52 protein-coding genes, 5 pseudogenes and 1 riboswitch (1 of these 58 running past the window's edge) are annotated in these 50,620 nt (G+C 55.7%); of the genes and pseudogenes, 24 read left to right on the top strand and 33 right to left on the bottom strand.

Features of this window, described 5'->3' with window-relative positions; all coding sequences use genetic code 11:
- Positions 1 to 14 precede the first annotated feature (14 nt).
- Complete coding sequence (locus B4967_RS09520) at positions 15 to 578, bottom strand: hypothetical protein (RefSeq protein WP_083024919.1); 564 nt, start codon at positions 576 to 578, stop codon at positions 15 to 17.
- Between the two features lie 321 nt (positions 579 to 899).
- Between B4967_RS09520 and B4967_RS09515 the strand changes: the two genes are divergently transcribed.
- Genes B4967_RS09515 through B4967_RS17850 form a run of 4 tightly spaced genes read left to right on the top strand, consistent with a single transcriptional unit; the run spans position 900 to position 2,376 of the window.
- Entirely contained in the window at positions 900 to 1,430 is a 531-nt protein-coding gene (locus tag B4967_RS09515) for a glycoside hydrolase family 24 protein (protein ID WP_083024917.1), read from the top strand.
- Positions 1,431 to 1,458: 28 nt separating this feature from the next.
- The gene (locus B4967_RS09510) at positions 1,459 to 1,821 is read left to right on the top strand and encodes a phage holin family protein (RefSeq protein ID WP_083024915.1); all 363 of its coding nucleotides are present in this window, start codon (positions 1,459 to 1,461) and stop codon (positions 1,819 to 1,821) included.
- Between the two features lie 23 nt (positions 1,822 to 1,844).
- The gene (locus tag B4967_RS09505; protein WP_243470458.1) at positions 1,845 to 2,219 is read left to right on the top strand and encodes a hypothetical protein; all 375 of its coding nucleotides are present in this window, start codon (positions 1,845 to 1,847) and stop codon (positions 2,217 to 2,219) included.
- Positions 2,191 to 2,376, top strand: coding sequence for a hypothetical protein (locus tag B4967_RS17850; RefSeq protein ID WP_139794459.1), 186 nt, complete (start codon positions 2,191 to 2,193; stop codon positions 2,374 to 2,376). The genes B4967_RS09505 and B4967_RS17850 overlap by 29 nt, the downstream gene beginning before the upstream one ends.
- On the opposite strand, the gene B4967_RS09500 is transcribed toward B4967_RS17850, so the two are convergent.
- Entirely contained in the window at positions 2,373 to 2,837 is a 465-nt protein-coding gene (locus B4967_RS09500; protein WP_083024911.1) for a hypothetical protein, read from the bottom strand. The two genes, B4967_RS17850 and B4967_RS09500, sit on opposite strands and share 4 nt — an antisense overlap.
- A gap of 44 nt (positions 2,838 to 2,881) precedes the next feature.
- Between B4967_RS09500 and B4967_RS09495 the strand changes: the two genes are divergently transcribed.
- The 5 genes from B4967_RS09495 (at position 2,882) to B4967_RS09470 (ending at position 7,803) form a co-directional block, all read left to right on the top strand.
- Positions 2,882 to 3,247, top strand: a complete 366-nt coding sequence (locus B4967_RS09495; RefSeq protein ID WP_083024910.1) for an HNH endonuclease — start codon at positions 2,882 to 2,884, stop codon at positions 3,245 to 3,247.
- 111 nt (positions 3,248 to 3,358) lie between these two features.
- Positions 3,359 to 3,829, top strand: coding sequence for a phage terminase small subunit P27 family (locus B4967_RS09490; protein ID WP_083024908.1), 471 nt, complete (start codon positions 3,359 to 3,361; stop codon positions 3,827 to 3,829).
- Positions 3,830 to 3,835: 6 nt separating this feature from the next.
- The gene (locus B4967_RS09485) at positions 3,836 to 5,551 is read left to right on the top strand and encodes a terminase large subunit (RefSeq protein ID WP_083024906.1); all 1,716 of its coding nucleotides are present in this window, start codon (positions 3,836 to 3,838) and stop codon (positions 5,549 to 5,551) included.
- Between the two features lie 51 nt (positions 5,552 to 5,602).
- Positions 5,603 to 7,015 carry a phage portal protein gene (locus B4967_RS09475; RefSeq protein ID WP_243470456.1) on the top strand — a complete coding sequence of 471 codons (1,413 nt, stop codon included), beginning with the start codon at positions 5,603 to 5,605 and terminating at the stop codon, positions 7,013 to 7,015.
- The gene (locus B4967_RS09470; protein WP_207953608.1) at positions 7,003 to 7,803 is read left to right on the top strand and encodes a S49 family peptidase; all 801 of its coding nucleotides are present in this window, start codon (positions 7,003 to 7,005) and stop codon (positions 7,801 to 7,803) included. Before B4967_RS09475 ends, B4967_RS09470 begins: the two co-directional genes overlap by 13 nt.
- Before the next feature lie 405 nt (positions 7,804 to 8,208).
- Here B4967_RS09470 and trpA read toward each other — a convergent pair whose 3' ends face one another.
- Together trpA and trpB are read right to left on the bottom strand one after the other, a co-directional pair.
- Positions 8,209 to 9,033, bottom strand: coding sequence for a tryptophan synthase subunit alpha (gene trpA, locus B4967_RS09465; protein WP_083024902.1), 825 nt, complete (start codon positions 9,031 to 9,033; stop codon positions 8,209 to 8,211).
- Positions 9,034 to 9,089: 56 nt separating this feature from the next.
- Positions 9,090 to 10,307, bottom strand: coding sequence for a tryptophan synthase subunit beta (trpB, locus tag B4967_RS09460; RefSeq protein WP_062372631.1), 1,218 nt, complete (start codon positions 10,305 to 10,307; stop codon positions 9,090 to 9,092).
- Positions 10,308 to 10,429: 122 nt separating this feature from the next.
- On the opposite strand from trpB, the pseudogene B4967_RS09455 reads away from it, so the two are divergent.
- Positions 10,430 to 11,319, top strand: a pseudogene (locus B4967_RS09455) (LysR family transcriptional regulator).
- On the opposite strand, the gene B4967_RS09450 reads toward B4967_RS09455, so the two are convergent.
- Positions 11,316 to 11,714 carry a VOC family protein gene (locus B4967_RS09450; RefSeq protein WP_083024900.1) on the bottom strand — a complete coding sequence of 133 codons (399 nt, stop codon included), beginning with the start codon at positions 11,712 to 11,714 and terminating at the stop codon, positions 11,316 to 11,318. The pseudogene B4967_RS09455 and the gene B4967_RS09450 overlap by 4 nt on opposite strands.
- Positions 11,715 to 11,750: 36 nt before the next feature.
- Entirely contained in the window at positions 11,751 to 12,440 is a 690-nt protein-coding gene (locus B4967_RS09445; RefSeq protein WP_083024899.1) for a VIT1/CCC1 transporter family protein, read from the bottom strand.
- Positions 12,441 to 12,647: 207 nt separating this feature from the next.
- Between B4967_RS09445 and B4967_RS09440 the strand changes: the two genes are divergently transcribed.
- Positions 12,648 to 13,577: a glycerophosphodiester phosphodiesterase family protein gene (locus tag B4967_RS09440; RefSeq protein WP_083024897.1), complete on the top strand. Its 930-nt coding sequence runs from the start codon at positions 12,648 to 12,650 to the stop codon at positions 13,575 to 13,577.
- A gap of 18 nt (positions 13,578 to 13,595) precedes the next feature.
- Here the strand turns inward: B4967_RS09440 and B4967_RS19215 are convergent, their stop codons facing one another.
- From B4967_RS19215 to B4967_RS20290, 5 genes are read right to left on the bottom strand one after another with little or no spacing between them, the layout of a single operon-like run.
- Complete coding sequence (locus B4967_RS19215; RefSeq protein ID WP_243470455.1) at positions 13,596 to 13,829, bottom strand: hypothetical protein; 234 nt, start codon at positions 13,827 to 13,829, stop codon at positions 13,596 to 13,598.
- A complete protein-coding gene (locus B4967_RS09435; protein ID WP_243470454.1) occupies positions 13,805 to 14,227 on the bottom strand; it encodes a hypothetical protein in 423 nt (140 codons plus the stop codon). Before B4967_RS09435 ends, B4967_RS19215 begins: the two co-directional genes overlap by 25 nt.
- An 11-nt stretch (positions 14,228 to 14,238) precedes the next feature.
- Positions 14,239 to 14,970 (bottom strand): oxygen-insensitive NADPH nitroreductase, encoded by a 732-nt coding sequence (nfsA, locus tag B4967_RS09430; RefSeq protein ID WP_083024895.1) that lies wholly within the window; start codon positions 14,968 to 14,970, stop codon positions 14,239 to 14,241.
- Positions 14,971 to 15,005: 35 nt separating this feature from the next.
- A complete protein-coding gene (locus B4967_RS20295; protein ID WP_279384684.1) occupies positions 15,006 to 15,422 on the bottom strand; it encodes a formate/nitrite transporter family protein in 417 nt (138 codons plus the stop codon).
- Positions 15,415 to 15,936 carry a formate/nitrite transporter family protein gene (locus B4967_RS20290; protein ID WP_279384683.1) on the bottom strand — a complete coding sequence of 174 codons (522 nt, stop codon included), beginning with the start codon at positions 15,934 to 15,936 and terminating at the stop codon, positions 15,415 to 15,417. The genes B4967_RS20295 and B4967_RS20290 overlap by 8 nt, the downstream gene beginning before the upstream one ends.
- Positions 15,937 to 16,129: 193 nt before the next feature.
- Between B4967_RS20290 and B4967_RS09420 the strand changes: the two genes are divergently transcribed.
- Complete coding sequence (locus B4967_RS09420; protein WP_083024893.1) at positions 16,130 to 16,897, top strand: class I SAM-dependent methyltransferase; 768 nt, start codon at positions 16,130 to 16,132, stop codon at positions 16,895 to 16,897.
- Positions 16,898 to 16,979: 82 nt separating this feature from the next.
- Here B4967_RS09420 and B4967_RS09415 read toward each other — a convergent pair.
- A pseudogene (locus B4967_RS09415) lies at positions 16,980 to 18,579 on the bottom strand (methyl-accepting chemotaxis protein).
- 228 nt (positions 18,580 to 18,807) lie between these two features.
- A complete protein-coding gene (locus B4967_RS09410) occupies positions 18,808 to 19,869 on the bottom strand; it encodes an NAD(P)-dependent alcohol dehydrogenase (RefSeq protein WP_083024891.1) in 1,062 nt (353 codons plus the stop codon).
- Positions 19,870 to 20,066: 197 nt separating this feature from the next.
- Between B4967_RS09410 and B4967_RS09405 the strand changes: the two genes are divergently transcribed.
- Complete coding sequence (locus B4967_RS09405) at positions 20,067 to 20,960, top strand: AraC family transcriptional regulator (RefSeq protein ID WP_083024889.1); 894 nt, start codon at positions 20,067 to 20,069, stop codon at positions 20,958 to 20,960.
- A gap of 20 nt (positions 20,961 to 20,980) precedes the next feature.
- Here the strand turns inward: B4967_RS09405 and B4967_RS09400 are convergent, their stop codons facing one another.
- Positions 20,981 to 21,406: a VOC family protein gene (locus B4967_RS09400; RefSeq protein ID WP_062360191.1), complete on the bottom strand. Its 426-nt coding sequence runs from the start codon at positions 21,404 to 21,406 to the stop codon at positions 20,981 to 20,983.
- A gap of 181 nt (positions 21,407 to 21,587) precedes the next feature.
- Between B4967_RS09400 and B4967_RS09395 the strand changes: the two genes are divergently transcribed.
- A complete protein-coding gene (locus tag B4967_RS09395) occupies positions 21,588 to 22,463 on the top strand; it encodes a LysR family transcriptional regulator (RefSeq protein ID WP_083024887.1) in 876 nt (291 codons plus the stop codon).
- A gap of 47 nt (positions 22,464 to 22,510) precedes the next feature.
- On the opposite strand, the gene B4967_RS09390 is transcribed toward B4967_RS09395, so the two are convergent.
- Entirely contained in the window at positions 22,511 to 22,735 is a 225-nt protein-coding gene (locus tag B4967_RS09390; RefSeq protein WP_083024885.1) for a helix-turn-helix domain-containing protein, read from the bottom strand.
- 189 nt (positions 22,736 to 22,924) lie between these two features.
- Here B4967_RS09390 and B4967_RS09385 point away from each other — a divergent pair, with 189 nt between their 5' ends.
- On the top strand, positions 22,925 to 23,137 hold the full coding sequence (locus B4967_RS09385) for a DUF3820 family protein (protein WP_054641478.1): 213 nt from the start codon (positions 22,925 to 22,927) through the stop codon (positions 23,135 to 23,137).
- A 21-nt stretch (positions 23,138 to 23,158) separates the two neighbouring features.
- On the opposite strand, the gene B4967_RS09380 is transcribed toward B4967_RS09385, so the two are convergent.
- Positions 23,159 to 23,428 carry a hypothetical protein gene (locus B4967_RS09380; protein ID WP_340638729.1) on the bottom strand — a complete coding sequence of 90 codons (270 nt, stop codon included), beginning with the start codon at positions 23,426 to 23,428 and terminating at the stop codon, positions 23,159 to 23,161.
- Positions 23,429 to 23,630: 202 nt separating this feature from the next.
- On the opposite strand from B4967_RS09380, the gene B4967_RS09375 reads away from it, so the two are divergent.
- On the top strand, positions 23,631 to 24,395 hold the full coding sequence (locus tag B4967_RS09375; RefSeq protein WP_083024882.1) for a DUF1499 domain-containing protein: 765 nt from the start codon (positions 23,631 to 23,633) through the stop codon (positions 24,393 to 24,395).
- A gap of 16 nt (positions 24,396 to 24,411) precedes the next feature.
- Here B4967_RS09375 and B4967_RS09370 read toward each other — a convergent pair whose 3' ends face one another.
- From B4967_RS09370 to B4967_RS09345, 7 genes are all read right to left on the bottom strand, one after another.
- The gene (locus B4967_RS09370; RefSeq protein WP_083024881.1) at positions 24,412 to 24,804 is read right to left on the bottom strand and encodes a ribbon-helix-helix domain-containing protein; all 393 of its coding nucleotides are present in this window, start codon (positions 24,802 to 24,804) and stop codon (positions 24,412 to 24,414) included.
- Positions 24,805 to 24,896: 92 nt separating this feature from the next.
- Positions 24,897 to 25,466 (bottom strand): DJ-1/PfpI family protein, encoded by a 570-nt coding sequence (locus B4967_RS09365; RefSeq protein ID WP_062372606.1) that lies wholly within the window; start codon positions 25,464 to 25,466, stop codon positions 24,897 to 24,899.
- Positions 25,467 to 25,650: 184 nt separating this feature from the next.
- Positions 25,651 to 26,277, bottom strand: coding sequence for an SDR family oxidoreductase (locus tag B4967_RS09360; RefSeq protein WP_083024879.1), 627 nt, complete (start codon positions 26,275 to 26,277; stop codon positions 25,651 to 25,653).
- A 131-nt stretch (positions 26,278 to 26,408) separates the two neighbouring features.
- Entirely contained in the window at positions 26,409 to 28,523 is a 2,115-nt protein-coding gene (locus B4967_RS09355; RefSeq protein ID WP_083024877.1) for a methyl-accepting chemotaxis protein, read from the bottom strand.
- 233 nt (positions 28,524 to 28,756) lie between these two features.
- Positions 28,757 to 28,903 (bottom strand): hypothetical protein, encoded by a 147-nt coding sequence (locus tag B4967_RS20845; protein ID WP_340638728.1) that lies wholly within the window; start codon positions 28,901 to 28,903, stop codon positions 28,757 to 28,759.
- 53 nt (positions 28,904 to 28,956) lie between these two features.
- Complete coding sequence (locus tag B4967_RS09350) at positions 28,957 to 29,724, bottom strand: ABC transporter substrate-binding protein (protein WP_279384682.1); 768 nt, start codon at positions 29,722 to 29,724, stop codon at positions 28,957 to 28,959.
- Positions 29,725 to 29,828: 104 nt separating this feature from the next.
- Entirely contained in the window at positions 29,829 to 30,440 is a 612-nt protein-coding gene (locus B4967_RS09345) for a flavin reductase family protein (RefSeq protein WP_083024876.1), read from the bottom strand.
- 103 nt (positions 30,441 to 30,543) lie between these two features.
- Between B4967_RS09345 and B4967_RS09340 the strand changes: the two genes are divergently transcribed.
- The 3 genes from B4967_RS09340 (at position 30,544) to B4967_RS09330 (ending at position 32,254) form a co-directional block, all read left to right on the top strand.
- Complete coding sequence (locus tag B4967_RS09340; protein ID WP_083024874.1) at positions 30,544 to 31,491, top strand: D-2-hydroxyacid dehydrogenase family protein; 948 nt, start codon at positions 30,544 to 30,546, stop codon at positions 31,489 to 31,491.
- A 72-nt stretch (positions 31,492 to 31,563) separates the two neighbouring features.
- Positions 31,564 to 31,980: an alternative ribosome rescue aminoacyl-tRNA hydrolase ArfB gene (gene arfB, locus B4967_RS09335; RefSeq protein WP_083024873.1), complete on the top strand. Its 417-nt coding sequence runs from the start codon at positions 31,564 to 31,566 to the stop codon at positions 31,978 to 31,980.
- A gap of 76 nt (positions 31,981 to 32,056) precedes the next feature.
- The gene (locus B4967_RS09330; protein ID WP_083024871.1) at positions 32,057 to 32,254 is read left to right on the top strand and encodes a DUF1289 domain-containing protein; all 198 of its coding nucleotides are present in this window, start codon (positions 32,057 to 32,059) and stop codon (positions 32,252 to 32,254) included.
- A gap of 33 nt (positions 32,255 to 32,287) precedes the next feature.
- Here B4967_RS09330 and B4967_RS09325 read toward each other — a convergent pair.
- From B4967_RS09325 to B4967_RS09315, 3 genes and pseudogenes are all read right to left on the bottom strand, one after another.
- A pseudogene (locus B4967_RS09325) lies at positions 32,288 to 33,331 on the bottom strand (proline racemase family protein).
- 11 nt (positions 33,332 to 33,342) lie between these two features.
- On the bottom strand, positions 33,343 to 34,524 hold the full coding sequence (locus B4967_RS09320; protein ID WP_083024869.1) for an alcohol dehydrogenase catalytic domain-containing protein: 1,182 nt from the start codon (positions 34,522 to 34,524) through the stop codon (positions 33,343 to 33,345).
- Positions 34,525 to 34,621: 97 nt separating this feature from the next.
- Positions 34,622 to 35,200, bottom strand: a complete 579-nt coding sequence (locus B4967_RS09315; RefSeq protein ID WP_083024868.1) for an NnrU family protein — start codon at positions 35,198 to 35,200, stop codon at positions 34,622 to 34,624.
- Positions 35,201 to 35,366: 166 nt separating this feature from the next.
- Between B4967_RS09315 and B4967_RS09310 the strand changes: the two genes are divergently transcribed.
- Positions 35,367 to 36,545 carry an MFS transporter gene (locus B4967_RS09310; RefSeq protein ID WP_083024866.1) on the top strand — a complete coding sequence of 393 codons (1,179 nt, stop codon included), beginning with the start codon at positions 35,367 to 35,369 and terminating at the stop codon, positions 36,543 to 36,545.
- On the opposite strand, the gene B4967_RS09305 is transcribed toward B4967_RS09310, so the two are convergent.
- From B4967_RS09305 to B4967_RS09290, 4 genes are all read right to left on the bottom strand, one after another.
- Positions 36,542 to 37,510, bottom strand: a complete 969-nt coding sequence (locus B4967_RS09305; RefSeq protein ID WP_083024864.1) for a magnesium transporter CorA family protein — start codon at positions 37,508 to 37,510, stop codon at positions 36,542 to 36,544. The genes B4967_RS09310 and B4967_RS09305 overlap by 4 nt on opposite strands.
- A gap of 17 nt (positions 37,511 to 37,527) precedes the next feature.
- On the bottom strand, positions 37,528 to 38,958 hold the full coding sequence (locus tag B4967_RS09300; RefSeq protein WP_083024862.1) for a diguanylate cyclase domain-containing protein: 1,431 nt from the start codon (positions 38,956 to 38,958) through the stop codon (positions 37,528 to 37,530).
- 75 nt (positions 38,959 to 39,033) lie between these two features.
- Positions 39,034 to 40,413 (bottom strand): sodium:solute symporter family transporter, encoded by a 1,380-nt coding sequence (locus tag B4967_RS09295; protein ID WP_083024860.1) that lies wholly within the window; start codon positions 40,411 to 40,413, stop codon positions 39,034 to 39,036.
- Positions 40,403 to 40,506: riboswitch (TPP riboswitch) on the bottom strand. It overlaps the preceding gene by 11 nt.
- A 44-nt stretch (positions 40,507 to 40,550) precedes the next feature.
- Positions 40,551 to 41,162, bottom strand: a complete 612-nt coding sequence (locus B4967_RS09290) for a peroxidase-related enzyme (RefSeq protein WP_083024858.1) — start codon at positions 41,160 to 41,162, stop codon at positions 40,551 to 40,553.
- A 174-nt stretch (positions 41,163 to 41,336) separates the two neighbouring features.
- On the opposite strand from B4967_RS09290, the gene B4967_RS09285 reads away from it, so the two are divergent.
- Positions 41,337 to 42,026, top strand: coding sequence for a hypothetical protein (locus tag B4967_RS09285; RefSeq protein WP_083024856.1), 690 nt, complete (start codon positions 41,337 to 41,339; stop codon positions 42,024 to 42,026).
- 64 nt (positions 42,027 to 42,090) lie between these two features.
- Here B4967_RS09285 and B4967_RS09280 read toward each other — a convergent pair.
- Positions 42,091 to 43,540: pseudogene (locus B4967_RS09280) on the bottom strand (CoA-acylating methylmalonate-semialdehyde dehydrogenase).
- A gap of 319 nt (positions 43,541 to 43,859) precedes the next feature.
- On the opposite strand from B4967_RS09280, the gene B4967_RS19210 reads away from it, so the two are divergent.
- A complete protein-coding gene (locus tag B4967_RS19210; RefSeq protein ID WP_243470453.1) occupies positions 43,860 to 44,135 on the top strand; it encodes a zinc-ribbon domain-containing protein in 276 nt (91 codons plus the stop codon).
- Positions 44,036 to 44,920, top strand: coding sequence for a putative zinc-binding metallopeptidase (locus B4967_RS09275; RefSeq protein ID WP_243470452.1), 885 nt, complete (start codon positions 44,036 to 44,038; stop codon positions 44,918 to 44,920). The genes B4967_RS19210 and B4967_RS09275 overlap by 100 nt, the downstream gene beginning before the upstream one ends.
- Here B4967_RS09275 and B4967_RS09270 read toward each other — a convergent pair whose 3' ends face one another.
- Both B4967_RS09270 and B4967_RS09265 read right to left on the bottom strand, forming a co-directional pair.
- Positions 44,921 to 45,919, bottom strand: coding sequence for an alpha-E domain-containing protein (locus tag B4967_RS09270; protein WP_083024854.1), 999 nt, complete (start codon positions 45,917 to 45,919; stop codon positions 44,921 to 44,923).
- 129 nt (positions 45,920 to 46,048) lie between these two features.
- Complete coding sequence (locus B4967_RS09265) at positions 46,049 to 47,407, bottom strand: circularly permuted type 2 ATP-grasp protein (protein WP_243470451.1); 1,359 nt, start codon at positions 47,405 to 47,407, stop codon at positions 46,049 to 46,051.
- Positions 47,408 to 47,841: 434 nt separating this feature from the next.
- Here B4967_RS09265 and B4967_RS09260 point away from each other — a divergent pair.
- Positions 47,842 to 50,620 (top strand): annotated as a pseudogene (locus B4967_RS09260) (transglutaminase family protein); it runs 575 nt beyond the window's last position.

The following is a 50,620-nucleotide window of genomic DNA, read 5'->3' as shown; positions in this document are numbered from 1 at the left end:
TCCGGGGGCCGGTCTCACGGATTCAGGTTATTCTCTAGTATTTCTTTTGCTTGTAGAGAGCGATCCTGTAATTCTTTTTCCAGTGATCGTATTCTGTTTATCTTTTCTCTTGTTTCTTCGAGTTCGTTTTCTAATGCCAGTTTGAGGTTGATGAATTCGCTTTCATACGTTTGGTGGCGACGGGCAATGCTTGTCTCTAGTTTTTTAAGTTTATCCATTTCCTCATTTTTATCAGACATTCCTGAGAGTATATATACGCTTCTGGTTAGCTCTTCTAGCTCAGGATTGGCTAACTGATAGTCAAAGCTTGTATTTCTCCTTATTACGTCAGTGACCTGAGTGATTATGTTTTCACTCATTATCAGGTCACGTATTTTATCTAGTTCGTTAGCAGGGTAGAAGTCAGGGTCGATAGACCGAATGACGATCCTGGTTTTAATTAATATCTTGTTTAATCTGGCTAGGTTTGAAGAAGATTTTTTGTTGCTGGTGTCTGAATTTTCATGCATATAATCTATTAAATTATTTAAGATCTCATGTACTTCATGCGATTGAAAATTATTTTTTTCAGCGCTCATGCTTAAAACTCCTTTCTAGTGATCTAACTATAATGTACATTATATTAGAGTCAGTCTTTGATAGGCTAGTTTTTTTACTGTGTTGCGCTTCGGGAACAGATGATGTAGCTTAGACGTATGATAGGCGTTTTTACATTCTTCAAGCCCTGTATCACTGATACAGGGCTTTTGCTTTTGTAGCAGCTTCGAGTCAAGTTATTGCTTCTTCAGTTACTAAAGCTGGATAAGAGGGAGCTATAAACGCTACTGCTACCATTTCATGCATTGCTGCTTGTGCTTCGACTTACCCCTTATTGCAGTAAGTTTCTTCCCGAGGTCATCATGTCTGCTCATTCTCCTACTCATTGGCTTGAGGAGGCGGAACTGCTGCGCGTGGAGCCAGCACCGCCCAAAGACACGCGAGCGGGCAACGTGGCCGCTTTCCTCGATATGCTGGCCTATGCCGAAGGCACCCCGCGTTACGGTTATGAGGATGGCTACAATGTGATAGTTGGCGGCGAGACGTTCGACAGTTACGACGATCACCCACGCCAGCTTATTTGGCTTCCTGCTTATGAAATCCACTCCAGCGCGGCAGGTCGTTACCAGTTTCTCTCTCGCACTTGGGACGATCTGGCGAAGCGCTTTAACCTGCCCGACTTCACACCCGCCAACCAAGATCTAGGCGCGGTGCATCTCATTCGCCAATGTAAGGCGCTTTCCCTCATTCACGATGGCCGCATTCGAGAGGCTATCCATGCTTGTCGGAAGATTTGGGCGAGCCTGCCAGGTGCTGGCTACGGCCAGCGTGAGCTAGCTACTGATGAACTGCTGCAGGTGTATGAAGCCAGCGGCGGGGTATCCATCGACTAACTGACGAGGCCCGCCCGAGAGGTGAGCCATGAATTCCAGACGAAAAGAGAAACGCACCATGCCAAACCGCGACCCCAACAACTGGCAGTGGCTGCTTGAGTACATGCCGATCGCGCTGGTCTCTATCGTGACGTTTGCTATGGCGTTTGTGCGTGGTGTGCATGAGGGCGGCAGCTTCAAGCGTTCTCTACTGGGGGCGGTGATGTGCACGCTCTTAGCAACGCCACTGTTCCCTGTATTCCTGTGGATCGCGGAATCGCAAGGCTGGCCACCCATCATTGCGTTCCCACCCTGCGTGTTTCTGGCGTTCCTGGGTACTGATTGGATGCGTGAAAAAGCAGACGGCCTCTATGAGGTCTTTCTGGGTTTTCTTCGGAAGCTGCTCAAATGATTGGCGCGCTTAAGAGTAGGGCGATGGGTTGGGCGCTGGGAGGCCTAGCGCTTGTGAGCGCCTATCTCTATTGGCAGCACGTCACTAGCCAGCGGGACGCCTACCAAGCTGAAGCCGAGCGCCAGCAAGCGCGGGCAGAGATCCTGCAGGAGCACCAGCAGTGGCAGCGCCTGCAGATCGAAACGCTCAACGCCGCCATGGCCGAGCGCGACCGAACGCTAAACATTATTGCTGACGACATGCGCGCCAGCTCAGTGGCGCTGGAACGACTGGGAGAAACCAATGCTGAAGCGGGTGAGTGGCTGGATAGCGATAGGCCTAGCGTTATCACTGATTGGGTGCGCGAACTCCAACGTTCAGCCGATGGAGATGCAGTGTCACCACCCGGTGGTTCCTGAGCACTTAACCAGTGAGCTACCCGCGCCGCCGCTGATTCTGCCGGGCAACAAAGGCCTGTTGCTCTTGCTGGCTGAATATGAGGCGCTTCGCCGCCGGTTTAATGCAGACCGGGCGGCGGTAGTGGAGGTACTAGTTAATGATCTTGGCGAGGATTAGTTGAAGTAGATGTCCACTTCTCGGTCACTTGCGATGACATGCGCCTCTGAGGGGCATTCCCCGTTACGGCAAAGAGTGGACCAAAACTCTTTATCAAAACGGTCATGCAAGAACAGATAGCGACAAATAATAATTACATCATGTCTCTGGAAGTCACCGGTTGAATAGGCAGAGCCATGGATCCCAAGTAAGTCTTCAAGCGCATAGAAAGTGATCTCTTTTTTGTCGTCCCAGTGGTCACACAAAATCGAGAAGATGCGATCTACTTGCTCTTTGGTTACGCGGAACTGTCCAGCATGTGGCTTGTGCCAATCAGCTCCATCATCAAGGATTGGGTAAACGCCATCATCCCAAGCCAATAGATAGGCAGGATGGAACGGGCTTTCTTCTGCGCCATCTTTGGCAGTCAGCAGGATGGTTAATCGCATTTGCTGGAACAGCGCATTCGCTACGTCAGACATAAAGAACCCCTCAAGAATTAATTTTGCCTAGACAGGTTAGCGCAATGCCATCCTCACCACCACGCCCATGCCGCGCTCCGATGTGCGCTGGCAAAACCACCCATAAGCACGGCTACTGCGATAAGCACACTGAGTTGGCTGTTAGCTGGAAGAAGTCACCCACCGCAAAGCAGGATCGCGGTGGCAGACCATGGCGTCGCATACGTGCCCGGATCCTGCAGCGTGATAAAGGTCTCTGCCAGCCCTGCCTAAAGCGGGGCTTTTTTACGCCTGCAGTTGAGGTTGATCACATCGTTAATATCGCCTCAGGCGGCACGGACAGCGACGACAACCTGCAGGCGATATGCAGGCCGTGCCACAAGCTGAAGACGCAGCAGGAAGCACGCCGGGGGCGTGGCGCGGACGCCTGAGGGGGAGGGGGGATCAAATCCCTACACCCTTTCGCCAGCGGACACCGCAGCCTCCATCAAATTTTTATACCCGCGAAATTGAAAAATCAGGTCGGCGCGAGGAACTAGCAAATGACAAGAGGTCGCAAACCGAAGCCCAGCCACCTGAAAGCGGTGCAAGGCAACGCTGGAAAGCGGGCGGTGAACCACGACGAACCCCAGGGCGAAGAGCTCACCGAAGTGCCGCTGCCGCCTGAGTGGCTAGACCCCATTGCCATTCAGATGTGGGAAAAGATCGGCCCCTGGCTGGTTAACTCCAAAATCCTGACCGGCTCTGACATCGCCAACCTGGAAGCCTACTGCGCTGCCTATGCGCGGTGGCGAAAGGCGGAGCAAGACATCGCCAAGAACGGCATCACGGTGATGGGCCTGAACTCTGAAGTGAAGAACCCCGCCTGCACCGTGGCGAATGAATCCCTAAAGCAGATGGTCACCTTTGGCAGCGCCCTAGGCCTGGACCCTTCCAGCCGTGCCCGCCTTGCGATACCGGGCGCGAAAGAAGCCGGCAACCCATTCAAAGATCTTCTAGGTAAAAAGCGATGAAGCACCATGGCCAGTTACCCGAACGTCAACGCCGCCAACAAGTACGCTCGGGACGTAGTGGCCAAAAAGATTCCCGCGTGCAAAGAGGTCCGGCAGGCCTGCCAACGCCACCTGGACGATCTCAAGGCGCAGAAGTCCCGATCCTATCCGCACCGGTTCGATAAAGACGAAGCTGAGCGCGTCTGTGGATTCGTTCAGCTACTGCCCCACACCAAAGGCAAGTGGGCGCGGGAGCGAAAGCTGATCACGCTGGAGCCGTGGCAGCTGTTCATCTTCTGCTGCATTTTTGGATGGCGGAAAAAGAAGTCAGGACTTCGCCGCTTCACGGAAGCGTATATCGAGGTCGGCCGTAAGAACGGCAAGTCAGTGATTGCCGCTGGCGTCGCCAATTACATGCTCTGCGCCGATGGCGAATACGGCGCAGAGGTCTACTGTGGCGCGACCACCGAAAAGCAAGCCTGGGAAGTGTTCCGGCCAGCCAGGCTAATGTTGGTCAAATCGCCTGCGCTGGTGAGTGCAGCGGGCATCGAGATCATGGCGAAGAACATCTCGATACCGGAAGACGGCAGCCGCCTAGAGCCGCTGATCGGCAACCCGGGCGACGGTAGTTCACCCACTAGCGCGATAGTGGATGAGTATCACGAACACCAAACGCCGGACCTCTACGAAACCATGCTCACCGGCATGGGTGCCCGCGACCAACCGTTGATGTTCATCATCACTACCGCGGGCTTCAACATCGCAGGGCCCTGTTACGACAAGCGCGGCCAAGCCCAGCAAATGCTGGATGACGCGCTGCCCAACGATGAACTGTTCGCCATCATCTACACCATTGACGATGGCGACGACTGGAAAGCCCCGGCGGCTCTGAAAAAGGCCAACCCGAACTTCGGCATATCCGTCAGTGAAGAGTTTCTGGTCAAAGCCCAGCGCGATGCTGTTCGCTACCCTAGCCGCCAGAACAGCTTCCTCACCAAGCACCTGAACGTGTGGGTGAGTGCGCGCACCGCGTGGCTAAACATGGCCAGTTGGCACGCCCTGGGGGATCCATCACTCAGCATTGACGACTTCATCGGCAAGGCCTGCTGGATGGGGGTGGATCTCGCCAGCAAAACCGACATCGCCAGCATTGCTCTGCTATTCCGCGATGAAGTGGCCGACAAGAAAGGCCGCATGAAAACGCGCTGGACGGTGTTTGTCCGCAACTACCTACCCGAAGGCGCCGTAGAGCGAGCCAGCAACAACAAGGCCGCCTACGAAACCTGGGTGAACAGCGGTGACCTGATCATCACCGATGGCGAAGAGCTCGACTTCGATGTGATCCGCGAAGACATCAAAGACCTGGCAGGGCAGTTTGAGATTACCGAAATCGCTTACGACCCCTGGCGAGCCACGCAGCTGGCGCACCAGCTCATGGCTGATGGTGCCAGCATCATCGAATACCGCAACACCGTACAAAACATGAGCCCCGCCATGCGGGAAATGGAAGCCGCCATCACCGGTGGGCGTTTCCGCCACAGCAAAGACCCGGTGCTTACCTGGATGGCCAGCAACGTGGTCGCCAAAGCAGACGCCAAAGACAACATCTACCCACGCATAGAAAAGCCCGACAACAAGATCGACGGCATCATCGCCACCCTGATGGCGCTAGGCCGCGCCGTGCTCACCGAAAACGACGAGCCAGAAGAATCCATCTACGACACCACGGACGTAACATGCTGATCAACTTCATCACCTTCACAGTAGGCCTGCTAGGTGTCGGGCTGGTGGCCTTTGGCGCGTGGCTCATTCTGCCGGCGGCAGGCTACATCACTGCTGGCGCTTTCTGTCTGCTGTGGTCCTGGCTGGCAGCCAACGCCGCCGCCCGGGCAACGCAACCCGCCAAGCCCACTAACAACGAAGAGGAATGCTAATGTTCTGGCCAAGCCTCTTCACGTCCGCCGCCAGTGGCAGCGGCCACAAAAGCCAAAACTGGACCGGCTGGGTAAGTTCAACCCGCAGCCGCCAAAGCGCCGCGGGCACCATGGTGAATACCGAGAACGCCCTAGGCGTATCGCCCTGCGTGCCTGCGTCACGCTGCTAGCGGAATCAGTCGCCCAACTGCCCTGCGAGATCTACCGCCGCGACGCCCAAGGTGGCCGAGACCGCGCCACGGATCATCCGCTGTACGACGTGATTCACAGCCAGCCCAACCAGAAAGACACTAGCTTCGAGTATTACGAACAAGGCATGGGCTGCCTCACGCTGGAAGGTAATGAGTTCTCGCTGATTCAGCGCGACGGTGCCGAGTACCCAACCGAGCTGATCCCCGTGCACCCCAAGAAAATGCGCGTGCTGAAGGGGCCTGATGGCCTGCCGTATTACCAGCTGCTGGACTACAAAGACCAGATCCTGCCGATGCGCTCGGTGCATCACGTTAAGGGTTTCTCGCTGGATGGCTATGCGGGCGTCTCACCCATCGCCACCAACGCCGACACCATCGGCCTAGCGATGGCCACCGAGCAGCACGCCTCGGCGGTGTTTCAGCGTGGTGCCACCATGGCCGGGGTGATTGAGCGGCCTCATGAAGCTGCCCCTATTAAGGATCAAGCGAAAGTAGACCGACTTTTAGAAAAGTTCACCGAGCGCCACGGCGGTGGCCTACGCAACGCCTTCTCAGTGGCGCTGCTGCAAGAGGGTATGCAGTACAAACAGCTGGCGATGGACAACGAAAAGGCCCAACTGCTGGAGTCGCGCAACTTTGGCGTGGTGGAAATCTGCCGCCTGTATCGCGTCGCGCCCAACATGATCCAGCACCTGGATAAAGCCACGTTTAACAACATCGAGCACCTGGGCCTGCAGTTCGTCATCTACACCTTGATGCCGTGGATCAAGCGCAAAGAGGCCGCGATGATGCGCGACCTCCTGCTGCCCGAAGAGCGCAAAAACCTTTACATCGAGTTCAACGTCTCTGGCCTGCTGCGTGGCGACCAGAAGAGCCGCTTCGAGGCCTACGCCATTGCCCGCCAGTGGGGCTGGCTCAGCGTTAACGACATTCGCCGGTTGGAAAACATGCCGCCGATTCCTGGCGGTGACCGCTACCTAACGCCGATGAACATGATTGATTCGAAACAGCTAGAAGGCTCGATCAACGCCACGCCCCAACAACTGCAAGAGATCGAGGGAATACTCGCATGCACGCAATGATCAACTACCCGCACATCGCGTCGATGGTGTTCAACACACCGCTCTACGCCACCCCCACGCTGGTGCAGGCAGTACGCAACGTACTGGAGCCTCGTTTGCTGGGGCGTACCAATGAAATGCCGCAAAGCCTGGGCATGGAATCCGGTACCGGCGAAGAACGCGAAATGCAGCGCTTGAACGTGGTAGGGCGCATTGCCGTGATCCCCGTACATGGCGTGCTAGTCGCACGGCGCGGGCATATCACCGCCGCCTGTGAAGAGCTGCTCTCTTACGAAAAGCTGCGCAGCCAAATCTCCGCCGCGCTCAAGCATGAGCATGTTGAAGAGATCTTCCTCGACTCCCACACCGGTGGTGGCCACGCGATGGGCTGCAAAGAGTTGGCCGCCTTCATCCGAGCCAGCACCGCCATGAAGCCCATCACCGCGCTGGTCAACTTCGCCGCCTATTCAGCAGGCTACTACCTGGCAGCGGCTTGCTCTCGCATCATCGTCAGCCCTACGGCAGGCGTGGGCTCTATCGGGGTGATTATCGAAACCTACGAAGTCAGCCGCATGGAAGACGAGATGGGCATCACCTTCAACACCTACTTCCGAGGCGACCACAAAAACAACGGCTCCCCCCATGAGCCGATCACCGACCAAGCCGTGCAGGAGATCAACGGCATGCTGGATGCCAGCTATGCCCAGTTCACCGAGTCGGTGGCCGAGTTCCGGGGCATCGAAGTGGGCTCGGTCATCGACACCCAAGCGCGACTCTACCGCCCACAACAAGCGCTGGTCGCCCACTGATTGACGAGATTGCTCCCGCGCAGGACGCCATTAACGCCGCTTCCGAACGCTACACCCGCAGCACCACGCCAAGCCCCACACGAAACAGCCGAAGCATTCGCGCCCAAGCGCGAGCGTTCGACACCCGTTGTCAGCTCTAGCCACGCGGCGGAGCGACACCACGGCGGCCAAAGGGCCGCCTCCGGGGGCCGGTCTCACGGATTCAGGTAAGAGCTATCAACAAGCCCTATCAGCAAGCTCTATCAATAGTACGCAGAGGTGATATTCAAAGGATCTATGAGGCTGTAGAAAAATTCTTGGTGGGAGTATTTCTTTTCCAAACGCTAATGACTAGTTTCTTACATAGAAATACGGAAGGCCGTTTTATTTTGCTCACACGGCATGCGAACATGCCGTGTATTCATGCTAGCCGTTTTCCCTACACCCTCTCACACTCTCCGCCAGTTCTTTCACCAGCCCATGCACCCGCGTCACGGCGTCATCGCCGCTGCTGGCGTATTCGATGCAGTCTACCAGCGCAGAGCCCACGACCACGGCGTCGCTGAAGCGGCCAATGGTGGCGGCCTGTTCGGCGGTGCGAATACCAAAGCCTACGGAGATGGGCAGCGGCGTGTGTTCGCGCAGCTGATTAACGGCGCTTTCTAAACGCTCCGGTGTGGGGGCGCTGCCGCCCGTCACCCCCGCCACGGAAACGTAGTAGATAAACCCGGAAGCGTTGGCCAGCACTTTGGGCAGGCGCTTGGCATCGGTGGTGGGCGTAGCGAGGCGGATAAAATCGATGCCGTGCTGAGCGGCGGGCTGGCACAGCTCTTCGTCGTGTTCGGGCGGTAGATCCACTACGATCAGCCCGTCTACCCCGGCCTTGGCGGCATCGGTGAGAAAACGCTCGACGCCGTAGCAATAAATCGGGTTGTAATAGCCCATCAGCACGATGGGGGTGGTGCTGTTCTGTTCACGGAACTGGCGCACCATCTCCAGCGTTTTGGCTTGGGTCTGGCCGTTTTCCAGCGCTCGCAGGGCGGCTTTTTGTATGGCGGGGCCATCGGCCATGGGGTCGCTGAACGGCATGCCGAGTTCGATGATATCAACGCCTGCTTCCGGCAACCCTTGCAGCAGGCGGCGGGAGGTCTCGGCATCTGGGTCGCCAGCGGTGAGGTAGCTGACCAGCGCCGGGCGGTTTTGCTGTTTGAGCGCGGTAAAGCACGCTTCAAGACGCGACGTCGTGTTCATGCTGCTCTCCTCCACTAGCCTGCTCTCCTCCACTACATTGCTCTCTTGTAGGGCGCTCATACGTTTTTCACTCCGAATTTATCGCCCAGGTGGTGGGCCACGCTCATCATGTCTTTATCACCACGGCCACTGAGGTTGACCACCATCAGGTGCTCGCGGGGAAGTGTCGGCGCGCGCTTAGCCACTTCAGCCAGGGCGTGGGCAGTTTCTAGCGCGGGGATGATGCCCTCTTGGCGGCAGCAGATTTGGAATGCTTCCAGCGCTTCGTCATCGGTGGCGGAAACATACTCGACCCGCCCTTGCTCGTGCAGCCAAGCGTGCTCGGGGCCGATGCCGGGGTAGTCCAGCCCTGCGGAAATTGAGTGAGCGTCGATAATCTGACCATCTTCGTTTTGCAGCAGGTAGGTGCGGTTGCCGTGCAGCACGCCGGGGGTGCCGCCGTTCAGGCTGGCGGCGTGCAGGCCGCTGTTGACGCCTTTGCCGCCTGCTTCCACGCCAATCATCTTCACATCGGCGTCATTCAGGAAGGGGTGAAACAGCCCCATCGCATTGGAACCGCCGCCAATGCAAGCCACCAGGGAGTCCGGCAAACGGCCCTGTTTTTCGAGCATCTGAGCGCGGGTTTCATGACCAATCACCGCTTGGAAATCGCGCACCATCGCCGGGTAAGGGTGCGGGCCTGCCACGGTGCCAATGATATAGAAGGTGTCGTCGACATTCGTTACCCAATCGCGCAGCGCTTCGTTCATGGCATCTTTCAGCGTGCCGGTGCCTGAAGTGACGGGGATTACTTCCGCCCCTAACAGTTTCATGCGGAATACGTTGGGCTGCTGGCGCTCGATGTCGGTGGCACCCATGTAAATCACGCAGGGCAAACCAAAACGCGCTGCAACCGTAGCGGTGGCAACGCCGTGCATGCCTGCGCCGGTTTCCGCGATGATGCGCTTTTTGCCCATCTGCTTGGCCAACAATACTTGACCAATGCAGTTGTTAATCTTGTGCGCACCGGTGTGGTTAAGCTCTTCACGCTTGAGGTAAATGCTCGCGCCACCAAAGTGCTCGGTGAGCCGCTCGGCAAAATAGAGCGGGCTGGGGCGGCCTACGTAGTCGCCCTGAAAATAGGCGAGCTGGCGCTGAAATTCTGGATCGTTTTTGGCGGTGGCGTACTCATCCTGCAGTTCAAGAATCAGCGGCATTAGGGTTTCAGCGACAAAGCGGCCACCGAAACTGCCAAACAGCCCGTTGGCATCGGGTAGGCTTAAAGGTTTATTCATCACGACCTCTGCGTTTTGGGGCGATTTAGGGTTGTGATGACGTTAGCGCAGGCAGGCGGGAAGAAAAATCGATAAGATGGCATCAACCTGTGAGTTTTACGCAACTATTGAAAGAGACATCCATGCAACACAGCCTGCCGCCCTTAAGCGCCCTGCGCGCCTTTGAAGCCACCGCCCGGCTAGGCAGCGTGACCGCCGCCGCCGATGAGCTAAGCGTGACCCACGGCGCGGTAAGCCGCCAGCTTAAGAGCTTGGATGAGCATTTTGGCGTGGCGCTATTCACCAAAGCTGGGCGGGGGCTAGTGCTCACTCACCACGGTGAACGGTTGCAAAGCGGCGTGGGGGAAGCCTTTGCGAAACTCAGGGATAGTTGCACCCGGCTCAAGCATGAGGTGGAAGAAGCGCCGTTTACCCTGGCCTGCCCCGGCAGCCTGCTGGCCCGCTGGCTGATTCCCCGTTTAGACCGCTTAAACCAGGCGCTGCCGGAGCTAAAACTTCAGGTGGTGGTGAGCGATTCCGAGCAGCCCGGCCAGCCGGAGACCAGCGCAACGCTGGCCTTTTTCGAGCCACCGTGGCCTGACGAGGGCGAGCTGATTGAGCTGATGCCTGAGGAAATTTGCGCCGTGACCAGCCCACGCTTGGTGGATGCGTGCCATGCATCTCATCCCGCATCGCTGTTTACCAACAAGCTCCTTTATACCGCCTCACGCCCCCAAGCGTGGCCCCAGTGGGCAGACGCCCAAGGGCTGGAAACCACCGCATTGAAAACAGCCCTCCAACAGGGCCAAGGCTTTGCGCATCTTTACTACCTCATAGAAGCTGCCTTGCGGGCCTAGGGGTCGCCATCGCCCCGAAGCTACTCGTAGAAGATGATCTGAAAAGCGGACGGCTTGTCGCCCCTTGGGGCAGCATCGAAACCCCGGCACAGCTCTGCCTATGGCTGCCAAAACACACTAACGCCCGCCGCAGCGAATCAATGGCTGATTGGTTACGCAAGGAATTGGAAGGTTAAAGCCCTACTCGGTGTGGGTACACCACAAACGCCAACTTGTTGCCATCCGGGTCGCGGACGTAGGCAGCATAAAAGCCTTCCCCGTACTGCGGCCGAAAGCCCGGTGCGCCTTCGTCGCTTCCGCCGCTTTCCAGGGCGAGGTGATGCAGCGTGTCGACCTCTTTGATGTCGGTGAACTGAAAGGCGGTCATGGTGCCGTTGCCCACGGTGGCGTCGTGGCCATCGAAGGGGTAGCCCACGAAGTATTGGGGCACGTTGACATCGTCCGGGTCACCAAACGAGACGCAGCTGTCATCCTGCCAGCAAATATCCAACCCCATGGCATTGAACAGCGGCGTGTAGAACTGCAGGGCACGCTCTAGATCTTTGGTTCCCACCATTGTATACGCCAGCATGTTATGTCTCCTTTTGGATGCTTATATCGATTGAAGCTACGCCACAACGCCAAACAAACGCCCGATGAGAGAGGTCAGTGCCATCGCCAATGCCCCCCAAAACAGCACGCGAAAGGCGGCTTTACGTACCGGGGCACCGCCTATTTTGGCTGCTAGCGCCCCTAACAAAGCCAACAAAGCGAGCGATGCCACGGCGACCAACGGAATCAGCAGTACCAGCGGTACCCACCAAGCTATCAAAAGGGGAATTAATGCGCCAGCGGCAAATGTAGCGGCTGAATAGAGCGCCGCTTGCAGAGGCCTCGGTTGAGTGGTATCGGTGATGCCAATTTCATCCCGAGCATGGGCTCCCAGCGCGTCTTTTTGCATCAGTTGCTCAGCCACTTGACTGGCGAGTTCAGGCGTTAATCCTCGCTCAACATAGATCTCTGTCAGCTCCTCTTGCTCGGCCTCAAAATGATCGGCAAGGGCGTTACGCTCCATTGTTAAATCGGCACGCTCGGTGTCTGATTGCGAGCTGACCGAAACGTACTCCCCCGCCGCCATCGACATGGCCCCTGCTACCAACCCCGCCACACCCGCCAATACAATATCGCTTTGCGTGGTAGAGGCTGCTGCTACCCCAAGAATCAGACTGCTGGTAGAGACAATGCCATCGTTAGCGCCCATCACCGCTGCCCGTAGCCAGCCAGCACGATGAGAGCGGTGGTGTTCTTTGTGGTTCATGGAGCAACCTCTTGAGGACCTGGGTTCAGCTTAGTTGATATTAGGTGAAGTCTTGCCCCCGGGCACTAGCTATAACGAAGCCCAGCTAATGATCCGAACAAGCGTCCTATGAGGCTCACGGTGCAATTCAGAGTGGTTCAGTAGAGCGTGCGTTTGTCATGTTAGGCAGGTAAGGTCTTACATGGCTTTATCTATCAAGGTGTAATTATGTTGCGCTATTCATTGATAACGACGCTAACGCTATTAGCGGCTTCGTCTACCACTGCCGTAGCGGCGAGCGATACACCGCTTACTCAGCAGCTTAACGACTTGAAAAATTTCCAAGTGATAGCCCATCGCGGAGCAAGCGGGCATGCGCCGGAAAGCACATTAGCGGCCTACGAGCTGGCCCATGAGTGGGGCGTGGATTATCTGGAGCTGGATGCTCAGCTAAGCGCTGATGGCGAGGTGGTGATCTTCCACGATGGCACCCTTGAACGCACCAGCGATGGCGAAGGCCATATCCATGATTACACCCTGGCTGAGTTAAAAGCGCTGGATACCGGCTCGTGGTTTCACGAAGCGAATCCCGAGTATGCAGATACGGATTTTTCCGGCACGCAGATCCTGACGCTTAACGAGCTGTTCGACCACTTTGGTCAAACGACGCGTTATTACATCGAAACAAAATCCCCTGACCTCAACCCTGGCTTGGAAGAGGCATTGGTGGAGCGTCTTGAAGCCTACGATATGATTAATGAAGGCCGAGTATTGGTGCAGTCGTTTGACCAGCAAAGCCTGCTCAAACTACAGGCGCTCAACCCTAACCTGCCGTTAATTCAGCTGCTGTGGTACTCACCTAGCGAGCAAAACAGCGAACAGCTGGTGGAGTGGCAAAACACTACTCCAGGGCCAAGTGAGATTAACGACGCTGACTTTCAGGCCATTGCCGAGTATGCAGCAGGGATTGGCACCAACGCGATCTATCAGGGCAACGAAGTGATTGATGCGGCCTTTATTCGCCAAGCCCAAGCTAATGGCCTGCCGGTACACGTTTACACCATCAATGAACCAGATGAGATGCAGCGTTTAATGGCGCTGGGGGCGAACGGCCTGTTTACCGACTACCCCGACCGCCTGCTTGAGTTAGTAGACTAATCACCCGCATTGACGCCTTTAGGAGGTCGCACCGGAGGAGGTGAACTCCTGCGGTGTCACGCTGGCGAATTTCTCTACAAAAAACACCAGGGTTTCAGGATGCCGAAAGCGCCTTTCAAAGGTTTCCTGCCCACTCTCTGAGCGGCGCGTTATCCGAGCGTGGTAGGCACTGCCTACCTTAGCCACATTAACGCTATTTTCATGGCCAAGCTCTCGGTGCACGGCGGTCACCGTCGCTTTAGTCTCGAGCATTGTTGCAAGCCTTTGCGCGGTAGAACGCTCTTCATCAGTCGCCCACAGCGGCTGGTCGCGGTTGCAATAATGGTAAAGCAGCACCGCCAGTAGCATGGCGAAGATACTGCTGGTAGCATCCAAGTCAGTAAAACACCAGAAACAGGCATGGTCAGCATAATGACTAGCTGTACCACGCTGCCCACCACAAACACCCCTGCCAGCGGCCGCCACATACGCTGACTCATGACACTGCGCTTTAAAACATACCCCCACAGCCCGACCACGCCCAACGCACCAAAAAAGAGGTATGCCATGGCAAGAGGCGTTCCGCCGCCGGAAAACACGGCCACGATACCTATCACAGGTAGCAGGCTATAAAGCCCGGCCAGTAGAACGTAGGCACGCTGAAGGGACATAGGATGACTCCTTATTTCATGGTAAAGCCGCGTTTCACCAAGAAATCACGCATATGGGGGCGCAGCTTGCTATCAAACAGAGGGGTTAGGTTGTGCGACCAATCACTATTTTTATTGCCGCTACTACGAGATTGATAGTACGCCTGCATGGTGTCGTCAAAGGCGGCTACATGGTCACTATCATCAGTGTAGTAGTCCTCTTTAAGAATCGCTTCAACGGGCAGTCGCGGCTTCACCTCTGGCTGGTGGACGGGGTACCCAAGGCACATACCAAACACTGGGTAAACATGAGCGGGCAGACGCAGTAGTTCGCTCACCGCATCTGGGTTGTTACGAATGCCGCCGATATAGCAAATACCCAGCCCTTCCGATTCGGCAGCTACGGCCACATTTTGTGCCATGAGCGCGGTATCCACCGTGGCGACAAGCAGCTGTTCCGTCATACCGCGCTCAACGTTGGCGCCCGTGCGGGCGGAAGCTTCTGTTGGGCGCTTCATATCGGCACAGAAGACTAGAAACGCCGCACTGCTAGCGACATAGCCCTGCCCGCCTGCCAGCTCGGCAATGGCTTCACGGTTATCCGGATCTTTCACATGAATCACCGTGTACGCCTGTACATGGCTAGACGTGGCAGCGGCCTGCCCTGCTTTAATCAGCTCTAACAGCAGGCCGTGGGGGATCTCTTGATCAGTGAATTTACGAATCGAACGGTGGGAATTCAGTAGCTTAATCACGTCATTCATAACATTTTCCTCTTCAGTGCTTTTCGATAAGCGGGTTAGCGTTTGCGACGATAAAACAGGCCTTGCTTACACTCTCGCTGGGCCTCAACGTCGCCACGAATCTGCGCATGACTGATCAGCGCAAAAATAAACGTACCGCCAATCACGTTACCGGCCAGCGTAGGCAGCGCAAAGCCCACCACCGCGTCGTACCAAGAAATATGACCATCGAACACCAGATACAGCGCTTCACTGGTGCCGACGATGATGTGGGTAAACTCACCAATCGCCATGACATAGGTGACGATAATAATGATCCATACCTTCGCCTGATCGGCGGCGGGAATCAGCCACACCAGCGTCGCAATCATCCAGCCAGCAAGAATCCCCTTAGAGAACATTTCCATTGGCGTGTTCGCCATCATGTGTTCACCTAAGGCAATAAAGGCTTGATGGGTAGCCTCATCAAACATCGGCATATGCAGAAAGGTAAATGAGGAGAGCGCAGCGCCCAAGCAGGTTACCTACCAGTACCACCCCCCACAGCCGACCCAGAGCGCCAACATTGGGCAGCGTTGGGTGGCTCATTACGGGTAAAACGGCGGTGACCGTATTTTCGGTAAATAGCTGCTGCCGGGCTAAAATGACAGCGATAAAACCGACGGTATAACCAATACACTCCACCAAAAAGCCAATATCCGTTTCCGGCAAGTGGGCATGCATAACACCCCGCGCCACCATTGAGAAGCTCATGGAAATACCGGCTGCAATGGCCGACCAGAGCAGCGCCATGGAATCGCGGGAGAGTTCTTTTTGCCCTTCTAAGCGTAGGTGCTGATGAACTACCGCCGCCCTGGAAGGCAGCTTAGCTTCACGCTCCTCTTTGGGGGAACTGGCGTCCTGTACCGAGGTATCACGCTGCGAACTCTCTTCGCCGTGCTCTTCCCCACCTTCAAAATTATCATCCGCTTGATGATGCTGGCTCATGGTTGCTCTCTCCCTGATAAGTCATCAGCGTAACCGTATTGTCTACACTTGGGTAGACGGTCAATGTGGTTAACACTGAGTTGTTAACGTACGGTGGTTAAAGAATTTTTACGTGATGTTGCACGCGTGAAAGTGAACGCTCGCTATACTGCTAATAACCCACTGAGCCCAATAACGATGCTAGGAAGCCGATATGTCAAACGCCTCTCACTCCCCGTCAGGTCAGGCATGGAATGCCGACCGGTACGCGGAACATGCCAGCTTTGTTCCTGATCTTGGCCATGACGTGGTCAAGCTGCTCTCGCCCCAGCCAGGGCAGCGCATTCTGGATCTTGGCTGCGGCGAAGGTGCATTAACTGAGCGCATTATGCAGCTAGGTGCCGATGTACTGGGTATCGATGCCTCTGCTGATATGGTGGCCGCCGCCCAAAAACGTGGCGTAACGGCACGAATCATTGACGGCCACCAGTTGCCCTTTGACCATGAGTTCGATGCGGTATTTAGCAATGCAGCACTGCACTGGATGCTGGACCCTCAAGCAGTGCTGGCCGGAGTAAAACGGGCACTGAAGCCCGGCGGGCGTTTCGTAGCGGAATTTGGCGGCCATGGCAACGTGGCCGCCATTTGCACTGCGCTCATTGCCTCGCTGCAGTTTCGCGGCATTAGCTCTAAAGGCCGCCACCCTTGGTATTTTCCAACCACCAAGGAGTATGGCAACCTGCTTCAAACGGTTGGCTTCCGTGTGGATAGCATTGAACTCATCCCCCGCCCAACGCCGCTGCCTGATGGCATGGCGAGCTGGCTAGAGACGTTTGCCAGCCCCTTCTTCCACGGGCTGGAAGATGATCTGAAAGACGCTATTTTCGATAACACGCTGAATCTGTTGGCCCACAGCCTAAGCGACGGCCAAGGTAACTGGACAGCGGATTATGTGCGCATCCGGGTGGTTGCCCACACTTAATCTGGCCCTTCTTAACCTCTCTCTTTAATCACATCTGGGGCAGCTAGTAAGCCGCCCCAGATGTTGTAGTGAGCGTGGCGGGTTAAAACTCGTCCCAGTCGTCGTTACTATTCACCGTTTGCGGGGCAGCAGGTTTGACAGCCGGGCGACGCTGTTGCGCCTCTAACGCAGGCGGGGCTGCGGGTTGCTCGCTGCCTTCCGCCAACCGGAAGGTGGCCATCAACGTCGCCAGCTGGCTCGCCTGCCCCTCCAACGCGTTAGCTGCTGAGCTGGTTTGCTGTACTAGCGCAGCGTTCTGCTGCGTCACCGAGTCCATTTCTGTCAGCGCGGCGTTGATCTGCTCGATGCCGCTATTCTGCTCGCGGGTGGCGGTGGAGATTTCACCCATCAGCGTGGTGACTTGGCGAATGGCGTCGACGGTTTGGTTAAGCGTTTCTCCACTCCGCTCCGCCTGGGTGGCACCCGCTGTTGATTTGCGTAGTAGTTTGCTCAATCAGGCCACGAATCTCTTTGGCCGATTCCGCACTGCGCGTTGCCAGTGAACGCACCTCACTGGCCACCACCGCAAACCCGCGACCCTGCTCACCTGCCCGCGCGGCTTCAACCGAGGCGTTCAACGCCAAGATATTGGTTTGGAAGGCAATCGAGTCAATCACTCCGATAATATCGTTGACCCTATCAGCGCTAGCGGCAATCTCACGCATCAGCTTCACGGTTCGCTCTACCTCTTCGCCGCTGGCCTCTGCGGACTGGGAAGCCGCCACCGAGAGTTGGTCGGCCTCCTGGGCTATCTCGGCATTTTTACCCACGGTAGTCGCCATTTCCTCCATGCTGGAGGCGGTCTGCTGCAGCGCCGAGGCCTGCTGCTCGGTACGCGAAGAGAGGTCTTGGCTTCCCGATGAGATATCACTCGCCCCACTGTAGACGTGCTCACTGCTACTGCGCAGCGACATCACCAAGGTTTTCAGTTTGTCCTGCATCGCCGAAAGCCCTAGAAAAAGCTGGCCAATCTCATTACGGCCTCGGTCTTCAATTTGCCCGGTTAAGTCACCATCAGCAATCTTTGCAAAGTGGCCTAAGGCATGTTGAATCGGAGTGACGACGCCACGCATCATTGCAACACGAATCCCCACCGCCGCGATTAAAGAGAACAGCAACAGGCCGATGGCAATAGCTCCGCCGATAGTCGCTAAGCGCCCTACCCGCTGCATCACCTGCTGACCACGAGCTTCGGTGTAGGCCACCAATTCGCTCATGGACATATCAAGATTAGCGCCCAACTCACCCAGCGCTTCCTGGCGACGCTGTATCTGGAACGGTGCTGCGTCTAGCAAGGGAACCATGCCTTCGGTAACAAAGGCGTGATAGGCAGCCACTACCTCAGCACGGTAATTAGCAAGAGTACTTTCAGGCACCACGGGGATCGCCGAAAACTCTTCAAACCGTTCTTGAGCAGCCACAACGGCCTCACCCGCCATCGCTAAGCTTTCCCGCCCTTTATCCGGATTCCCCTGCATACTCAGGCTTGCCGAGCGATCTAAAAAGGTTTGCGCCCTTAGCGCATTCACCTGGGTACGGTTTGCCAAATTCGCCAATCGCACGTTGGTGTTGTTGATCTCTTTAAGCGCTTGGTCGCTAGTGTAGCTGGCATAAAACCCCAGCCCACTAATAAGACCTATCATCACAACCAACAATGCTAAGGCAGCCGTCAAGCTCCATTTTATGGATAGTTGCTTCATTGGTGCGTTCCCTTTGTTTTATTAGATATTGCCCACATTTCAAAAGAGTAGAGCAAAATGAAGTGAAATACGGCGCGTATGCGACTTTTTTATACCAACAGTTTATCAATAACGGAAAAACAAAAAAGCCCACCGCCGTTAAGCGGTGGGCTCTATTCACAGCTGCAGAAATTAGGCAGCGGTGTCTTTCAGGGTCGCCATATCGATCACGAAGCGGTAGCGCACGTCGCCTTTTTCCATGCGCTCAAAACCTTCGTTAATCTTGTTGATATCGAGCATTTCAATATCGCAGGTGATGTTCTGTTCGGCGCACAGCTTGAGCAGCTCTTCAGTTTCAGCAATACCGCCGATCAAAGAACCCGCCACTACGCGACGCTTGAACACGAGATTGAACGCTTCGATGGCCGGTTCGATAGGCTCCAGCAGCCCGACCAGAATGTGCGTGCCATCGTACTTCAGCGATGTCAGGTAGGGGTTCAAGTCGTGCTGAACCGGAACGGTGTCGAGCATGAAATCGAAGGTTTCAGCGACGGCATCCATCTGCGCCTGATCGCTTGAGACCACTACATGGTCAGCACCGTTACGCTTGGCTTCTTCTACCTTGGCTTCAGAGCGGGTGAACACGGTCACTTCGGCACCCAGCGCTTTGGCCAGTTTGACGCCCATGTGACCCAGGCCGCCCATACCAATAATGCCCACTTTATGGCCTTTACCCACGCCGTGATGCTTCAGCGGCGAGTAGGTGGTGATACCGGCACACAGGATCGGCGCGGCGGATGCAAGATCAATGCCGTCAGGCATTTGCAGAACAAAGTGCTCGCTCACCACGATGGAATCAGAGTAGCCGCCCTGGGTCAGGATGCCGTCTTGGCGGTCCGGGCTGCCGTAAGTCATGGTGAAGCCTTCCAGGCAATACTGCTCTACGCCATCTTTACAGGCGGAACAGGTACGGCAGGAGTCAACCATGCAGCCAACACCGACTAAATCACCGGCTTTAAAACGGCTCACGTCGCTGCCCACGGCAGTGACGCGGCCAACAATTTCGTGGCCCGGCACCACGGGGTACTGGCTCATGCCCCAGTCGTTGCGAGCAAAGTGCAGGTCGCTGTGGCACACGCCACAGTAAAGGATTTCAATGGCAACATCGTCGGGGCGCGGCTCACGACGATCAAAGGTAAACGGCGCGAGCGGCTTTTCAGCGGAAAACGCGGCGTAAGATTTTGCTTGGCCCATGAAAACTCCTTTTTAATGCATCCCGCAGTTGCGGAAAGGTGTTTCTATTATTGGCTGCTTAGCGGGAGATAGCGATGAACGAAGCTACGTTTTTTTTGCTTATTTCTCTATTCATGTGCAATAAAATAACAAAAATAGTCAGAAAAACGTCATAATTCTCGTAACCGATAAGAATCATCTCGCGTAAGGAGAGCCCAGTGGCCAGTACCGCGCATGTCGGCAATGCCCTTGCCGACCTGATTATCCCGCTCGTGAAGGGCGATGGCCCAAGCGCTTCTCGCTTGGAACGTGTCAGCCTACTCTGCCTGGGCAGACACCAGGTGCGTACGCCGCTAATGTACGAGCCAAGCCTCATCATCATCGCCCAAGGGCGCAAAGTGGGTTACCTGGGCGACCGCGAGATTCACTACAACCCGGGGCACTATCTGGTGCAAACACTGCCGCTGCCCTTTGAGTGTGAAACCCACGGCTCGCCAGAGGCACCGCTTCTCGGGGTTTCCGTCAAGTTCGACCCTGCGCTGCTTAACGAGATGGTCACCGCCATGGGGGATATACACCAGCCGCAAACAGCGCCCATGCCGATGGCCTCGGTGGCGATGAATGACGGCATGCAAGCAGCCGTCCTGCGCTTGGCGCGCACGCTGCATGACGACGTAGAGTGCAGCACAATGGGGGATGCAAGGATACGCGATGTAGTGTTTGAAGCGCTGAAAGGCGAGCAAGGCCCTGCCCTGAGGGCGCTGGTGAAGGGGCACGGCAACTACTCACGCATTGTGCAGGTGCTCTCTCAACTGCACACCCACTTTGCGGAAGACTTCTCTGTGGAACAGTTGGCGCAGCAGGCCAATATGAGCGTCTCGACCTTTCACCAGCATTTTAAACAGATTACCCGTGCCTCTCCTGCCCAGTACCTAAAACGGCTGCGCTTAATTAAAGCGCAGCAGCTGCTGTTGCAGGATAGCCACAATGTGAACCAAGCGGCGCTGGCGGTTGGCTACCGCAGCGTGCCACAGTTCAGCCGGGACTATAAGCGCTACTTTGGCGAGTCGCCGCTGCAGCATCGTCGCCAGGAGCAGGCGCTGCGCGCCTGATGGCTCCTGGCGAGCCAAGCTTATTTAGCGAAGATCTGACTCTTATCTTGGAAGGCTTTGAACTCTAGCGCATTACCGCAAGGGTCGAGCAGGAACATGGTCGCCTGCTCGCCTACTTCGCCTTTAAAGCGGATGTAAGGCTCAATGATAAAATCGGTATCGCGCTCTTTTAGACGCGCGGCCAGGGCTTCCCACTCATCCCACTCAAGAATTACCCCGAAGTGCGGTACCGGCACGTTGTGACCATCCACCGGGTTGGTGTGGGCGCTCTCTTGGCCGGGCGTTTTGGGGTGCTCATGAATCACCAACTGATGGCCGAAGAAGTTGAAGTCTACCCAATGGTCGCTGGAGCGGCCCTCTTCCAGACCAAACACGTCATTGTAAAAAGTACGCGCCAAGGCAACGTCGTACACCGGAATCGCTAAGTGGAAAGGGGAAAGGCTCATGGAAATCTCCTGGTGTGTTGCTGTTGTTGGGGAATGTCGCTGGGAATGTCGTTGGAAATGTATTTGTGAATGGCTAGCGCGTTGCGCTACCACCGTGTCACTATCCTAAAAGGCGTGATGCAAAAATAAAATCAATTGTTTTTTGATCTATTCATAACTTTTATTGATGAAAGCATAGACTATGATTCGCGAACTCAAGACGCTCATCGCCGTGGCTCAGCATGGCACCTTTGCGGCAGCAGGCCAGCACATTGGCCTAACGCAAGCCGCCGTGAGCGCGCAGATGAAGCGCTTGGAAGCGGAGCTTGGCGTGGAGCTATTCGAGCGCAGCGGCCGTACGGCGGTACTTACCCAGCGCGGGCAAGAGACGCTGCAACAGGCGCAGGCGCTGCTAGCGTTGTACGGCACCTTGGGGGCGTCATCCGCTGGGCAGGAGGTCGCTACTCGCGTCACCTTAGGGGCGATTGCTTCCATTCAGCGCTCGCTTTTGCCAAACGTATTGGCGCGCTTTCACCGCCAGTTTTCCGAGTGCCGCACCCGGGTAGTGCCGGGGCTTTCGCTTGCGCTGATGAATCAGGTGGATGCGGGGGAGCTGGATATGGCAGTGATCATTCGTCCGCCCTTTTCACTGCACAGCGACCTGCGCTGGCAGCCTCTGGCCCACGAACCGTTTCGCTTACTGGTGCCCCGGCAAATGGCCAGTGATGATTGGCGAGAGCTACTCTCCAGCCAGCCGTTTGTGCGCTATGACCGCGCGTCGTTTGGCGGCCGTCAGGTTGATCGATTTTTAAGAGATAACCACTGCCAAGTGCGGGACGTGTGTGAGGTAGACGAACTAGAAGCGATCGTGCAGCTGGTGACCAACGGCGTGGGGGTGGCGCTGGTGCCGCAGCCAAGCGCCATCCGGCGCTGGCCTGCCGGAGTGCGCGCCATCGATTTGAAAGAGCACACCTTCCATCGCGATATCGGCATCGTTCACCGCGCCAGCGGCCAGCTAAGTGAACCGGCTCTGGCACTGGCCGCCCTGCTGACGCAAGTAGCTAGCGCTACACACTAAAACGCCAGCCCGGAGGCTGGCGTTGGAAAGCACATCACACGCATGGCTTACGCCTCGGTGGTGCTCTCTTCTTCCGTGGTGCCGGACGCTTCTTTAGGCTGTTCATTGGCCTCTGCTTCGTCTTGAACATCGCTCTGCTCAACGCTCTCGGCAGGCAGGTTCATAGGCTCGTCCAACTGCAGCGTTTGCGCCGTGTAGGCACGCACGTCGCTCAACAGCTCAGCCTGTTCGGAGGTGGGGTAGAACCGTTCTTTGTAGGCACGCTTTGTCATGCTGTATAAATATCAGGGTAGTGAGGCGAAGTCAATCTGGCACCGCTACGCGGTGCGCGCTTGTATCACCGCCCGACTGGGCGATGCTTTACGCGCTGTTTGGTAAAAAAATTAGACGAAAATCTAACAAAGAACCTCGACAACAGGAACATAAAATAAAACTTAAATGAGAATGAAAGGAATTAACGCATGAAGCCAGAAGATCTGGAGACGTTGGTGACGCGAAAGATGCCCTTTGGCAAATATGAAGGCTGGATCATTGCGGACTTGCCGGGCCCTTACCTGAACTGGTTTGCCCGGGAAGGGTTTCCCAACGGGGAGATTGGTCAACTGCTGCAACTGATGCATGAAATTGACCATAACGGCTTAAGCGATTTGTTAACGCCGCTGCGCCAGCGCTAACAAAAGTGAGTCACGCGCCCACTAGCGGGCAAGCAGCGCCTGCTCACGCTCTTCGGTATAGCGGGCGCTATGCTGGGCTGGGTCGTTTGGAAACCGGCCTAGCGCAACGGCTTTTTCGAAAAAGCCGCTGGCCGGTAAACCCTCCCCCCGACGGCTGATGACCAGCGTGGCGATCATTGGCCGCCCGGCGGCTACATCCTCTTCCATCAACTGTTCAAGCGCTTGGGCCACCCGTGCAATGGTACGCGGTGGCGTCAGCCCTAGGGTGTTGGCTACCTGCTGATAGGTCATGGGCAGCGCGCTGGCCGGGGCCGTGGGTTAACAGTGCGCGTATGGGAGCCGCTAAGGGCGAAGTGGCATGGGAATGGCTCATCAGGGTTACTCTTACGTTCGGGTATCAGGCCAGAAAATAGCCACGCTACCATATCGCTGGCTATGCTGTGGCCAATGTCTGTTATTTCAAACGGTGCTCACAAAAACGCAAGGGGGAAACATGGCCGATAAACTCCACCAGCAACGCCATAAAAGCCGCTGGCCCAAGGTGCTGACGTGGTTCAGTGTGCTGGCGCTAGTGGCAGCGGCACTATTAATGGTGGGTGCTGGCCCGGCCTATCGCTGGGAATGGGTCGGGTTGAGCGAGGCTTTCAACCTTCTGCGTAACGGCGTTTATGCCGCCATAGCAGCGGTGGCGCTTAGCGTGTTAGTGCTGCTCATCAGCGCGATCACTCGGCGTGGAGGAACAGCGTTCGTCGCCATAGCAGTATTAATCGCCACTGCCGCCCTGCTCTACATGCCTTGGCAACAGTGGCAGCGCGCCCAGCAGGCCCCGGTGATTCATGACATCACCACGGACACCCAAAACCCGCCAGCATTTATTGCGCTGCGCGAAGAGCGCGAAGCAGCACCCAACGGGTTAGATTACCCAGGCGATGCCACCGCCGAGCAACAACGGGAAGCCTACCCTAACGTCCAACCCCTGGTGGTGAATGCCCCCGCTAATACCGTGCTCGCTGCCGTTCAAGCAGAAGTCGAAGCAGCAGGCTGGGAGATTGCCGAGATAACTCACGATCGTTTGGAAGCCACCGCCGTGACCCGCTGGTTTGGCTTTGAGGATGATGTGGTGATCCGCTTAACCGAACAGGGCCAGAGCACCCAGGTAGATGTGCGCTCTGCGTCACGGCTCGGCGCCAGCGATGTGGGCACCAACGCGCTGCGTATCGAGACCTTTTTAAATGCGCTGCGCGAGCGGTTGGAGTAACCGCAACATACCGACACTAGTGAACGTGGTTTTTATGCAGCGCGCGCTCACTCAAAGTGATATCACGCAACGTGCTTTCACGGGAAAGAATTTTCTGCGCATCCAGCTCGCCGATGGGCACTGTCACGCTTGGCGGTATATCGCCGCTGAGCTGTAGGGCTTGGTAGCGCAATGCGCATACGCGCAAAAACGACGTGAAATTTCCCAAGTCGTGCCCGGCATCAATCGACTCATGGTAAAGCCGGGTGATCATTTGCGCGGTGTTCATACCATCGCGCTGGGCTATTTCTTCTAGCAGCCGCCAGAAGTAGTTCTCCATTCGTACGCTGGTCACCATCCCGTCGATGCGCAGCGAGTGCGTAGCGCTTCGCCATAGCTCTGGGTCAGCATCAATAAACAGTTTGCACATAACGCCCCCTTGCACTTACTTGCGCCCATTGTATGAGTTCAGCATAGCGGTTGATGTAATGCGCGCCCAACAAGCGGGCGCGCTCCTTCGCTTTACTTGTTCAATAGCGCCATAAACTGCGCCAGCCAAGCTGGATGGGCGGGCCATGCCGGGGCAGTCACAAGATTGCCATCGGTAACGGCATCGGTGACTTCCAAGTTGGCGAACTGCCCGCCAGCGAGCTCGACTTCCGGCTGGCATGCGGGATAAGCCGAGCACTGTTTGCCCTCCAGCACCTTGGCAGCGGCCAGCAGCTGGGCGCCATGGCAGATGGCAGCGACCGGTTTTTGGGTATCAAAGAAGTGCCTCACCATGGCGAGCACTTCTTGATTGAGCCGCAGATACTCAGGTGCCCTGCCACCGGGCACGACCAGGGCGTCGTAATCGGCCGGGTTGATGCTGGCGAAATCTGCATTTAGCGCAAACCGGTGCCCGGGTTTCTCGCTGTAGGTCTGGTCGCCTTCAAAGTCGTGGATCGCAGTGGCAACCGTATCCCCCGAGGCTTTACCGGGGCATACCGCATCGACTTGGTGCCCCACCGCCATCAGCGCCTGAAAGGGCACCATGGTTTCGTAATCTTCTGTGAAATCACCGGTAATCATTAAAATACGTTTGCTGCTCATCTCCGTTCTCCTTGTGATTGTGTCGAGGTGGAGCACACGCAATAGACGTGTTTATTGAGACTAGCAAGCGCCGCGCTCAGGCGGGTAGTACACCCTTACTACACCGTCAGGTCATTTCACTCAGTACAAAAAAGCCCGCTGAGAACCAGCGGGCTTTTGGCACTTAGTACTTAAATAACGAGCACTAGAGCAGCGCGTCGATAGGCCGCTGGCCATCAAGCAGCGTGACTTCTTGATTGATGAGGCCAGGGGTTTGCACCACACGTAGCAATGCATAGGCCACGTTGGCCCGAGAGATTTGGTTATCCCCCGCTTCTTCGACGGTACTGGCAAACTTATGGGTCGGCGCATCATCGGTGAGGCGGCCTGGTTTTAGAATTACATAGGAGACACCGCTATGACGAATATGAGCATCCGCCGCAAATTTGGCCGCCATATAGGGGCGCATTTTCTCTGGGGCTTCCAGCGGTTTTTCCGCCCGAATGGCGCTGACCATGATATAGCGCGACAGCCCGTGCTGGCTGGCAATGTCCGCCGCACGAATCGCCCCAAATAGATCGATCATCAACGTTTTATCTGGCCCGGTATGGGGACCAGAACCGGCGGTAAAGACGACTTGATCACAGCCCTCAAAGGCGTGCTCAAAGTCACCTTCAAGATCGCCCACCACGGTTTGAATACCCCGCTCCTGGAACCAAGCGGCCTGCTCCTCACTGCGAATCATGGCTTTAATAGGAGTGCCAGACTGCTTAGCTAGCTCGCAAAACTGTTTACCGATTTGACCATTGGCACCAATCACTAGGGTTGTCATATTGCCTCTTTGTCAGTCGCATTTCTCTTATCAGTGTAGGCAATACGTCTAAAGTTCAACCGCTTACTAAAAAAACAGCGAACTCCTTCCGGTGTTCGCTGCTAGCTATCGGTAAAGGTTCAAGCTTTCGATCAGGTCAGGCGGGCGGTATCCTGCTTCGCAGGTAGCGCAGCCTGATGCTGTCCAGGGCTGTGACTCACGTGGAAGCGGCTGACCAGCGTGTGCATATCGCCTGCGCGATCGTCCAAGGTCTGGCTAGCGGTAGAGGCTTCTTGTACCAAGCGGGCATTTTGGTGCGTGACCTGATCCAACTGCGAGATCGCTTGGTTAATCTGGTCGATACCCGCCGACTGCTCTTTGGTCGCTCCGGCAATTTCCGTTACGTAGCGAGTCACTTCGGATAGGCTGTCGATGATCTCCTGCAAGTGGTGGCTGGAGGCATTTACCAGCTGTTCGCCTTCACTCACTTTTTTCACGCTGTCGTCTACTAGGTGGCGAATTTGCGCCGCCTCTTCCGCACTGCGCCCTGCTAGTTTACGTACTTCCTGGGCAACCACCGCGAAACCACGCCCCTGCTCTCCTGCCCGGGCGGCTTCTACCGAAGCGTTCAATGCCAGAAGGTTCGTTTGGAAGGCGATATCATCAATGGCTTTGATAATAGAGGTAATCTTTTCGCTCGCCTGCCGGATATCGCTCATGGCAGCAGTGGTGCGCTTGGCAACATCGCCCGCTGAACGCGCTCGCTCATCCACACTACCGCTGGCACCTTTAGCTTGGTCGGCGTAGTCAGCGGTCTGTTTTACCGTGGCGGTTATCTGTTCCAGGCTAGAGGCCGTTTCAGCCAGCGATGCCGCCTGCTGATCGGTCCGCTGGGAAAGGTTTTCATTACCGGCGGCAATCTGACGGCTGCTCGCGGCAATGGCTTCGGCGCTTTCACGAATTCTCGCCACCATGCCTTCAAAGGTATCCATCATGCGGTTAAATGCCTGGGCCGCTTGCCCGACCTCATCATTACGCTCTAGGGCTAAGCGCATGGATAAGTCGGCATTTTCACCGGCAGCGCCGCTGATGTTCTCCATCTGACGCCGCATGGCCACTAGTGGGCCCAGCACACGCACGAGGGTGCGCCAGCCGAAGATGGCCAATACTACGATGACGCCTAACGTTACCAAAATCAGCAGCGTACGACCTGCGTTAGCCAGGGTTTGGGCTTCATCGCTGGCACTTGCTGCCTTCTCTACCGTGTAAGCTTCAATATCACTGAGCGCATTACGCATTTGCGTGGTGGCCTGGGCAACATTCACCAGAGCCGCTTGCACTTGGGCACCTAACGTCAGCTGCTGCTGGCGTAGGGCGTAAACTGAGTCGGCATCTTCAACCATCAGGCCGTTCAGCTCGACGATGACCGCATCAAGCCGCTTAATCATTTCGCGCTGTACAAACGTGGTGTCCGGCGCAGTGGCGATGGCAGCAAGTGATTGGCGCGCTAGCGAGACTTGCTGAGAAATTTGGTTACTGCGCAGGTTAACCAGCGCATCAACGCTATCAACCTGCATCATTTGGCGCCCTAGGTCTGAAAGAGTGGCAACCGCCATACGCGCGTTGCTACTTAGCCGCCCGACATCCACCTGCGCGCTAAAGATGTCATCTAATAACCGCGTCGGCAGTGTAGTTGTTCCCTCCTGCCGCCAAGCTTCTACTAGCTCACGTTGGATGCGCGCTTCACGCACTTGAGCCAGCGCTGTGCGGCCAGCAATATCTTCGGCGCTGTGCATCACATTGGTAATAGCAGCTTCCATTTGAGCAATCTGTTCGGCCATTTGCACCTGCAGATTCAGCGCATCGCGGCGCACACCTTCCAGCGCCTCATCGCCCGTCAACAGCGCCTGGAAGTGGTTATCCAAAGCAGACAGCTGCCCAGCGGCACCGGTTTCCTCAATATCCGCAAGCCCCTCTCGAGCCTGAGCATAGCGCTCTTCTAATGCGCTGCGGGGAGTGATGTCCGCCAACGCTTGCGTATCATCAGTCGCCAGTAAATCAGCATGCCGCTGTCCAAAAGCGCCCATGGTAAGCACCATGCTGCGGCTAGCGTCCTGCAGCGGCAGCACCTCGTCGGTAATGAAGTGCTGAACGTTAATTAAACGCTGGTTGGTCATCCAGCCCGTTCCTGCTAGCACAATGGCACCCAGTACAGCGGCGACAAAGAGGCTAATCAGCATAGCGCGGATACTTATGGTCTTTTTCATTAGAGTAGTTCGCCGTGTCAGAGAGAATGCAAACAGGAGAGTTACTGAGCTACGCTGGCCCAATCCAACGGCTCGAACTGGCCGTTTCGGATAACCGTAGGCCAAGCAGCATCGCTTGCCTGATGGTCATTCGGGCCAAGAGTGAGCGGCTCCCCAACGCCTATATCAATACTGCCAAGGCTTAATAAGCCATCTACAAGCCGCTTCACGATCAGGGATACTACCCGCGGCTTTTACACCGGGTACAAACAGCTTGGCCGCAAGGTAGCCTTCCAGAGAGATAAAGTCGGGGGCAGCGTTTGGCGCATACTCTGCCAGCGCTTGCGATACTCTTCTACCGCAGGAAGGTCAGCATCTAGCGGTGGCACCACCTGCGTCACAATAACGCCCTCTGCTCGTCGTGAACCCAACTCCTCTAACAGCGCCTGGCTACCTACAAACGAGACGTTAAGAAAAAGCGTGTCAGGTAGGTCTTGACGAGCTTCACGGATAAAATCTGCTGCCGGCCCGAAAGTGCCAACAATGATGACCGCGCGTGGTGTGACTGGCGCTTGGGAATAGTCGCCAAGCCCTGATGGATATTCCGGGTCCCACGGGTAAAGCGGCCATGAACCAAGTTAGCCGTATTGGAGAAGCCCCGCGCTTGCATAGCACTTATCGCGCCGTTATAGCCCGCATCCCCAAAACTATCGTTTTGGGTAAAAAAGGCAATTTCCTCCGGTTGAATACCTGCGCTAAGCAGTCCATCCACCATGGTGGCGGTCTCTTGTACGTAGCTTGCCCGATAGTTGATCACATAGCGGTCCGGTGGCGAACGGCGCAGAATACCTGCCCCTGTGAATGCACCAAACAGCAGTGTTTTCCCTTGGTTATAAATAGGAATGGTGACCGCTGCGGTGGGCGTACCCACATTGCCAACGGCGGCCAGTAGGTTCTCATCACTTACCAGATCACGGGTATGCTTGGCAGCCTGCAGCGGCGCATATTGATCATCATAGGCTTTTAAAGCCAACTGATTGCCGTTGACGCCACCTTCAGCGTTTATCTTGGCAAAGTAGGTATCAATTCCCTGCTGCATACCGATGCCTAACGGGGCAGCCCCCCCGCTTGAAGGGGCAACGATGCCCACCGTTAGTTCTGCCTGCGCCAGTGGCGCTGCTAACAGCCCAACTACCAATAGCCATGTTTTTGTACGCCGCATTAATTCTCCCCCTACGTAGTGCTGCTTTCTACTGTTATCGGCGGAAGAATATACGACTTAAGCCTAGCTAGCCTTAAACAGAATGTAATAAAACGTGTCGTCGGCTAGGCTGGTCGCCCAATGGAAAACCGGTCAGTGATGCGCACGTAGTCGCTGCCCGCTAAGCGGCCTATTGGTTGAAGTATTTCCATATTGACGTGACGACCATCCCATACAGAATCATCTGCATGGATCGCGACTACCTGCACCAGTACTAGGCTGCCTGCCAGTGGCCGGTCACCAAACCGAATGACATCCACCAGTTTGCAACCAAACGCCACCGGTGCCGCAGCTATCCGCGGTACGCTCACGCCCGGCATGGCGGCTTTTTCCAGCCCTGCGAGTACAAACTCATCCTCGCCTCTGGGCAGGCTCGCGCTGGTGGTGTTTAACGCCTCAATAAGTCCTTCCGTGCCCACATGCACCACGCACTCTTCCACTTCATTTAAATTACGCAACGTGTCTTTTGGCTGGGCGCTGCCGTCCAGTAACGGTGAGAATGCCAAAACAGGCTGATCAATGCTGGCAACGTTGAAAAATGAGAACGGTGCAAGGTTGGCGTTACCACGTTTATCTTGGGTAGCCACCCAGGCAATAGGCCGAGGGCACACGCTGCCAGATAGCAGACGGTAAAGCACACCTGCACTCAATGGCGCTTTCTCTAACAGGACATCCATGGGCGCTCCTTTTGAACGGTATTTGAAGGTACTATTTTTTTGTGACGCTCTACTTCGCTTTACGTTTTGCCATTAACTAGGCTGCCCAGCAAGGAAACGGACTATGAATATTGTCATTCCAGATGACTATCAGGATTGTGTGCGAGGCCTTGACGCATTTGCGCTGCTTAACGGTCATAAGGTGACCATTTATAACGATACGGTTGGCGAACTGGATGCGCTGGTCGAACGCTTTAAAGAAGCGGATGCGTTAGTGCTAATCCGCGAGCGAACGCCTATTACAGCTGAGCTATTGGCGAGGTTACCCAAGTTAAAAGGGATCAGCCAGACGGGGGGTGGCGCTGCCCATGTGGATCTTGGTGCCTGTCGGCAACATGGCGTGACGGTGATGACCGGAAAAGGCTCCCCCTATGCTGCTGCCGAGTTAACCTGGGGGCTGGTGTTGGCGGCAATGCGGCATATTCCCGAGGAGGTTGACAACCTAAAAGCGGGCCGCTGGCAGCGTACTTTAGGGGCTGGGCTTAGGGGCCGCACGCTGGGCATATTTGGTTACGGCAAAATTGGCAGCCTAGTCGCTCGCTATGGGCAAGCCTTTGAGATGAAGGTATTGGTCTGGGGCCGTGAAGGCACCCGTCAGCGTGCTACAGAGGCTGGCCTGGCGGTGGCAGAGAGCCAAGAAGCCCTGTTTGCACAGTCGGATGTACTCAGCCTGCATCTGCGTTTAAATGAGGCTACCCGGGGCATTATCACCGCCGCACATCTCGCACTAATGAAACCAACCTCCCTGCTAGTGAACACCAGCCGAGCACCATTAATCGCTCCAGGCGCGCTTGATGCTGCTTTAAAAGCAGGCCAACCCGGCCGTGCCGCAGTGGATGTATTTGACGAAGAACCCGTGATTAACCACCCGCTGTTAGCACTGCCTAATCTCATTGCTACCCCTCACCTAGGCTATGTAGAAAAAGATAGCTATGAACTCTATTTCCGCGATGCGTTTAACAATGTGCTGGCGTTTGACAGCAACCAGCCGATAACTAACTTGGCAGGGTAGCCATACAGCGGGCCGTCGCCTCTGTGTTAAATGTGCTAGCCTAAGATGCTACATGCGACACAGAGGAACTGAATGCTCACTATTTCCAATAGCGTCAGCGTGGCGGACTGGGAAATTGATATTAGCCAAATTCGCGCCCAGGGCGCTGGCGGCCAAAATGTCAACAAAGTTGCCTCAGCGGTGCATTTGCGTTTCGATATTCAGCGCTCAACGCTGCCGCCGGTTTATAAAGAGCGCCTGATGGCACTCTCCGACCAGCGCATCAGCAAACAAGGCGTGGTGATTATTAAAGCCCAAAGCTACCGCACCTTGGAGCTGAATAAAGAGGACGCTTTGAACCGTCTACAGGTATTGATTCGAAGCGTGGCGAAACAGCCAAAAGCGCGCCGCCCAACCAAGCCCACCAAAGGCTCTCAGCGGCGTCGGGTGGACCATAAAACCCGCAAAGGCAAAATTAAGTCGCTGCGTGGTAAAGTGCCGGTGGGTTAGCAGGGAGCTACCCTTACTCTTTTATACGTGCCCCTCTTTTATACGTGCCCTCTCGATACCTGACACAGTGACCGTCATGCCAATCCCATCTCGTCCATTATCGCCTTGTATTCACGTTTGCCAAATTAAGCCGAGCACCGAGGTCTGCCAGGGCTGCGGACGCACGCTGGATGAAATTGCCTATTGGGGTAGAATGACCGAGGCCGAAAAGGCCGCGGTATGGGAGCGCATTGAACAGGAAGGTTATGTTGTAGGCGGTGTGTCTACCGATTGAGCACTCCACACTCCACCACCTACTCGCTCAACATTACTCGCTGTGACGGTCGCTCAGGATATGGTGAAGCTCGCCACAAGCCACCATCGGGTCGTCGCAGTTAATTACAATCTTGGAATCCGCCAGTACCTAGCTGCGCCCGGTAATGGAGTTTTCCACCACTTGGTAAGCGCCCTCCTGATGAGTACCAGTAAAGGTGCCGATAAAACCAGTTTCCCGCAGCGATACCGTTTCCAGCTTATCACCCAGCTTTAAACGCCCTTCATAGTTCATCAGCGCTAGCCGTGCAGAGGAGCCAGTGCCCGTGGTGCTGCGGCAGATAACTCCGGGATGCACATAGGTGGTCGAACGCGAGCGGATATAGCCTTCAGCTACCTGCTCTTCCGGCCCCATAAAGTGCAAAAACGGCAGCGGGCCCACATCTCCCAAGGTGTAGTGGGAGAAGCCACGCTGCGCCTGAATCGCCTCAACGATTTTATGGGCGCAGGCGGCAAGTGCCTGCTCTTCATCTCGCACCAGCTTGAATCCCAGCGCCTCGGCATCTACCAGGGCGTAAAAGCCGCCGCTATAAGCGACCGAGTAGGTCACGTCACCGATCCCTGGTACTTGGATGGTATCCCGATAGGTATCGATATAGCTGGGCAGACCTTCACACGTGACCGATTCCACCACGCCCTTATGCACGCGGGCTTCAATTTGCACCAACCCCGCAGGCGCTTCCAACTTAAAGCGCTGGATGCCCTCCTGCTTCGGCACAATGCCGGTTTCCAAAACGGCAGTGGCCGTGCAGAGCGTGTTGGAGCCGGAGTAAATCGGGTAGCCCATCACTTCCATAATGATATATCCCGCCACGGCTTCCGGGTCTGTGGCAGGAACCAGCAGGTCTACCGACATCTCTGGAATGCCATAGGGCTCTTCCAACAGCAAACGCCTGAGGCCATCGGCATCGTCGCGCAGATACTCCATCTGCTGACGAACCGTAGCGCCGCGTAGCGCATCAATACCACCGGTGACAATACGGCTGACATCGCCGCCCGCATGAGTGTCCAACAATTGAATCGTATGGAGGTTCTTCACAAACCCGCCTCCTAGGCAGTGGTAAGAGCAAAAGGTGCGCCGTGATTGTCCCACTGGGCATCGGGAACAATCACGATTTTACCCAGGTAGTTACTGCCACGGTTTACAAAATAGCGTTCGGCATCATGTAGCTCGGAGAGCTTAAAGGCGCCATGCAAAACGGGTTTAAGTTCGCCGCTGCGAATCCAGTCAATCAGCTGCTCTGCCTCTTCCCGGGTGCCGTGGGACACACCGAAAATCTGCACCTGATACAGATAAATGCGAGTCCACATGATTTCGCTGATATTGCCGCCGCTGGCACCAGCAATGGAAAGCCGTGGATAGGTGGTGCGGCGCTGCATATCGCCAATCATGGTGTCGATGAAAAGGTCGGTCATTTCGCCGCCTACCAGATCCATCACCGCATCAATCGCTTGGCCACCGGTTTCCGCCAGCACACGCTCGACAAACGTTGGCGGTTCGCCACGGTCAATCACCGCTCCCGCCCCAAGCAAAATAAGCGCATCGGCTTTATCAAGCTGACTTACCGCATAAGGGATCGCCCCAACAATGCGACACAGCTGAATGAGCGCCGTGCCCACCCCGCCGCTGGCGCCGCTAACCAACACCCGCTCGCCTGCGCGCACGTTGGCGGCAGTCATCATGTGGTAGGCGGTTTGATAGGAGCACATGCCCATAGCGGCCAGCTCAGCATCATGCAGTTCAGGGTTAGCGACGTGGTGGAACTGGTCGGCAGGCACCGCAATATAGTCAGCATAGCCGCCATCAGCACCGTGGCCGTAGTAGTCCGGCGTGAGGTTAATATCACGACGCTCATCGGCGTAGATGTTGAAATCCAGTAGGCCACGCTCGCCGATACGATGCTCATCCACACCCTCACCTACGGCGACAATGCGCCCGGCAACATCGGCCCCTTGAATACGCGGGAACGTTAAGGTTGGCGAACCGCCCATGGCAAACGAGGTAACCTCCTCCTTGCCCTTCGTCGGGTAGAGCCCTTCGCGCGCTTTGCGGTCGGTGTTGTTTTTCGCGGTGGCCGTTACCTGGACGAGCACTTGGCCAGGCCCTGGCTTTGGTGTCGGCACATCCTGTCGATACTGCAAAGCATCCACATCACCGTGGCCGGTTAATAACATCGCAGACATCTTTGTTGGGATGGGCGTCGCGTGGGCAGTGTGTTGCGTGTCGGCCATGGGCTGGCTCCTTATTAGTGCATACGCCGCGACAATAACAAACGCCCGGCGAGGTTCAAGAGATTAAGAGAACAAAACTGCGAGATGCATCAAAGGGCTAGCCAAAAACAGGTACGCCGATCAGTACGCCGTGTAAGTAGAAAGCAAACAGTCCGTAGGCCACCACGCCAATGGCAATCGTTGCCAGTGTCGCGGGCAGCGAGGTGGCCTGAGGCGCTGAAGGATGTTGGCGGCTACGCTGCTTGGCAGCTTTAAACGCCAAAATGGCCCATACAAGGAAAGCAGCAAAAAAGAGGATATCGCCCAGTCGACCATTCACCAGCAGGTGGGCGAACGCCCAAATTTTAACTGACAGCATCATGGGGTGGCCTAGTTTGGCCTTGATAGCGTTACGCGGTACGTAAGCAGCTGCCAGCATAATAAACGCAGGTAGCATCAATAACGCCACTGCATTGCGTAAGCCCATCGGAGGAAACCAGATATGGATAGGGTCCAAGCGCGTTAAGCCATAGCCATAAATCGCGAGGGCCAGCCCTATCACGGCCACGGCTGAGTAAGCCAGTTTCCAGGTGCCTTCGCCGCGTGCGGCTATTTGCTGCTGTCGCCAGGATTCAGCAAAAATGCGTACCGAGTGCCCGCCAAGAAATATTAGCAGGCCTAAGATCATAATCGTCATGGTGTTCACTCTCTGGTGAGTTGCAGGTCGTTGGTCGACTGCGAGCATGCCACACTCCCGCGTAAACCACATGGCACGGCGTCAACTTTTCGCCAATAGTGATGGGATGAAAAACACGTCAAGCTAGCCAACCAGCCGCATCCCTCAGACCCTGCCAAGGAACGGTATGCTTCACTTTATCTCTGCGTATCATCGTCGCCTTACCTGGACCTATTTTGGCCTGTTTATCGCCATCGGCATGACCGGCGGGCTGCTAGGCCCTGCCCTGCCTCATTTAGCCGCAGCGAGCGGTTCTTCCATGAGCCAGATTGCAGTACTGTTCACCGCCCGAGCGGTGGGCAATATGAGCGGCGCTATTGTAACGGGACTGCTGATGGACCGCTTTAACGGCCATCGCGTGTTGTTAATGATGGGGGTACTGGCGGTGGCAGGACTCGCCTTGGCGCCGCTTAGCCCGCTCCTGGTGCTGTTAACGCTGCTGTTTATGCTGTTGGGCTTTGCGGGAGGATCGCTAAAAGCGGGGGGAAATACGCTACTGCTATGGCTACACCGCGATGCTGCAGGCCCAAACGTGAGCGCGCTACACTTCTGCTTTAGCTTCGGCAACATGCTTACGCCGCTGATTATGATTGCCGCACTCTCACTTACGGGGCAATTTCATCTCACGTTTTGGATTGTTGCATTAAGCGTGGCTGCCATGCTGTGGCCACTGTCGCGCTTTGCCAGCCCGACTATGCCAACGGTAGACCCTGACCCAGCCACTTTGGCAGCGCTCAAACATCGTGACCCACTGCTGCTGGGGCTATTTATTCTGCTGTTTTCCATTTATGTGGTCATTGAAATTACGTTTGCTGGCTGGGTGACGGCGTATGGCGCGCTGTCAGGGCTGACTACCGAGCAGGCGGCACTGCTGGCCACCCTATTCTGGCTAGCGCTATCTGCTGGCCGTTTGCTGGCCATTCCTCTGCTGCGTGTTTGTTCACCCTGGCAGGTGTTAGCCAGTTGTTTGGCGCTGGGCTTGGGTGCCTCGGCCGGCCTGCATTTTAACTGGCTGCCTCTAAGCCTCGGAGCACTGCTGTTTGGGCTTTCGGCCTCTGCTTTTTTCCCGACACTCTTTGCGCTATGCAACCAGGCCATTGTGATGCGGGGCCGCACCACCGGCGCTATTTTTACCGCAGCGGGTAGCGGTGCGCTGATTATTCCGTCTTTAACAGGCCCGCTGCTGGATATCGCCGGGGCCCGGGCTTTTCCTATGTTACTGGCCGCTCTGTGGCTCTTGATTGCGCTGGGGCTTTGCATGCTGGCATTTCGTTTACACCAACTCACCGCCCGGCAAGGGCTTTAGAACCAGTCTTTGCGTTTAAACAGCCAAATAAAAATACCGCCAATACCCAACATGGCCCCCCATACAAAGAAGTAGCCGTATTGATAGCTAAGCTCAGGCATATATTCGAAGTTCATTCCGTAAATACCGGCAATGAACGTCAGCGGAACAAAAATAGCGGTAATCACCGTCAAAACACGCATGGTGATATTTAGCTGGTGAGAAGAAATAGAGATATAGCCATCCACCAAGTCACCGCAAATATCGTAGTACATTTGTGTCAGCGTATAGAGGCGCTCAAAGCGCTCCTCTACATCGGTAATCGCGTGCAGGGTTTCACTCTCACCTCTAGGTAAGTGGGCGTAGTCATACGCTGTTAGCTCTTGAGTAATACCTTTGTGATAGCTAAAGATGCGCCGCATTTTCACCAGCCGCGAGCGGTAAGTCGTAATTTTACGCATCAGAACATCGTTGCCGTTTTCGAGCAGCTCATCCTCAAGATCGCTAAGTTCCATCTCAAACTCCAGCAGGCTATCAATATAAAATCCTGCTGAGGTATACATCACTTTTAATGCCACATGCTCTGGGGAAAGTGCCAGCAACGCCTTACCCTGCTCATTTAACAGCCGCTCAATACTCAAGTCTTCTCCGGGGTGAAGCGTTATCAAAAAACGTTCGCCGATAAAGAAACAGACCTGCTGGGGCACAAAATTAAGCTGGGCATCGAATGATGAAATGCCGCGATAAATAATCAGCGTATGGTTCTCAAACTCTTCAATTTTCGGCGGGTGTCGCTCTTTATGGGCATCTTGAATGGCCAAGGGATGGCAGTCAAAACGCTCTAGCACATCACGCTCCTGCGCTTCGCTTTCGCCTTTCATATCAACCCACAAATGGGCAGTGGGCATTGTTTTCCAGTCGTCGATTAGGCGTACATCCCCCTCACGCACATCGCCTTCTGGGGGGGGTAATATGCAACGAATCATTTTCTTCCCTGGGTTCGTTAAGTCTTGGGCGTTATATCTGCGCGGCGCGCTAGCTCTATACGCGCTTTACCCGCCCGCTTAGCCATATACATTGCCACGTCAGCTCGCTTTAACAACTCCTGAGCCGTTTCAGACGCCCCTGGCAAAAATAGCGCTACACCGATGCTGGTACTAACCCGTAAGGTAGCGCTGCCAACATGAAGCGGCTCTTCAATGAGGTGAATCAGTTTCTGGGCCAATGGCTCTAGCGCCTCGGCGGTGACTCCTTCTAGCAGCACGACAAACTCGTCTCCTGCCCAACGGGCAACAAAGTCCGTCTCGCGAACGGCATACTGCAAGCGCTTGGCAACGTCGCGCAGCAGTTCATCACCCATGGCGTGGCCATGCTGGTCGTTACCACGCTTGAACCCGTCTAAATCAAGAAACAGCACCGCAAGCGGGTTTAGGGTACGGCGTACCCGCGCCATCGCTTCGGATAGGCGCTCGTCAAGCGCACGGCGATTAGGCAACCGAGTCAGTACATCTTCACGGGCCTGTTGATCCCGAAGCCGCTCTAGCTGCTGGCGCTCAGTGATATCGTGAATAAACAGGCTAAGTCGCATCCGACCATTAATCTCATAGCTTTTCAGGCGTACTTCGACCGGCAAGCGGACGCCATCACGGCGCGTCGCCTCACAAGAAATAGGCGCAGATTCATCTTGATTGGGTAGCCCTTGGGGAAACATAAGCGCCGTTAGTGGGCGCGTTAAAGCTTCTTTGCGACTCCAGCCAAATATGCTCTCTGCAGCACGGTTCCAGTCCAGCACCCGCTCTTGGGCGTCAATGCTCAGATAGGTATCGTAGGCAGACTCAAACACCAAATTGAGCTCGCGAGTACGCCGCTCGATTTGCTGTTCAAGGCTTTGATGAAGCTCAGTGAGCGCTTTTTGGGTGGCAATACTATTTTTTTGCTCTTTAATGAGCCGTTCGCGCAGGTGAATCTCACCGGTCACAATGTCGGCTAAATCTTGCAACGCGGCCTGCTCCTGAGCGCTCAACTGCCGCGGTTTGCTATCCATCGCACACAGCGAACCCAGCACCAGTCCCTGTGAGTTTTTAAGCGGAATGCCTGCGTAAAAACGTATTCCATCAGGTCGAGTCACTAAAGGGTCGGTGGCAAAACGCTCATCTTGCAGCGCATCTTTCACCACCAACGGAGAAGCTTCCAGCACGGTGTAGGCACAAAACGCCACATCCCGCGGCGTTTCGGAGATATTGATGCCAACTTGCGACTTAAACCACTGCCGATCAGAATCAATCAGAGTGATAGTTGACTGTGGCACACCGAGTAGCACCGTTACCAAGCGCGTAATGCGATCAAAAACAGGCTCGTTCGGCGTATCCAACAGTGCTAGCTCGTTAAGCGCAGCCAAACGGGCATTTTCGTTAGGAGGTAACAGGTGGCTCATGGCGATCGCACCTACAGTAGTAGTCAGACCCCTGCCAGCCTAACGCGAAACGAAATTTCCTGCTTAACGCCTTGATTAACGGGCAAGGACGCGGCGCTTGTTGGCTCCAGCAATGATCATACTCACTGCAGTTGAGAGCAGCAGCGCCCCAACAAACGGGCCAAGGGTTGGTACGCTGCCGGGGAAGGTGGCTGCTATCACGCCCGCACTAACACTGCCTTGGCTCAACCAACCCGGCAGCACAGCGCCCACTAGCCCAGCAAGCCCGCCGCCTATCGCAGCCATAGGCGTCATGCGTTGCCATAAGCCAAGCAGTACCGGTACCACGATGGCGGCACACAGCAGATCGGCAATCAGGAACAGGCGAAGCACCGAGAGCCCCTGCAGAGCAATCACAATCACCGGCACCATGATCGCGACAGTGAGCCAGCGGGCCTTGGTTAAAGCATCTGGGCGGTCGCCGCTGGCCCATAGCGAGGCAATCCCGTTTTGTAACGTGTCGACGCTAGACGTGACCAGGGTAACGGCAAGTACCAGTGACGGCAGAGTGATCCATATCGGCGCATCGCTTAACAGCGCAAAAAACGGCATGGGCGGCTCACCTAAGCTGACACCGCTCATGGCGGCCATCATGCCCACGCCACCAATTACCATCACCACGAGAAGCGTCATACTACCGCCTAGCCAGGCGCCACGCCCAAGGCTTTGGTCATCTTGTGCCGCCCACACCCGCTGCCAATAGCCCTGGTGGAATAAATTGGCAGCCGTCACAGCAATCACCAGCGTCAATGCCACGCTGAGCGAGCTACCGATTGGCAATGAGGGTAAAGCGGCGTCGCTGGGCATGCTCGGTAGCCGCCAAAGCGTTACGCTCGCCACCGCCAGTAGTAGGGCCAACAGCAGCCATGCCTGCCAACGGTCGGTCGCAAGGCTGGCGCGAAGGCCGCCCATCACGGTGTACACCAGCGTCGTTAGAGCAACGCCAATGATCACCACGGCAGGCGGCACATCAGAGAGCAGCGCGGTAATGGCCCCAATGGCAGTTAACTCAGCGGCTAAAAAGCAGCCCATATAAGCAACAGATACCATCGCCACAAAGCGACGAACGTTTTTGCCATAGCACGCCTCAGCAAACTCCGCGATGCTGCGCCCTTCTGGCAGCGCTTGGCGTATTTTTGGCCCATAAAGGCCCAATACAATAAACGGAAGCGCCGAGCCAAAGGCATAGCCCAGCAGCACCACGGGGCCAACAAAGGCACCAATTTCAGGTGGAGCAAACAGAATCCAGGCACCCATTCCAGAGGCTAAAAAAGACAGCCCCAGAGTGGACGCAGTTTGCGAGTTGCGGGCGGTGACATAATCATCCAGCGAGCCGCCGCCAAAGCGTGCCCGAAGACCCAGAAATGCAAAGCAGCACAGGGCTGCGCCTAACACAGCATACGTTAGGTATGGCATGTCGCGCTTCCTCCGCCGGTACGAACCGGATCAGGTTCCAGGGTCTGCGTTACGCGCATTCTCAGCCCGTTTTGGGCTCCCCTGGCGACAGTGAATGAAGGCGCTATCCTCAATCAAAGCAGCGCCGTAGTAAAGTCTTACGGCGTTTCGCGAACCGATTCGTCAGGCTTTTTCGGCACGCGCCCCATGAGATAGAACTCGGAATTAGGCGGCGTGCCCGCTAGGGTCACCAAGCGATTCGACATACCAAAAAACGCCGCAATGGCGCCAATATCCCAGCAGTCATCTAAGGTAAACCCCACTTTTTCTAAACGGGTTTGCCAGTGCGGAGAAAATTCCCCTAGTTCGATAGCGCTATGCAGCGCAAAATCGAGCATTAGACGATGACGCTCGCTTAGCCCCGCGACGGTATGGTTAATGGCGATATTATCGGCCAATAACGGGTCTTTACTGTAAATGCGTACCAGCGCGCCATGGGCAACCACACAGTACAAGCAGCGATTGCGGGCACTGGTAGCCACCACAATCATCTCCTTTTCAGCTTTGGTCAGCGTATCGGAGTCGCGCTCCATCAGGGCATCGTGATAGGCAAAAAAAGCGCGAAACTCCTCAGGGCGATGCGCCAGCATCAGAAACACATTAGGCACGAACCCCGCTTTTTCCTGCACAGCTAACATCGCATCACGAATATCGCTTGGCACATCATCCAGCGTTTCGGGAAGTTTAAAACGGCTAATAGCAGCAGACATATTGACACCTTCTTGTTATGTTCATGATATAAATAGCGCGATTAAATTAACTGGTAACAAATTGCTAACTAAAGCACCTTTCATTTCGCGTTCGCGCTCACCATACTCTTATTAAGTCCATGTCATAAAAGCCGTACGTTATCAGCAAAGCGGCGTACTAACAGGGAAACCACCATGACATACTCTGAAGCTAAAGAGCACACGCCAGGGCGTTTGCATGAGCTTTTTGCCGACCCTTACCGTGCGTTCGAAAACGATACGGATGAGCGTCAGCTACATATCCGCGTTATGCTTCATACGCTGCTAGCGCGCCCGATGCAGCGCGGGCAAGTCACTCTACGTGTCATTCATGGCTGGGAGAACGGAGGCTTTGATCCATCTGACCTGCAGCACGCCGATTATGCGCTACATAGCTTAGATGACTACCACACTGCCGTGGAGCGCTTTCCCACCGCCGCCCGGCAAAATGCGCCTCTACCTGCCGATAACACGGCCATTTTAGCTGCCCCTCTTGCCGATGCCATCGCAGATGCCGAGGCAGAAGGCCAAACGCTGACAGACGATATTGTCGAGACGCCTGCACGTTGGCCTGCGTTTGATGGTGGGTTAGCCCTCTATACGCTATTTAAGATGTATCACCGCCTGGTTTACGGCGAAGATGACAGTTATCGTTGCTCTCAGTGCGATACCCCACATGGCCCCCGTGAAATCCATGAATTCCACCTGGAAGTGGGTGAGTTTGCACTGCTGGCACCCATAAGCGAGCAGCACGACGCCCCTTACCTGCTAGTGCTCCATGAAAGCCAGCTTGCCCCCATTGAGCAACTGCTCAACGACAGCCTGCCACTATTTGATCGTTTTTAACGCGCTTGCGCCTCCTCCGCTAGCGTGGAAGAGGCGCATCGCCCAACGTATAACAACGAATCTTTTACAACGAAATGGTGCTGTTAATCCCACTAGAGACGTTTTCAGGTTCGAACCAACGGGCCGTGACGGTCTTAGTTTGCGTCCAGAAAGCAATCGCCTGTTTGCCGTTGGGGCCTAAGTCACCCAGCTTGGATGCCCGAGATCCGGTAAAGCTGAAGTAAGCAACGGGAACAGGAATCGGCACATTGATACCAATTTGGCCAACGTCGATATCCGTTTCAAACCGGCGAGCCACCCAGCCAGAGTTGGTAAAAATTGACGTGCCGTTGCCATTGGGGTTGGCATTAATAAAGTTGATGGCGCCATCCAGCGTTTCTACGCTAACCACCACAGCACAGGGCCGAAAATCTCTTCCCGATAAATGGTCATATCCGCCGTTACATCGGCAAATAGCGTCGGTCCTACAAAGTTGCCATCCGGGTAGCCGTCCACCGTATAGCCACGGCCATCTACCAGAAGTGTGGCGCCCTCTTTTTCACCGGCGCTGATTAAGCGCTCAACCCGCTCTTTCGCCTGGGGCGATACCAAAGGCCCCAGGTCTGCATCGCGCTGGGAGCCTGGCCCTACTTTCATGCCACGGGCACCGGCTTCGATATCTTTTATCCACTCCCGGGCTTCCCCCACCAGCACCACTACCGAGTTCGCCATGCAGCGCTGCCCGGCCGCGCCAAAGGCAGACCCTAACAGGCTGTCAATCGCTTGGCTGCGGTTAGCGTCAGGCATAACGACGCAGTGGTTTTTGGCCCCCATCATCGCCTGCATCCGTTTGCCTGCCGCCGCGGCACGGTTGTATAGCAGCGAGCCGACATGAGTCGAGCCGATAAACGACAGCGCCTTGATATCCTGGTGGTCAGCAATTTGATTCGCTACATCCGGACCACCGTGCACCACGTTTAACACGCCAGCGGGAATGCCCGCTTCATGGGCTAGCTCGACTAGCCGCATGGTAGAGCTCGGGTCCTGCTCGGAGGGTTTCAATACAAAGGTGTTACCCGTGGCAATAGCCAGCGGGAACATAAAGCAGGGCAGCATAATCGGGAAGTTAAATGCCGTAATACCGCGCCCACGCCTAACGGCTGGTGCATGGTATAAACATCTACCTCGTTCGCTGCGTTTTCCGCCAACTCGCCTAGCTGCAGCGAGGTAATGGAGCAAGCATGTTCCACCACCTCAAGACCGCGGCCTACTTCACCCTCGGCATCGGGCAGTGTTTTGCCATGCTCTTCGGTAATTAACGCGGCAAGCTCTGCCGTATTCTCGCGAATAAGGGCCTGAAGCTTGAGCATAATGCGCATGCGTTTACCCAGCGGCACCTTGCGCCACTCTTTAAACGCCGTTTTGGCACTGGCAACGGCCCGCTCGACCTCTTCTGAGGTGCAGAATGGAACGCGAGCCACTACCTCTTGGGTGGCCGGGTTAACAACGTCGCGCCACTCCTGGCTTTGCGACATCACTGGCTGACCATCGATATACATGGGTATTTCGCGAACGGACATAACACTGATCCTCGTGGTTGTGTTTGTTATGGATTCTAATAGGGAGCCTGTAGGGTATATCAGCAAGTTAACGTAAACGTCAATTAGCCACTCGATAAAGACAAAAACGTTTAGCCAAATGCAATTCGCCTTTCCCTCTCGGCAGCGCCCTCGCTATGCTGTTTCTAAGACATACCCGCAAAGTAGAGAGCATAGCTTTCCTATAGATGCACCAAGGGCTTCAGACAAGAAGACGGTTTCATCCAACTACGCGGCTTAACACCAGGAGGCATCCATGCAGACATTTAGCTGCCGCTGCGGCAACCCACTGTTTTTTGAAAACACTCACTGCCTGGCCTGCGAGTCTGATGTTGGCTGGTGCCCTACTTGTAGCAATATTGTCGCGCTGGAACCGCTAGACAACGGCGGCTACCGTTGTACCCATGAAGGCTGCGGCACAGCGCTCATGCAATGTCACAACTACTGGCGGAAAACGTGTGTAACCGCATGGTGGTCATGGCTGAAGGTCATGCAGACTCACTCTGCGACTGCTGCCGCTACAACGATGTGATTCCTGACCTGGGTACTCCCGGTAACCGCGAGCGCTGGGCGGCGCTGGAAGCGGCCAAGCGGCGGCTCTTCCATACCTTGGATCTGCTCAAGCTGCCCCACGGTACCGAAGGGGAAAATATCCGTGTGCCGCTGAGCTTCTCGTTTATGGCCGATGCGCTACCCGACCAAGGGCTATGGCGCTCTACAGCAAGCCAAGAAAAGGTGTATACGGGCCATGCTAATGGGCATATCACTATCAATGTCAAAGAAGCCGATGACGTTGAGCGGGAGCGGCTACGCGTGGATATGAATGAATCTCACCGTACGCTGATCGGTCACTTTCGCCATGAGATTGGCCACTACTACTGGGATCTTCTCGTAAAAGGCCAAGATGAGAGCACCAGTTGCCGTGTCTTTGGCGATCACAACAACCCCACTTATAGTGATGCGCTAGAACAGTACTACCAGCAAGGAGCACCCACTGACTGGCCGACACGCTTTATTTCCGCCTACGCCTCCATGCACCCTTGGGAAGACTTCGCTGAAACATTCGCGTTTTACCTGGATATGGTAGCCGTGCTGGATACTGCACTCCACATGGGACTTTCTCGCGCCGAGTATGACGGCACGCTGGACAGCATGCTGCGGGCGTTTCATCAGGTAGGTATGGCGGTGAATGAGCTAAACCGGGAAATGGGTCCGCTGGATTTAGCACGGGGGGTCATTGCCCCCGCCGTCAGGGAGAAACTGGCGTACCTGCATGAACTCATTCAGAACGCAAACGCCAGCTCTCAAGCCCCTTAATTAGTCGTTATCGTGGTCTCCTGCGTGGCTTTGGCTTTGCCGTTGGGCCACCCGTGGAACGCTGTCGCCGCTTACAAAGTAGGTGGCGCTGAGCGTATCGTGAATAGCGGCAATGCCAATCTGTAGATCATCGACAAAGGCGTGCAGCTTGCTGGGGGATTGCGCAAGCGCTTGGATATCTGCATCTACCACATCTGCCCGCACCAGCGACACCGTGGCCGCTACACGGTCCTGACGCGGCAGTAGCTGGAGCTCCTGACCTAAGGTTTCCAGACTGCAGGCAATGGAACGTGGCAGGTGCGGATCTTGCAGTAAAAAGCGCAGCACATCTGGCCCACGTACTCGTAAACGCACCTGCTGACGATACATCTGATAAGCCGTTAACGATTTCAGCCCGCTCATCCACTGCAGGTTTTCAAACGGCAATAGCTCTTCAGGGTTTTGCGGCAGCAGGCTGGCTGAGCGCACGTCAACGATACGTGTGGTCATGTCTGCCCGCTCCAACTGGCGGCCTAACTTGATAAAGGTGCGCGCTGGACCATGGCTGAGCGTGCCCTCAATCAAGCCAGTCAACGTTTGGCAACCGCGAATCACGTTTTTCAAAAATGCATCTCGGCGCCGCGGGCTGACGCCGCTTTCCGCGTGGTCGGCCACGTTAAGGTAAAGCTGGTTGACCTCTTCCCAGATTTCTCTGGGTACCACATCGCGGGTGGTACGCAGGTTTTCCCGGGCACTCGCCAGCGCTGAAAGAATCGAGCTACCGTTCTGGGCGTCGGCACACAAAAAGTGCACCACGTTGCGCTCATCAAAGCTGCTATGGCGTTCATTAAAGGTTTCAAGCGTGCCGGTCATTTCAATCAGCGGTGCCCAGCCCAGCGGTAAATGGCGCGGTAAATCCAGCATCAGGTGACTATTGACGCTCAACAGCCGCGCGGTATCTTCGGCCCGTTCAATGTAACGCGCCATCCAGTAGAGGTTTTCAGCTACGCGTGACAGCATGGCGCTAGGCTCCTTTCTGCTCAGCGGCACCCGCCGCGTTCTCATCGGTCTCGACGATCCAGGTGTCTTTACTGCCGCCCCCTTGGGAAGAGTTCACCACCAGCGATCCCTCCACCAGTGCCACACGGGTTAACCCCCCGGTAGTAACGTGGGTTTCAGGGCCAGAGAGAATAAACGGGCGTAGATCCACATGGCGGGGCTGGGGTAATCCATTGGCAAGCGTAGGCTGGTGGAAAGCGCTAGGGTAGGCTGGGCCATGTAGTTACGCGGGTTCTCCTTGATCAAACGCGCAAACTCGTCGCGGGTCTCTTTGGTAGAGCGCGGGCCGATCAACATGCCGTAGCCACCAGACTCGTTGGCGGGCTTCACCACCAGCTCATCTAAATGATCGAGTACATACTTGCGGTCATCCTCAAACATACACAGGTAGCTGGGCACGTTGGGCAGCAGGGGTTCTTGATCCAGATAGTAGCGAATCAGCTCCGGCACAAAGGCATACACCACTTTATCATCAGCCACACCGGCACCGGGGGCATTGGCCAATGCTACTTTGCCCGCCCGCCAAGCGCGCATTAGGCCCGGCACACCCAGCATGGAGTCTGGATTGAAGGCTTCCGGGTCAAGAAACTCATCATCCACACGGCGATAAATCACATCGACCCGGCGCAACCCCTCTACCGTGCGCATGAAGACCAAATCGTCCTCATCCACTAGCAGGTCGCTGCCTTGCACCAGCTCAACGCCCATTTGCTGAGCAAGATAAGCGTGCTCAAAATAGGCGGAGTTATAAATACCGGGCGTTAATACCACTACTTGAGGGTCGTCCCCAGGGCGTGGCGACATCGCCGCCAGCATGTCGTAAAGCTGGGCAACGTAATCATCCACCGGCAAAATCTTGCCCGACGCAAACAGCTCCGGCAGCACGCGCTTGGTCACGTTGCGGTTTTCCAGCATATAGGAAACACCGGAAGGAATACGTAGATTGTCCTCTAACACATAAAGCGTGCCATCGCCGCCGCGTACCAGGTCGGAACCACAGATATGCGCCCAGACGCCATGGGGCGGATTGATGCCTACACACTGAGGGCGGAAATTTGCTGATTGAGCAAGCACTTCGGCAGGTAACACTTTATCTTTAACAACGTTTTGTTTGTGATAAATATCATCAATAAACAAGTTAAGCGCTTGAACACGTTGCTTTAAACCAGCTTCCGTTTTACGCCACTCATTCGCCGGTATAATCCTTGGCACAATATCAAAGGGCCATGCACGATCAATCATGGCCCCTTCGGAATAGACGGTAAAAGTAATCCCCATTGTTCGGATGGCAATTTCAGCGGCGGTTTTACGCTCTGCCAACTCTTCAGCGCTAAAGCGCGCCAGCATATTACATAGCTCATCCGCGGAGGCGCGTGGTTTTCCCGGTGCCGCTAATAGCTCATCGTAAAAATCACGGCACGTATAGTTGTTCCAGTCTACTTGGCTCATGGGCGCTCTCCTGGCGCAAGGGTTGAATCGGCAACTTCCTCAATCAGTAGTGTAGGCCTGACGCAGACAATCTACGTAGCGGTCTGACTATATAAGCACGCAAAAGCCATACCACTTTGCCCATTGTTTCAACGCTTAAACCAACCATGACGTTCAAAGTTAACCTTACTCCTCCTTAAAAAGAACACTTTTTGTGCGCCACTGAGTCTTATTAGTGCATTTTCATAAAGCGCCATGCATCAAAAAGCACCAAGTTAGTGCAGCCAGCGCGCACCACATGATATAGCCACCATTTTTCACACTTCTTAAACGACTTTACGCATATTGCAGCTGCAAAAAGCGCCAACTCCAACGATACTTCTGCTTACTTATCTTTCTTAACCGATGCCTTGTTTATCTGCGCGGTTACTTCTGGCTTTTTTTGAGGGTGGCTCATGACCATTCGCGTTGCCTTGCATCACCGCACGACTTATCGTTTCGACCGTCCCGTTAGGCTCTCACCCCACGTTATCCGTTTACGACCGGCGCCCCACTGCCGTACGCATATTGATGCCTATTCACTGCATATTTCAGGCGACGATCACTTTTTAAACTGGCAGCAGGACCCCTTCGGCAACTTTAATGCTCGCGTGGTATTTCCCGAGCCACGTAAAGAGCTCACCATCGCCGTCGAACTCGTCGCCCCGATGACGGTGATCAACCCGTTTGATTTCTTCTTGGATGATGTGGCCCAGCAAATCCCCTTCACTTATCCAGATGAGCTCACCAAGGAGTTAGGACCTTACCTGGAAGTCACCGAGGCAGGGCCGCGCTTACTGGAGTGGTTAAAAGACGTCTCCCTTGAACCGACCACCAGCGTCGATTTTCTCGTGGCGCTCAACCAGCGCTTGCAGAAAGACATCAGCTACCTAGTACGCATGGAGCCTGGGGTTTCAAAGCTGCGAGGAAACCTTAGCCCTAGCCAGCGGCTCCTGCCGTGATAGTGCTTGGCTGCTGGTGCAGATTCTGCGCCACTTGGGCCTAGCGGCGCGTTTTGTTTCGGGCTACCTGATTCAGCTAACGCGGGATGTCAAAGCGCTGGATGGCCCCAGTGGTACCGAGGTGGATTTCACCGACCTTCACGCATGGACCGAAGTGTTCCTGCCCGGTGCGGGCTGGGTAGGGCTTGACCCCACCTCTGGCCTATTTGCTGGCGAAGGCCATATTCCGCTAGCCGCCACGCCTACCACGGGAAGCGCCGCCGCCATTACCGGATTTTCAGATAAGTGCGAGGTGAAATTTGACGTAGAGATGCGCGTCGAGCGCATTCATGAAGATCCTCGGGTCACCAAGCCCTATAGTGACCCACAGTGGCAGCAGATTCTTGCACTAGGCGACCAAGTTGACCACGAACTCAACCAGCAGGATGTGCGCCTGACCATGGGCGGCGAGCCTACCTTTGTCTCCATTGATGATATGGAAAGCCCCCAGTGGAACACCGACGCCTTGGGTGAGCACAAACGCGAGCGTGCCGAAGCGCTGTTAACCACGGCTGCAGGCCGCCTACGGCCCCGGCAGTGTGAATCAACAGCAGCAAGGTAAGTGGTACCCCGGCGAGCCGCTACCCCGCTGGGCACTGGCCTGCTACTGGCGCAAAGATGGCGTGCCGCTGTGGCGCGACCCAAGCTGGCTGGCCTGCAGGGAAGGCGCGCCTGCCGTAGTGGCCGATGACGCCATGGCCCAGCGCTTCACCCGTGCTCTAAGCGAACGCCTAGGAGTCGCAGAGCACTTCTGGATTCCCGCCTTTGAAGATGCCTACTACTACCTATGGAAAGAACAAACCCTGCCGGTGACCGGTGACCCACGCACAGTTGATTTAAAAGATGACGCCGAGCGCCGCCGCCTGGCACGCCTGCTGGAACAGGACCTGAGTGCAGTCGTCGGCTATGCCCTGCCGCTGCGCCACTCCCTCGCGCAATCGCATCGTTGGGAGAGCGGGCGCTGGCCTTTGAAACGCGACCACCTTTTTCTAGTGCCCGGCGACTCGCCCATGGGCCTTCGCCTGCCGCTTTCCGCTCTGCCTTGGGCCGACCCGGAAGACCAGCCCCAGCCGCAGTCGCTGTTTGCCCCGCGCCCCGCGCTGGGTGACATTCACGGCGAAGTGGCCCGCCGTCATGCCGAGCAGCACCGTTTTACCAGCGCGGAGCGTATAGGCCAGAGCCTACACCCAAGCCAAAGCCACCCTGAAGGCGAAGCGGTTCAGCAGCAGCCCAGTGCCGAAGATGACCGCGAGCACAAGATTATTCACACCAGCCTGTGTATCGAGCCACGGGAAGGGCGCTTACATATTTTCCTGCCACCGCTGACGCAGCTTGAGCACTACCTTGACCTGCTGAGTAGCATCGAAGAGTGCGCCCATACGCTGGCTTGCCCGGTCATGATCGAAGGCTACGCTCCGCCACGTGACCCGCGCCTGGAGAGCTTCCAGATCACTCCCGACCCGGGTGTCATTGAGGTCAACATTATGCCAGCGGCAAGCTGGCAAACTCTGGTCGTGCAAACCGAGCGGCTTTACGACGAAGCGCGCCAAGCCCGCCTGGGCACCGAAAAGTTTATGCTGGATGGCCGCCACACCGGCACCGGTGGCGGTAACCATGTCACGCTGGGCGGCTTGACCCCAGATGACTCACCATTTCTGCGTCGCCCGGATTTACTCGCTAGCCTCGTCACCTACTGGCAGCATCACCCCAGCCTCTCGTACCTGTTTTCTGGGCTATTTATTGGCCCTACCAGCCAGGCACCCCGCGTAGACGAAGCGCGCCATGAAGCGCCTGTATGAGCTGGAGATTGCCCTGCAGCAAATGCCCGAAGGAGAGGTGGTTCAGCCCTGGCTAGTCGACCGCTTGCTGCGCCACCTGCTGACCGACTTAACCGGTAATACGCACCGCGCTGAATTCTGTATTGATAAACTCTACTCCCCAGATAGCGATAGCGGTCGCCTCGGGCTGTTAGAGCTGCGCGGTTTTGAGATGCCTCCCCATGCGCGTATGGGACTCATGCAGATGCTGCTGATTCGTGCGCTGGTCGCCCGCTGCTGGAAAACGCCGTACCGCGCCAAGCCCGTGCGCTGGGGCAGCGCCCTGCAAGACCGCTGGATGCTGCCCCACTATTTATGGGAGGACTTGAGCGATGTGCTGAGTGACCTGCGCCATCATGGGTTTGATTTTGAGCTCG

It is taken from the genome of Vreelandella lionensis, from assembly GCF_002087295.1.
Classification (GTDB): Bacteria; Pseudomonadota; Gammaproteobacteria; order Pseudomonadales; family Halomonadaceae; genus Vreelandella; species Vreelandella lionensis.
The sequence above is the reverse complement of the archived record's forward strand: the minus strand, read 5'-3'. Positions and strand labels throughout refer to the sequence as shown.

Coding starts and splice junctions, on each gene's coding strand:
- B4967_RS19215 (WP_243470455.1), bottom strand. CDS start 13,829: ATGCTCGAGACTAAAGCGACGGTGACCGCCGTGCACCGAGAGCTTGGC.
- B4967_RS09400 (WP_062360191.1), bottom strand. CDS start 21,406: ATGAGCCTTTCCCCTTTCCACTTAGCGATTCCGGTGTACGACGTTGCC.
- B4967_RS09340 (WP_083024874.1), top strand. CDS start 30,544: ATGAATATTGTCATTCCAGATGACTATCAGGATTGTGTGCGAGGCCTT.
- B4967_RS09360 (WP_083024879.1), bottom strand. CDS start 26,277: ATGACAACCCTAGTGATTGGTGCCAATGGTCAAATCGGTAAACAGTTT.
- B4967_RS09395 (WP_083024887.1), top strand. CDS start 21,588: ATGATTCGCGAACTCAAGACGCTCATCGCCGTGGCTCAGCATGGCACC.
- B4967_RS09515 (WP_083024917.1), top strand. CDS start 900: ATGTCTGCTCATTCTCCTACTCATTGGCTTGAGGAGGCGGAACTGCTG.
- B4967_RS09380 (WP_340638729.1), bottom strand. CDS start 23,428: ATGACCTATCAGCAGGTAGCCAACACCCTAGGGCTGACGCCACCGCGT.
- B4967_RS09285 (WP_083024856.1), top strand. CDS start 41,337: ATGACATACTCTGAAGCTAAAGAGCACACGCCAGGGCGTTTGCATGAG.
- B4967_RS09505 (WP_243470458.1), top strand. CDS start 1,845: ATGGGTTGGGCGCTGGGAGGCCTAGCGCTTGTGAGCGCCTATCTCTAT.
- B4967_RS09265 (WP_243470451.1), bottom strand. CDS start 47,407: ATGAGCCAAGTAGACTGGAACAACTATACGTGCCGTGATTTTTACGAT.
- B4967_RS09435 (WP_243470454.1), bottom strand. CDS start 14,227: ATGTCCCTTCAGCGTGCCTACGTTCTACTGGCCGGGCTTTATAGCCTG.
- nfsA (WP_083024895.1), bottom strand. CDS start 14,970: ATGAATGACGTGATTAAGCTACTGAATTCCCACCGTTCGATTCGTAAA.
- B4967_RS09355 (WP_083024877.1), bottom strand. CDS start 28,523: ATGAAAAAGACCATAAGTATCCGCGCTATGCTGATTAGCCTCTTTGTC.
- B4967_RS09510 (WP_083024915.1), top strand. CDS start 1,459: ATGAATTCCAGACGAAAAGAGAAACGCACCATGCCAAACCGCGACCCC.
- B4967_RS09315 (WP_083024868.1), bottom strand. CDS start 35,200: ATGACGATTATGATCTTAGGCCTGCTAATATTTCTTGGCGGGCACTCG.
- B4967_RS09310 (WP_083024866.1), top strand. CDS start 35,367: ATGCTTCACTTTATCTCTGCGTATCATCGTCGCCTTACCTGGACCTAT.
- B4967_RS09275 (WP_243470452.1), top strand. CDS start 44,036: ATGTCACAACTACTGGCGGAAAACGTGTGTAACCGCATGGTGGTCATG.
- trpA (WP_083024902.1), bottom strand. CDS start 9,033: ATGAACACGACGTCGCGTCTTGAAGCGTGCTTTACCGCGCTCAAACAG.
- B4967_RS09375 (WP_083024882.1), top strand. CDS start 23,631: ATGGCCGATAAACTCCACCAGCAACGCCATAAAAGCCGCTGGCCCAAG.
- B4967_RS09330 (WP_083024871.1), top strand. CDS start 32,057: ATGCCAATCCCATCTCGTCCATTATCGCCTTGTATTCACGTTTGCCAA.
- B4967_RS09365 (WP_062372606.1), bottom strand. CDS start 25,466: ATGAGCAGCAAACGTATTTTAATGATTACCGGTGATTTCACAGAAGAT.
- B4967_RS09520 (WP_083024919.1), bottom strand. CDS start 578: ATGAGCGCTGAAAAAAATAATTTTCAATCGCATGAAGTACATGAGATC.
- B4967_RS09485 (WP_083024906.1), top strand. CDS start 3,836: ATGGCCAGTTACCCGAACGTCAACGCCGCCAACAAGTACGCTCGGGAC.
- B4967_RS20290 (WP_279384683.1), bottom strand. CDS start 15,936: ATGAGCCAGCATCATCAAGCGGATGATAATTTTGAAGGTGGGGAAGAG.
- B4967_RS09390 (WP_083024885.1), bottom strand. CDS start 22,735: ATGACAAAGCGTGCCTACAAAGAACGGTTCTACCCCACCTCCGAACAG.
- B4967_RS09385 (WP_054641478.1), top strand. CDS start 22,925: ATGAAGCCAGAAGATCTGGAGACGTTGGTGACGCGAAAGATGCCCTTT.
- B4967_RS09410 (WP_083024891.1), bottom strand. CDS start 19,869: ATGGGCCAAGCAAAATCTTACGCCGCGTTTTCCGCTGAAAAGCCGCTC.
- arfB (WP_083024873.1), top strand. CDS start 31,564: ATGCTCACTATTTCCAATAGCGTCAGCGTGGCGGACTGGGAAATTGAT.
- B4967_RS09295 (WP_083024860.1), bottom strand. CDS start 40,413: ATGCCATACCTAACGTATGCTGTGTTAGGCGCAGCCCTGTGCTGCTTT.
- B4967_RS09305 (WP_083024864.1), bottom strand. CDS start 37,510: ATGATTCGTTGCATATTACCCCCCCCAGAAGGCGATGTGCGTGAGGGG.
- trpB (WP_062372631.1), bottom strand. CDS start 10,307: ATGAATAAACCTTTAAGCCTACCCGATGCCAACGGGCTGTTTGGCAGT.
- B4967_RS09300 (WP_083024862.1), bottom strand. CDS start 38,958: ATGAGCCACCTGTTACCTCCTAACGAAAATGCCCGTTTGGCTGCGCTT.
- B4967_RS09500 (WP_083024911.1), bottom strand. CDS start 2,837: ATGTCTGACGTAGCGAATGCGCTGTTCCAGCAAATGCGATTAACCATC.
- B4967_RS09495 (WP_083024910.1), top strand. CDS start 2,882: ATGCCATCCTCACCACCACGCCCATGCCGCGCTCCGATGTGCGCTGGC.
- B4967_RS09470 (WP_207953608.1), top strand. CDS start 7,003: ATGCACGCAATGATCAACTACCCGCACATCGCGTCGATGGTGTTCAAC.
- B4967_RS20295 (WP_279384684.1), bottom strand. CDS start 15,422: ATGTTTGATGAGGCTACCCATCAAGCCTTTATTGCCTTAGGTGAACAC.
- B4967_RS09290 (WP_083024858.1), bottom strand. CDS start 41,162: ATGTCTGCTGCTATTAGCCGTTTTAAACTTCCCGAAACGCTGGATGAT.
- B4967_RS09345 (WP_083024876.1), bottom strand. CDS start 30,440: ATGGATGTCCTGTTAGAGAAAGCGCCATTGAGTGCAGGTGTGCTTTAC.
- B4967_RS09445 (WP_083024899.1), bottom strand. CDS start 12,440: ATGAACCACAAAGAACACCACCGCTCTCATCGTGCTGGCTGGCTACGG.
- B4967_RS09420 (WP_083024893.1), top strand. CDS start 16,130: ATGTCAAACGCCTCTCACTCCCCGTCAGGTCAGGCATGGAATGCCGAC.
- B4967_RS09450 (WP_083024900.1), bottom strand. CDS start 11,714: ATGCTGGCGTATACAATGGTGGGAACCAAAGATCTAGAGCGTGCCCTG.
- B4967_RS19210 (WP_243470453.1), top strand. CDS start 43,860: ATGCAGACATTTAGCTGCCGCTGCGGCAACCCACTGTTTTTTGAAAAC.
- B4967_RS09440 (WP_083024897.1), top strand. CDS start 12,648: ATGTTGCGCTATTCATTGATAACGACGCTAACGCTATTAGCGGCTTCG.
- B4967_RS09320 (WP_083024869.1), bottom strand. CDS start 34,524: ATGGCCGACACGCAACACACTGCCCACGCGACGCCCATCCCAACAAAG.
- B4967_RS17850 (WP_139794459.1), top strand. CDS start 2,191: ATGCAGTGTCACCACCCGGTGGTTCCTGAGCACTTAACCAGTGAGCTA.
- B4967_RS09490 (WP_083024908.1), top strand. CDS start 3,359: ATGACAAGAGGTCGCAAACCGAAGCCCAGCCACCTGAAAGCGGTGCAA.
- B4967_RS09350 (WP_279384682.1), bottom strand. CDS start 29,724: ATGCGGCGTACAAAAACATGGCTATTGGTAGTTGGGCTGTTAGCAGCG.
- B4967_RS09370 (WP_083024881.1), bottom strand. CDS start 24,804: ATGTGCAAACTGTTTATTGATGCTGACCCAGAGCTATGGCGAAGCGCT.
- B4967_RS09270 (WP_083024854.1), bottom strand. CDS start 45,919: ATGCTGTCACGCGTAGCTGAAAACCTCTACTGGATGGCGCGTTACATT.